Source organism: Flavobacterium psychraerolatum (assembly GCF_025960985.1).
Taxonomy (GTDB): Bacteria; Bacteroidota; Bacteroidia; order Flavobacteriales; family Flavobacteriaceae; genus Flavobacterium.
Genome location: NZ_JAOQMX010000021.1, coordinates 1 through 57,671 on the forward strand (window position 1 = coordinate 1; position 57,671 = coordinate 57,671).

At 32.6% G+C, this 57,671-nt stretch carries 46 protein-coding genes, 1 CRISPR repeat array and 1 riboswitch (1 of these 48 running past the window's edge); of the genes, 31 read left to right on the forward strand and 15 right to left on the reverse strand.

Annotation, left to right across the window (positions count from 1 at the left end):
• Positions 1-218: 218 nt before the first annotated feature.
• On the reverse strand, positions 219-743 hold the full coding sequence (locus M2326_RS09295) for a DUF4252 domain-containing protein (protein ID WP_264619285.1): 525 nt from the start codon (positions 741-743) through the stop codon (positions 219-221).
• A gap of 15 nt (positions 744-758) precedes the next feature.
• A complete protein-coding gene (locus tag M2326_RS09300; protein WP_264619286.1) occupies positions 759-1,013 on the reverse strand; it encodes a hypothetical protein in 255 nt (84 codons plus the stop codon).
• Positions 1,014-1,105: 92 nt separating this feature from the next.
• On the opposite strand from M2326_RS09300, the gene M2326_RS09305 reads away from it, so the two are divergent.
• Entirely contained in the window at positions 1,106-2,497 is a 1,392-nt protein-coding gene (locus M2326_RS09305) for a S41 family peptidase (RefSeq protein WP_264619287.1), read from the forward strand.
• A 63-nt stretch (positions 2,498-2,560) separates the two neighbouring features.
• Here M2326_RS09305 and M2326_RS09310 read toward each other — a convergent pair whose 3' ends face one another.
• The 7 genes from M2326_RS09310 to cobT all read right to left on the reverse strand — a co-directional run bounded on the left by M2326_RS09310 (position 2,561) and on the right by cobT (position 10,204).
• Positions 2,561-3,619: a YncE family protein gene (locus M2326_RS09310; protein ID WP_264619288.1), complete on the reverse strand. Its 1,059-nt coding sequence runs from the start codon at positions 3,617-3,619 to the stop codon at positions 2,561-2,563.
• 3 nt (positions 3,620-3,622) lie between these two features.
• Positions 3,623-5,452, reverse strand: coding sequence for a TonB-dependent receptor (locus M2326_RS09315; RefSeq protein WP_264619289.1), 1,830 nt, complete (start codon positions 5,450-5,452; stop codon positions 3,623-3,625).
• A gap of 273 nt (positions 5,453-5,725) precedes the next feature.
• Positions 5,726-6,007, reverse strand: coding sequence for a hypothetical protein (locus M2326_RS09320; protein WP_264619290.1), 282 nt, complete (start codon positions 6,005-6,007; stop codon positions 5,726-5,728).
• A gap of 95 nt (positions 6,008-6,102) precedes the next feature.
• A riboswitch (cobalamin riboswitch) is annotated at positions 6,103-6,403 on the reverse strand.
• A gap of 360 nt (positions 6,404-6,763) precedes the next feature.
• Positions 6,764-7,285, reverse strand: coding sequence for an alpha-ribazole phosphatase (cobC, locus tag M2326_RS09325; RefSeq protein WP_264619291.1), 522 nt, complete (start codon positions 7,283-7,285; stop codon positions 6,764-6,766).
• Positions 7,270-8,067 carry an adenosylcobinamide-GDP ribazoletransferase gene (locus tag M2326_RS09330; protein ID WP_264619292.1) on the reverse strand — a complete coding sequence of 266 codons (798 nt, stop codon included), beginning with the start codon at positions 8,065-8,067 and terminating at the stop codon, positions 7,270-7,272. The genes cobC and M2326_RS09330 overlap by 16 nt, the downstream gene beginning before the upstream one ends.
• The gene (locus tag M2326_RS09335) at positions 8,064-8,438 is read right to left on the reverse strand and encodes a hypothetical protein (protein WP_264619293.1); all 375 of its coding nucleotides are present in this window, start codon (positions 8,436-8,438) and stop codon (positions 8,064-8,066) included. The genes M2326_RS09330 and M2326_RS09335 overlap by 4 nt, the downstream gene beginning before the upstream one ends.
• A gap of 92 nt (positions 8,439-8,530) precedes the next feature.
• Positions 8,531-10,204 carry a nicotinate-nucleotide--dimethylbenzimidazole phosphoribosyltransferase gene (cobT, locus tag M2326_RS09340; protein WP_264619294.1) on the reverse strand — a complete coding sequence of 558 codons (1,674 nt, stop codon included), beginning with the start codon at positions 10,202-10,204 and terminating at the stop codon, positions 8,531-8,533.
• Positions 10,205-10,548: 344 nt separating this feature from the next.
• Here cobT and M2326_RS09345 point away from each other — a divergent pair, with 344 nt between their 5' ends.
• From M2326_RS09345 to M2326_RS09360, 4 genes are all read left to right on the forward strand, one after another.
• The gene (locus tag M2326_RS09345) at positions 10,549-11,691 is read left to right on the forward strand and encodes an ABC transporter substrate-binding protein (RefSeq protein ID WP_264619295.1); all 1,143 of its coding nucleotides are present in this window, start codon (positions 10,549-10,551) and stop codon (positions 11,689-11,691) included.
• A 1-nt stretch (position 11,692) separates the two neighbouring features.
• Complete coding sequence (locus M2326_RS09350) at positions 11,693-12,724, forward strand: iron ABC transporter permease (protein WP_264619296.1); 1,032 nt, start codon at positions 11,693-11,695, stop codon at positions 12,722-12,724.
• A 39-nt stretch (positions 12,725-12,763) separates the two neighbouring features.
• Positions 12,764-13,549, forward strand: coding sequence for an ABC transporter ATP-binding protein (locus M2326_RS09355; RefSeq protein ID WP_264619297.1), 786 nt, complete (start codon positions 12,764-12,766; stop codon positions 13,547-13,549).
• 136 nt (positions 13,550-13,685) lie between these two features.
• On the forward strand, positions 13,686-14,546 hold the full coding sequence (locus M2326_RS09360) for a DUF5602 domain-containing protein (protein ID WP_264619298.1): 861 nt from the start codon (positions 13,686-13,688) through the stop codon (positions 14,544-14,546).
• Positions 14,547-14,617: 71 nt separating this feature from the next.
• On the opposite strand, the gene M2326_RS09365 is transcribed toward M2326_RS09360, so the two are convergent.
• On the reverse strand, positions 14,618-15,073 hold the full coding sequence (locus tag M2326_RS09365; protein WP_264619299.1) for a tRNA (cytidine(34)-2'-O)-methyltransferase: 456 nt from the start codon (positions 15,071-15,073) through the stop codon (positions 14,618-14,620).
• A gap of 54 nt (positions 15,074-15,127) precedes the next feature.
• Positions 15,128-15,700, reverse strand: a complete 573-nt coding sequence (locus M2326_RS09370) for a pseudouridine synthase (protein WP_264619300.1) — start codon at positions 15,698-15,700, stop codon at positions 15,128-15,130.
• A gap of 217 nt (positions 15,701-15,917) precedes the next feature.
• Here M2326_RS09370 and cas9 point away from each other — a divergent pair, with 217 nt between their 5' ends.
• From cas9 to M2326_RS09400, 6 genes are all read left to right on the forward strand, one after another.
• Positions 15,918-20,570 carry a type II CRISPR RNA-guided endonuclease Cas9 gene (gene cas9 / locus M2326_RS09375; protein ID WP_264619301.1) on the forward strand — a complete coding sequence of 1,551 codons (4,653 nt, stop codon included), beginning with the start codon at positions 15,918-15,920 and terminating at the stop codon, positions 20,568-20,570.
• 595 nt (positions 20,571-21,165) lie between these two features.
• Positions 21,166-21,597: an IS200/IS605 family transposase gene (tnpA, locus tag M2326_RS09380; RefSeq protein WP_264619302.1), complete on the forward strand. Its 432-nt coding sequence runs from the start codon at positions 21,166-21,168 to the stop codon at positions 21,595-21,597.
• 112 nt (positions 21,598-21,709) lie between these two features.
• A complete protein-coding gene (cas1, locus tag M2326_RS09385; RefSeq protein ID WP_264619303.1) occupies positions 21,710-22,603 on the forward strand; it encodes a type II CRISPR-associated endonuclease Cas1 in 894 nt (297 codons plus the stop codon).
• A 30-nt stretch (positions 22,604-22,633) separates the two neighbouring features.
• The gene (cas2, locus tag M2326_RS09390; protein ID WP_264619304.1) at positions 22,634-22,981 is read left to right on the forward strand and encodes a CRISPR-associated endonuclease Cas2; all 348 of its coding nucleotides are present in this window, start codon (positions 22,634-22,636) and stop codon (positions 22,979-22,981) included.
• A gap of 115 nt (positions 22,982-23,096) precedes the next feature.
• A CRISPR array of direct repeats spans positions 23,097-25,647; the repeat unit is 46 nt; unit sequence GTTGGGAATTATAAGCTAAAATACAATTTTGAAAGCAATTCACAAC.
• A 401-nt stretch (positions 25,648-26,048) separates the two neighbouring features.
• Positions 26,049-27,428, forward strand: coding sequence for a DNA recombination protein RmuC (locus M2326_RS09395; protein ID WP_264619305.1), 1,380 nt, complete (start codon positions 26,049-26,051; stop codon positions 27,426-27,428).
• 93 nt (positions 27,429-27,521) lie between these two features.
• Positions 27,522-28,118: a YceI family protein gene (locus tag M2326_RS09400; RefSeq protein WP_264619306.1), complete on the forward strand. Its 597-nt coding sequence runs from the start codon at positions 27,522-27,524 to the stop codon at positions 28,116-28,118.
• A gap of 98 nt (positions 28,119-28,216) precedes the next feature.
• Here the strand turns inward: M2326_RS09400 and M2326_RS09405 are convergent, their stop codons facing one another.
• Complete coding sequence (locus M2326_RS09405; protein ID WP_264619307.1) at positions 28,217-29,080, reverse strand: hypothetical protein; 864 nt, start codon at positions 29,078-29,080, stop codon at positions 28,217-28,219.
• Between the two features lie 319 nt (positions 29,081-29,399).
• Between M2326_RS09405 and M2326_RS09410 the strand changes: the two genes are divergently transcribed.
• The 13 genes from M2326_RS09410 to M2326_RS09470 all read left to right on the forward strand — a co-directional run bounded on the left by M2326_RS09410 (position 29,400) and on the right by M2326_RS09470 (position 40,368).
• Positions 29,400-29,609, forward strand: a complete 210-nt coding sequence (locus M2326_RS09410; protein ID WP_264619308.1) for a hypothetical protein — start codon at positions 29,400-29,402, stop codon at positions 29,607-29,609.
• 106 nt (positions 29,610-29,715) lie between these two features.
• A complete protein-coding gene (locus tag M2326_RS09415; RefSeq protein ID WP_264619309.1) occupies positions 29,716-31,383 on the forward strand; it encodes an ATP-binding protein in 1,668 nt (555 codons plus the stop codon).
• 8 nt (positions 31,384-31,391) lie between these two features.
• On the forward strand, positions 31,392-32,060 hold the full coding sequence (locus tag M2326_RS09420) for a response regulator transcription factor (protein WP_264619310.1): 669 nt from the start codon (positions 31,392-31,394) through the stop codon (positions 32,058-32,060).
• 435 nt (positions 32,061-32,495) lie between these two features.
• Positions 32,496-32,861, forward strand: a complete 366-nt coding sequence (locus M2326_RS09425; RefSeq protein WP_264619311.1) for a DUF6567 family protein — start codon at positions 32,496-32,498, stop codon at positions 32,859-32,861.
• A 245-nt stretch (positions 32,862-33,106) separates the two neighbouring features.
• Positions 33,107-34,162, forward strand: a complete 1,056-nt coding sequence (locus tag M2326_RS09430) for a type I restriction endonuclease (protein WP_264619312.1) — start codon at positions 33,107-33,109, stop codon at positions 34,160-34,162.
• Between the two features lie 246 nt (positions 34,163-34,408).
• Complete coding sequence (locus M2326_RS09435; RefSeq protein ID WP_264619313.1) at positions 34,409-34,819, forward strand: hypothetical protein; 411 nt, start codon at positions 34,409-34,411, stop codon at positions 34,817-34,819.
• Positions 34,820-34,822: 3 nt separating this feature from the next.
• On the forward strand, positions 34,823-36,088 hold the full coding sequence (locus M2326_RS09440; protein WP_264619314.1) for an ABC transporter permease: 1,266 nt from the start codon (positions 34,823-34,825) through the stop codon (positions 36,086-36,088).
• 7 nt (positions 36,089-36,095) lie between these two features.
• Positions 36,096-37,004 (forward strand): hypothetical protein, encoded by a 909-nt coding sequence (locus tag M2326_RS09445; RefSeq protein WP_264619315.1) that lies wholly within the window; start codon positions 36,096-36,098, stop codon positions 37,002-37,004.
• A gap of 1 nt (position 37,005) precedes the next feature.
• Positions 37,006-37,317, forward strand: coding sequence for a DUF6804 family protein (locus M2326_RS09450; RefSeq protein WP_319800835.1), 312 nt, complete (start codon positions 37,006-37,008; stop codon positions 37,315-37,317).
• A 12-nt stretch (positions 37,318-37,329) separates the two neighbouring features.
• A complete protein-coding gene (locus M2326_RS09455) occupies positions 37,330-38,172 on the forward strand; it encodes an endonuclease/exonuclease/phosphatase family protein (protein WP_264619316.1) in 843 nt (280 codons plus the stop codon).
• A gap of 283 nt (positions 38,173-38,455) precedes the next feature.
• Positions 38,456-39,019, forward strand: coding sequence for a TetR/AcrR family transcriptional regulator (locus M2326_RS09460; protein WP_264619317.1), 564 nt, complete (start codon positions 38,456-38,458; stop codon positions 39,017-39,019).
• 71 nt (positions 39,020-39,090) lie between these two features.
• Positions 39,091-39,639, forward strand: coding sequence for a carboxymuconolactone decarboxylase family protein (locus M2326_RS09465; protein ID WP_264619318.1), 549 nt, complete (start codon positions 39,091-39,093; stop codon positions 39,637-39,639).
• 66 nt (positions 39,640-39,705) lie between these two features.
• The gene (locus M2326_RS09470) at positions 39,706-40,368 is read left to right on the forward strand and encodes a haloacid dehalogenase type II (protein ID WP_264619319.1); all 663 of its coding nucleotides are present in this window, start codon (positions 39,706-39,708) and stop codon (positions 40,366-40,368) included.
• Between the two features lie 82 nt (positions 40,369-40,450).
• Here the strand turns inward: M2326_RS09470 and M2326_RS09475 are convergent, their stop codons facing one another.
• The 3 genes from M2326_RS09475 to dnaK all read right to left on the reverse strand — a co-directional run bounded on the left by M2326_RS09475 (position 40,451) and on the right by dnaK (position 49,722).
• Positions 40,451-40,591 (reverse strand): hypothetical protein, encoded by a 141-nt coding sequence (locus M2326_RS09475; RefSeq protein ID WP_264619320.1) that lies wholly within the window; start codon positions 40,589-40,591, stop codon positions 40,451-40,453.
• A gap of 54 nt (positions 40,592-40,645) precedes the next feature.
• Positions 40,646-47,530 (reverse strand): S8 family serine peptidase, encoded by a 6,885-nt coding sequence (locus tag M2326_RS09480; RefSeq protein WP_264619321.1) that lies wholly within the window; start codon positions 47,528-47,530, stop codon positions 40,646-40,648.
• 308 nt (positions 47,531-47,838) lie between these two features.
• Complete coding sequence (gene dnaK, locus M2326_RS09485; protein ID WP_264619322.1) at positions 47,839-49,722, reverse strand: molecular chaperone DnaK; 1,884 nt, start codon at positions 49,720-49,722, stop codon at positions 47,839-47,841.
• Positions 49,723-50,082: 360 nt separating this feature from the next.
• Between dnaK and M2326_RS09490 the strand changes: the two genes are divergently transcribed.
• From M2326_RS09490 to M2326_RS09520, 7 genes are all read left to right on the forward strand, one after another.
• Positions 50,083-50,472, forward strand: coding sequence for a DUF1398 domain-containing protein (locus tag M2326_RS09490; protein WP_264619323.1), 390 nt, complete (start codon positions 50,083-50,085; stop codon positions 50,470-50,472).
• A 308-nt stretch (positions 50,473-50,780) separates the two neighbouring features.
• A complete protein-coding gene (locus M2326_RS09495; RefSeq protein WP_264619324.1) occupies positions 50,781-51,218 on the forward strand; it encodes an acyl-CoA thioesterase in 438 nt (145 codons plus the stop codon).
• A gap of 144 nt (positions 51,219-51,362) precedes the next feature.
• Positions 51,363-51,662 carry an HPF/RaiA family ribosome-associated protein gene (locus tag M2326_RS09500; RefSeq protein ID WP_264619325.1) on the forward strand — a complete coding sequence of 100 codons (300 nt, stop codon included), beginning with the start codon at positions 51,363-51,365 and terminating at the stop codon, positions 51,660-51,662.
• Positions 51,663-51,835: 173 nt separating this feature from the next.
• Positions 51,836-52,654: a 3-methyl-2-oxobutanoate hydroxymethyltransferase gene (gene panB / locus M2326_RS09505; RefSeq protein ID WP_264619326.1), complete on the forward strand. Its 819-nt coding sequence runs from the start codon at positions 51,836-51,838 to the stop codon at positions 52,652-52,654.
• Between the two features lies 1 nt (position 52,655).
• A complete protein-coding gene (locus M2326_RS09510) occupies positions 52,656-53,345 on the forward strand; it encodes an RluA family pseudouridine synthase (RefSeq protein WP_264619327.1) in 690 nt (229 codons plus the stop codon).
• A 153-nt stretch (positions 53,346-53,498) separates the two neighbouring features.
• Positions 53,499-54,254: a PEX28-32 family peroxisomal membrane protein gene (locus tag M2326_RS09515; RefSeq protein WP_264619328.1), complete on the forward strand. Its 756-nt coding sequence runs from the start codon at positions 53,499-53,501 to the stop codon at positions 54,252-54,254.
• A gap of 877 nt (positions 54,255-55,131) precedes the next feature.
• A protein-coding gene (locus M2326_RS09520; RefSeq protein WP_264619329.1) for a PAS domain S-box protein crosses the window boundary here: on the forward strand, positions 55,132-57,671 show its 5' portion. Its footprint extends 724 nt past the window's final position; the window shows 2,540 of its 3,264 coding nt (coding positions 1-2,540); the start codon lies at positions 55,132-55,134; its stop codon lies off the right edge, out of view.

Here is a 57,671-nt window from a genome sequence, read left to right on the forward strand (position 1 = left end):
TTCAGAGAACTCTATGAGATTTTGACCTTTAAAAATTTCCATTATTTCTATGTTTTTCAATACTTTAAAGATATGAATTTAACTGCTTACCTCAATTAAATTATATGAGAACACATAAAAACAAAAAACACTTGCAAAAATATTCTTGCAAGTGTTTAATTAATAATTTTTATTCTGATAAACTATATCGTTTATTTAGTACTAGACAATAAATAGAATTAATTTCTAGTTGCTTTTTTTAATTCATTGCCTCCAGGTATTTTCATTTTATCAGTCAATATTGAAATTTCGTTTAAAGTAAAACTTCCTGTTAATGACATTAATACCGATTCATTATCTTTACCACTACCTTCAATAAACATAAGCAATTCTTTTATTTGAGCATCTGCCGTTCCAGATTTAACGACTATCCTGATATTTTTATTTCCATCATTAACTTTCATTAATTCTTCTAATCCAGCAGTTTTAATATACTTATCAGCAGTTGCTTTCATATCCATGGCGACCTTTGAATTTGTAGTTGTAAAAACTTTCAAATTATCTAATTTTTTGATTAAGCTCATGTACTGTTGCGTTTCTTTATCAGAAGCATCTACTTTTACTTTGCTCATCAAATCAAACATTTTTTTATTGACTACTACGGCTGTTATTTCATCTCTGTCGTTAAATTTGTCAAAGGCAGTTTGAGCAAACAGTGATGTTGTTAAAAATAAAACCATTAATAGAAGTATCTGTTTTTTCATGTTATTCATTTAATTTTATTGTTTTATAAAAATCTGAGTTCGGGCAGATTCACATTTTTGCACATATAACATACTTTTCATGCCAAGATTAAGTGGTGCTGACATCAAAGATAATGCTTTTTGAGTTTCTTGAAAAGCTAGCTCGGGATCATCAAAAGTACCCAAACTACCGTCCGTATTTTCATTATTTAAAAAGTAATATACGCCAATACCCAATACACCTATTATACTCGCTAAAACTAACTCTTTTTTAAAAATAGTAAACCTCATATTAAACTAGATTGTTAATATTGTAAAAAACTTAATATATTAGAACTAAAGATAGTATTTTTACGTTAATTACCTATATCAAATAGCTATTTATGAAACATTACTCCTCAATTATTATTATTCTCGTACTCACCGCATTCTCCTTCCAAAGCTGTACAGATAATGATGATATTGCTACACCCCAGAATTTAGAAATCAACGATTTCATATGGAAAGGACTTAATGTCTATTATTTATGGCAAGACCAAGTTCCAAACCTAGCCGATAATCGCTTTGCAACTCATGATGATTATAATATGTTTTTAGCAAATTATACTCCCGAATCTTTATTTGACGCCTTGCGAGTGGACAAAAGCATTGACCGCTTTAGTTGGATTGTAAGTGATTATACAGTTCTTGAACAAGGATTTCAAGGAACTACAAAAAGTAATGGGATAGAATTTAAACTTGGTTTAGATCCAAATGACAAAACCAAAGTAGTTGGAGTAGTAACTTATATCATTCCAAACTCGGATGCTTCTACAAAAAGTATTGCCAGAGGTGCTATATTTAACGGGATAGACGGAAAAATGCTTAGTATATATAATTACAAAGACTTACTCTTCAGTTCCTCTGAAAATTATAATATTAATTTTGCGAATTTTGATGGTAGTACCATTACTTCAAATGGAAAATCAGTTGCTTTTACCAAAACAGTACTTGACGAAAACCCTATCCTAATTAATAAAGTATTTAATTTAGGTAGTAATAAAATTGGGTATTTGATGTACAATGGATTTTATTCTAGTTATGATTTACAGCTAAACAATGCTTTTGGTTCTTTAAAAGCAAATGGGATCACCGATTTAGTTTTAGATTTACGCTACAATCCAGGTGGATCGGTACTTTCTGCAACTCGATTGGCGAGTATGATCACAGGTCAATTTACGAATCAAGTATTTTCAAAACTTACTTACAATAGTAAAAAAAGTGCGAGTAATTCTACTTATTTATTTCCTGATAAAATAGGGACTACACCTATTAACAGTCTTAATCTATCAAAAATTTATATTTTAACTTCTTCAAGCACTGCCTCCGCAAGCGAACTAATCATTAATGGATTACAACCTTATATTACAGTTATTCAAATTGGAGATACTACTGTCGGTAAAAATCAAGCTTCAAGAACTCTTTATGATTCAGCAGATTTTAGTTCAAATAATAGAAACCCAAACCATAAATATGCCATGCAACCTATCGTTGCATACACAGTCAATAAAAACGATTTTGGTAACTACCAATCTGGAATCGTTCCTAATTTTATTCTAAGAGAAACAGCAAGTACATATGGTGTTTTAGGTGATTCAGCAGAGCCATTGTTAAATACAGCTATTGCAAAAATTACTGGTACGGCTCGAACAGCAAAACCAAGTACACAAAAACCATTTCAAGCACTTAGCGATTCCAAAACGCTCACCAATCGAGGTGGTATGCAAATAGAATAACAAAAAAATCTCGTTCTAAATTATTAGAACGAGATTTTTTTAGTTTTAAAAGGAATTCATACTCTAATTATTAAAGAAGAAACCATTTGGACTGATTCCTACTGTTTTTTCAAAGTTCAAAGTTCCATTTGTACTATAAACAGCAATTTTTCCATTAGAAGCATAATCGCCAGCATCTCCCAAATAAATATTTGTACCGTTTACCGCAAAACCATAAGGACTAAATGTTGAGCTAAAGATTGAAGTACTTGGTAAAACTGTTGCTGTTGTATTCATTACAAAAATATCTTTCCCTTGTGTATAGTAAATTTTATTACTTTCAATATCCATTTTTCCAGGATGAGAAGCCAATTCAAAGTCAAATGTAGAAGTAACTGTATTGGTAACTGGATTGATTTTTTGCAATTTACCAGCCGATTCTTGTTTCGTCCAAGCTAATTTTCCTTGACTCAAAACATAAATAACTCCTTGGTCTTCTTCAATAGCACTAGGACTATCCCCAACTGTTATCGTTGTACTTACTTTGGCTGTAGCCACATCAATCACAGAGACTGTATTGCCAGTACCATACCCTCCTTTGTGTGCTACATATAACTTGTTGTTGTAAGCAATTATGTTTTCTGGCCCTTCTGCAACTGGTATCTTGGCTTCTACAACATTAGTCGTAAGATTTATAACTGCAACATAATCATCTGTAGTTACATACCCATCACCCCAATTGGTAACGTACCCTTTACCGTTGGCAAAAGTAATGTATCTTGGGTTTATTAAATCTGTAGTAATTGTTGTTAAGGTCTTTAATGTATATCTGTTCAATACCTGAATTGTATTGGATCCATTCAAAACCACATAGGCTGTTGATCCGTTTACATTAAAATTTTGGGCTACATCACCAAGCAAATTTCCTCCATTATTGGTCGCAAACAATTGATTGGATACCATATTTGTATCATTGGATAAAAATGATATTTCGGCGTTTCCTTTATTAAAAACTCCCTCATTTACAACAATAACTCCTTTGTTATAAGACCCTAATGATTGTTCTGCTGCATCATCATTCGTACATGAAATCATGGTTAAAGCACTACTAACGCAAGCAATTGTAATTTTTTTAAAGTTCATTTTTTAGTATTTAATTGTTAAGGAAAAATTATAGTTAATTCCAGGCATTGGCCTGATTTCTACGGTTTGATAGTCTTTATTAAAGAGATTCAGAACTTGAAATCCTATTTTATAATGTTCATTTTTGTCCATTTTATAAAAAGTACTGAGATTGGAAACCGAATATTCCTTTAGCTTATTAGAATTATCAGTCGTAATGAAAACAGATCCATTGAAAAGTAATTGATAATTTATAGACCAGTTTGCAAAGGAATAATCGATAGTAGAGGTAAATTTATGATAGGGTACGTAAATCAATTTTTTTTGTTTAATTTGATCTACAGCAGAGGTGTATGCATAAGCCATATCAAAATCAAATAAGTGTTTTTTTATTTTTTTTCTAAAATGCCCTGTAATTTCCAATCCTTTATTTTTGACCACATCCGTATTTATAGGCATCCAAATACCACTCTCATTGGGCACCCATCGAATCATATCTTTGGTGTCGATATAAAATAGTGTCGCTGATAACCGTGCTGCTCCCAGATGCAACTCCTGTCCCAATTCCACTTGTTGAGACGACTCGAGTTTTAAATTCAAATTTCCACTTCCTACCCAAAACAAATCATTAAAGGTTGGTACTCTGAAGTTTTTAGAAGCATTCAATTTTACAGTATAATTGTGCAACGGATTTGCAACTAGTCCAACTGAATATAAAAAAGGCGTTTTATAATTGGTCGTTAGCTCTTGCCTAGCACTTGTCTCCAGTTTTAATTTTTTAGTAAACAAATACTTCAATAATACACCTGCTGTACCCACTTGCCTAGTTACTGGATCTATAGAACTACCAAAGCCATTAATATGAGTATAACTAAAAACGGAGTTAATAGTCAGTTTTATTGATGGAGTATACTCCAAATCATACTTTATAATTTTGGTTGATGCCCCTCCATTAGTGTAATTATTATTAGTTTTATTTTCGAAATACTTGTATGATTCTGTAATATAGGCAAGCTTTAAACGAGAAGTAAATTCATCTTTATTAGCAATCCATTCCAATAAATTTCTCGAATTCAAATCCTTGTACTTACTATTAGAAGTGGTTACAATAGTACCTGAAAACTCTCGGTTTCCATCATACAATTGGCTATAGATATTAATTTCGTGATTTGAATTTATTTTATAACCAAAATTGGTATTCAAACTCGTATTATCATAAGCTCCATTTTGATTGACTTTATTTCGATTCAGATAAGTATAATCGTTTGAAGAACTATTTCTAGAGAAACTAATATCGACAGCCAGCTTATCCGTTCCTCCTTTAAAATCATAAAAATAACCTTGTGTATTAAAACTCCCCAAATTAACACTGAGCCTATTTGTAAATTGTTTATTGAACTTTAGTTCGTTGTTCAAATGTACAGTTCCTCCTATAGCCGAAGATCCATAAATTCCGCTACCACCACCACTTCTTACAGAAACTCTACTATATCCCAATGGTGTAATAGTATTAAAATCGGTTTGTCCAAGCAATTGTGAATTGATGTTGATCCCATTCCAAATCACAGCAGTTTGTGCCGCAGTAGTCCCTCTGAAGGAAACTGATGATACCATACCATTACCATTTTCTTTAAAATAAAGCAAACTATTGTAACGTAATAGGTTGGTGAGGGAATTGTAATTCTTTTCGATTAGCGTATCTGAAATATTTTTGATTTGAAGCGAATTGGAGTATTTATTCAAAACAGCATCTGCCACCACTACTTCATCAAGGGCAATTGGATTATTGTTCTGAGCATTTATCCATAGACTAGTTAGAAATAAAAAATAAAAAAATAATTGTTTTGCTTTCATACTTTTACAACCTCTTGTTCTCGAAAGGTTTCTATTTATTTGACACAAAGACAGGTCGTCTTTCTTATGGATTGTTAGCATACAGTTGCATGTACAGCTTAGGGTTTATGTTTTAGATTTTAAAGTATTCGTTTTGTAACTACCTTGTTTCACTAACCTAATTCTCATTTAATACTTTTTTTTGGAATATAAAAAGTAAAATCAATAGTACAGAAAAATAGATTAGAAATAAAAAAAATAAGTACTTATTATAAAACGTGTTAGGGTAGTTTACTATTCTTTTTTAAAGGTAGATGATTTTTTAGTCCTTGTATGATACTCCCCAGTCAATACGATGCCATTAATCCAATTAAAAATAGTGTCATTTTTTCGTCCTGCTGTTTTGAACACCTCTGCATTGAATCTATTTGTGAGTTCTTTTTCAGTTGAAAGTTTTGAAACCATCAACTCATCTAATTCAACCGGCATAGCGACGATTCCTTTTTTTTGTTGTCCAAAAACAGTAAAAGATTTCAATGTAAAAAATGCAATAGTTGCAATAATTTTAGTATTCATTTTATTAAATATAGTGTCCTGGCATTGCCAAAACATGATAAAAAATGGGAGAAAAGCATAGAATAACCCATACCCAAACCTTTTTTCCCGAAAGTCTGATATTCAATACAATGGCAGGTCTCCTGGCTTGCGTCTTGTTGTTGACCTTCCCATTCTCATTTTAATGTCAAAATCTCTAGTTTTTAGGGTCAAAATCCTAAAATGCATAGATCTTTATTTTTTAGTTTTCAAAAAGTGGTCGTGCAGATAACAACAAGCATAATAGCTTACAGTTGCGGGTACAGCTCAAGATTTTCGGATATGATTTATAAACCATTCTTCATTTCACTTGATTCCCTTTTAATGCTTTTTTTTTAAATAATAAAAAAAATAGCAACCTCAATACAATGGCAAATATAGTAGAATTATAACCAGTACCAAAACAGACTACAATAATATCAATATAAAAGCTAGACAGTTAAGTACTGATTTTTATACTTTTCATACTACTTTTCGCTTTTTTTGTTGCTCTGTTTACAGTTTAATCCTGCAAGACAAACGAAAAACTGCCCTCCTAATTGAGTTAAAAATAATGGAAATATCTCTCCCCATTTGTCTTTCCTTTTTTACCTGATTAAAATTAAAGGTCTTTTAATGTAATTATAGTAACGATTTAATACATTAAAGAAACAAAAAGATAAAATAACACATAAAATCATTCAAAAACATTTGATAGGTTGCCACATATTAGTAGTAAAATCTTGATTATAATGTTACTTACAGTACTATTTTAATTACTGCACCAAAACCCACTTTATTATTAAAAGCATCCTTTAATGGTAATCCTGAAATTTTGCACAAGATGCTTCTAATCACTCCAGCATGAGCAACGATCACTACCGCTTTTGATGTGTTATGTTGAAAATCATTTTCCAAAAAGTCATTTACTCGATTATACAATTCTACAAAAGACTCTCCGTTGGGCACTGATACATTTACAAAATCATTCATCCAAGGCGTAAATTCATCGGGAGAAATGGCATCCCAATTTTTCATTTCCCAATTACCAAAATTCATTTCCATTAATCGGTCATCTTTTATAATTGTATTCGAAAGGTAACTAGCCAATTGGCTACAACGTACTAATGGACTAGAATATACTATTGCATCCTGCGGAAGTTGCTTTTTAATGGATTCGAATATTTCCAAATAAGGTGCTGCAATTGGCACATCAGATTGTCCGTAACAGATTCCTTTTTCACAAACTGTTTCGGTGTGTCGTACTAAATAAACTTCCATAAAACAATAACTGATAGATAAAATAAAATTTCGCATACTTGTTGCGTTGCGCCTAAACAATCGCCTGTATAGCCGTCAATCCATTTCTGGAAATAACGAGCCAAGAAAAACCGACCTATGAAAACAGGCACTAAAACTGAGAATAATTGCCACTGAAAACACATCAAAAACAGGAGTGGCAATAAGCCAAAAAAGAACGCACCAACCACTTCTCGCCACGTATGCTTTTGCGCAATAGGTTTACTTTTACTACTGGCATCTTCGCGAGAATATTGATGGGTAAAAACGATGGAAATTGCTGCCAAACGGCTCAAAGAATGGCCAGAAACAAACAGTAGAAAAATCAAAAATTCATTTTTGGTAGTGAATTCATCAACATTCGAAACCAAAAAAGACAAGGCTTGGTATTTCAACAAAAACAATAAAACTACGCCTATTGCTCCATATGCTCCAATAGCGCTGTCTTTCATAATCAAAAGAATTTTCTCTTTGGTCCATCCTCCACCAAAACCATCACACACATCGGCAAAACCGTCTTCATGAAAAGCACCTGTCACCAATATGGAGGCAATCATAGCGATAAGCACTGCAAGATCCGGCGTCAATAAAAAATGACACAAACTAAAAACACCAAACGCAATCCCTCCTACTATCCAACCAATTAATGGGAAATAACGAGATGATTTGTTTAAATAGTCGGGATTGTGATCACTATTTTTCGGACATGGAATCCGAGTGTAAAACTGTAAAGCAGTAAAAAATATATGGAGTTCTTTTTTCATAAATGGTAACTATTATTTTCTTTATTTAATTTCCATTTTTCTAAAGCAAAAAAGGTTGTAATGAATAAGATACAACTTACTATAATAAAAACAACGTTGGATGCCCCAAAATATGCTACTGCTAAATAAGAAACTACACCTATTACAATTCCTAATACAAAACCAATGAGCGCTTTTATAATTAAATTCCCTTTGTTCATTACAACAAAAAATAAGCTACTCAAGAAACAAACCAACTCAAATTCAGCGATTGCGCCTCCGTCTTTCCCGTGATAAAACCTTAAATCGAAAGCATTTATTCTACTTTCCAAATAAATCGTAGCAGCTACAGCTACTATTATAAAAAGGATGAAAATTATTTTTCTTTGCATATCTACTATTGCTTATAAATTATGAAAGCTCTTTTTTATTATGCTACAATGTTCCCCTTGATTTATTTAATTCGAAAAAAAAAGCAAGAGAATTATGCCTCACTAATCCCTGCACTTTCAAAACTAGCCATTTCGTTCAAAAAACCCACTGCTGATTGGATAATTGGAAAAGCAAGAGCACAACCCGTGCCTTCGCCTAAGCGTAATCCTAGTTGCAAGATAGGTTTCACGTTTAAAAATTCTAATATTTTCACATGAGCTTGCTCCGCTGAGCAATGACAAAATATGGCGTTCTTAATAATTTCAGGATTCATTTGATGCGAAATCAAAAAAGCCACACTACATATGAAACCGTCTACGAGAATCAGCATATTATTTTCATAGGCCGTCAACATACCTGAAGCCATTTGTAGGATTTCGAAACCACCAAAGTAAGCCAGCTTATCTTCAAGTTTTTTGGAACCGGAATAATTATCTAATGCTTTTTGTAGTAGTTTATGTTTCTGGACTAATTTTTCATCGCTTACCCCAGTTCCTAATCCTACACAATTTTCAAGCGGAATTTCGGTAATAATACTCATCAAAACCGAAGCTGTAGACGTGTTCCCAATGCCCATTTCACCAAATCCAATGCAATTACTGCCTGCTTTTGCAATAGTTTCGACCACGGACTTCCCTTTCGAAAAACACAAATTAAATTCGGTTGCACTCATTGCGGGTCCATGCAAAAAGGATTGCGTCCCATTGCCTACTTTTGACAAAATCAAATTGGAATTTGGGGCAAAATCATAATTTACTCCCGCATCTACAATCGATAATTTGATGTTATTTTGTTTGCAAAAAACATTAATCGCCGCACCACCTTCTAAGAAATTGCTCACCATTTGTCGTGTTACATCCTGCGGATACGCACTTACGCCATGATTGGCAATACCATGATCAGCAGCAAAAACAACTAAGTTGGGTTGTAAGATTTCTGGGTCTAATGTTTGAAAGACTTCGCCTATTTGTTGCGCTAATTCCTCCAGCATGCCTAATGATCCTGTTGGTTTGGTTTTGATATCAATTTTAGCTTTTAAGGCATCGGCAATTGAAATTTCTTTTAATCGAGACACTTTCACTTCCGTAATAGTTTCTGACTTATTTTGTGGTTCTGTTATTTCTGTTACAAAAGGCACAGCGGATTTTTGTTTCCAATTCAGTTGCTGCAACATGGGTTGGTTGTCATAATTGGTAGCGGGTTTTCCTACGCAAAAATACCCTAGTGGTTCCATATGTTCGGGCAATCCCAATAATTGCTTGAATTGATGATAGTTTAATATTGATATCCAACCCATTGAAAAACCTTGTTCCGTCAAAGACAGCCATATGTTTTGAGCGGCACAAACGGCACTAAATTTAATTGCCTCATTACTACCCACGGTTCCAATAGTAAAATTATTCAAAACCGACCGATCATAGCAAATCACCAAACCGATTGGCGCTTCTTCGATTGCTTCTAGCTTTAAAGCTTTGTAAACTATTTTTTGCTCCTCGTTGTCCGTTTGATTCGCCGCTTTACTATCGTAATCTACAAACAACGCTTTGACCGCTTTTTTTATTTCATTCGACTTAATTAGGTAATATTTTGTTGCATCGGTCAACCCCACAGATGGTGCCCAATGCCCCGCCTGTAATGCTTTGTTGATTACCTCGTCTGGCACTTCCTCATTTGTAAAATGGCGAGTGTCGCGACGTGATTTTAAAATTTCATCTAAATAAGTCATCTTCATTTATATTTAAAATCTTCATTTGAGTTGATTCTTATCATACTTCTTAAATTCCAAAATCTACTACACATTCGTTTTTATCAAAAATTCTGTAGATCCTACTGGCTTCCAAATAATAATCTTGTACCACTCACCAATACGTTGAAACCTGCTTGGAATCATGAATATATTCACTCTATAAAAAATCTCAAACTTTGAAATAAATAATAAAAGACAAATAGACCATCACTCTCAAACTTTAATCTGGTAAAGATAGCATATGTTGTTTTTCTATAGGTCAAAAAATAAACAAGATTTTTTTGTATTTTCTTATACCTTTGCCCTACTTACAAAAAATCAGCATGAAATTTTCTACCCAACTCTTTCTTTCAGTCATCATTTTTTTTACACTTAATGGCTGTAAAAAAACAGAAAAGCTACAGAATGAATCCTTTTCGAAAGTAAAAAACGAAATAGAATATGCTACAAGTTTGGCTATTCACCCCTACGAAGGCTATTCGGTTGTGACCATAAAGACCCCTTGGCCAAATGCAAAAAAAAATTATACTTATATTTTAAAGCAAAAAAGCGGCATAATTCCAGATAGTTTGCAGAAATACAACATTATTAAAGTCCCATTACAATCGATTGTTGTTACTTCGACCACAATTATCCCCTATTTAGAAATGCTTGACGTTGAAAAAAGATTGGTTGGATTTCCTCATCCCGACTATATTTCTTCTGCAAAAACTAGAGTATTAATCGACAAAGGCGCTATTAAAAACATAGGTCAAAATGAAAAATTAAACCTTGAGATGTTGATCGAAATGAGTCCAGAACTTGTTGTGACTTTTGGAATAGACAATAACAACCCCATGCTTGATAATTTGTCCAAAAGTGGTTTAAATGTTCTCATTCAGGCCGATTGGATGGAGCAATCTCCACTAGGAAAAGCAGAATGGATCAAACTGTACGGAGCGCTGTTTGGGAAAGAAAAAGAAGCCAAACTGCAATTTGATACTATTATAAAAAACTATAAAAATGCTTTAGCTTTGGTGGCTACCAAAAAACCAACTGCAACTGTATTGTGTGGATCGATGTACCAAGACCAATGGTATGTAGCCAAAGCCAACAGTTGGGGAGCTCAATTTTTAAAAGATGCCAAAGCGAACTACTTATGGTCAGATGTACCAGGAACAGGAAGCATTGGATTATCTTTCGAACAAGTATTAGAAAAAGCCAAAGCTGCAAACTATTGGATTGCCACAGGTGCTTATAAAACTGTAGCCGAAATGAATGCTATCAATCCTCATTACAGTCAATTTGATGCTTTTAAAACCAAACAAATCTATACTTTTGATGGAAAAATAGGCCCTACAGGTGGTACTATTTATTATGAATCGGCGCCAAGTCGACCGGATTTAGTGTTAAAAGATTATATCAAAATCTTTCATCCTGAATTACTTCCCAATTATACCTTTACCTTTGCACAAAAACTAAATTAAATTGACCGACAGAAAACATATCTTATTTTTATTTTCCTTACTCGGTTTGGGGCTCATAACTTTGTTTTTTATCAACATCAGCTTGGGTTCGATTACGATTCCGTTCCAAGATGTTTACACGAGCTTAACCGGTGGGCAGGCGAGTAAATCTACCTGGGAATACATCATTATTAATTACCGATTGCCCAAAGCAATTACAGCAGTATTAGTAGGCATGGGACTTTCGATTAGTGGCTTGTTAATGCAAACCTTGTTTCGTAATCCACTTGCGGGACCTTATGTATTAGGACTCAGTTCTGGTGCGAGTTTAGGAGTGGCTTTTGTTATTTTGGGAGCATCGTCCATGCCTGCCTTTATCAGCACTATTTTACTGTCTTCTTACGGAATTGTGCTTGCATCTACCTTAGGAAGCTCTTTTGTTTTATTGGCGGTTTTACTGGTTTCACATCGTTTAAGAGATACTATGGCTATCTTAATTGTAGGTTTAATGTTTGGTAGTTTTACCAGTGCCATTGTGGGAACACTTACCTACTTTAGTACTGCGGAGCAACTGCAAAAATTTACTTTTTGGTCTATGGGAACATTAGGTAATTTATCATGGACCTCTATTTCTATTTTGTCTATGGCTGTATTTATAGGTTTGCTTTTAAGTTTGTTTAGTATCAAACCGCTAAATGCCTTATTGCTTGGTGAAAATTACGCCCGAAGCCTTGGACTTAATTTCAAAAAAACTCGATTAATAATCATCCTTGCTACTAGTATTCTTGCTGGAAGCATTACCGCTTATGCGGGACCCATTGCTTTTATTGGTCTAGCAGTACCTCATATTGCAAAACTAGTATTCCAAACTAGCAACCATTCCGTTTTATATTGGAGTACACTTTTACTAGGTGCGGGAATTATGCTGATCTGTGATATCGTTTCGCAAATGCCTGGATTTGACATTACCTTACCTATTAATGCCATTACCTCATTGCTTGGAGCACCAATTGTGATTTGGTTATTGGTACGAAAACGAAAAATGATGGGTTAATTTTATAAATTATACTGCTGTTTTCAATACAAAAATAAAATGAGTACAACTGAAGATATCCTATTTACGGAAAATTTAAGCATTGGTTACAAAACCAAAAGTGAGGTTACTACTATTGCCAAAAATCTTAATCTGACTTTAAAACAAGGAAAATTGATTGCTTTAATTGGGGCCAATGGAATAGGTAAATCAACTTTATTGCGCACTATTACTGGAATACAGAAACCACTAGAAGGTGCTGTTTTATTGAATAATAAAAAAATTAGTGATTATCAACCTTTGGAACTGGCAAAAAATCTAAGTATTGTTTTGACGGAAAAATTACCACCAAGTAATTTAACGGTTTTTGAATTGGTAGCGTTGGGTCGTCAACCTTACACCAATTGGATTGGTAGTTTATCAAACTTGGACACTGCCAAAATAAATGAAGCACTGGAACTCACTCAAATCAGTCATTTGGCTATAAAAAAACATTATGAAATAAGTGATGGACAATTACAAAAAGTTTTAATCGCAAGAGCATTGGCACAAGATACTTCGCTCATTATTCTTGATGAACCTACTACTCACTTGGATTTATTACACAAAGTTACTTTGTTTAAACTATTGAAAAAGCTTACTATTGAGACCAAAAAATGCATTCTTTTTTCGACTCACGACATCGATATGGCGATTCAATTAAGTGATGAAATGATCATCATGACGCCCGAAGTATTGGTGCAAGATGAACCCTGTAATTTTATATCCAAAGGGACTTTTAATACTATTTTTAAAGACGAACACATTTCATTCGATGCTGAAAAAGGAAAATTTATCATTCGATAAAACTAGTTTCTTTTTTTGTCCTTTGAAGCTAAAAACAGATCCTTAGTAGATGAAATTATATTTCCGTAATTTTACTGGCTTCATAAATCCCAAGTCTAGTAATACAAATTAATAATTCAACCTTCAATATAATACCATGAACCACTTTACTTCTTTATCAAAAAAAATAATACTAATCTGCTCCTTTGTTCTACTGTATTCTTGTAGTCTTGATGAAGATGACAAAACTATTGTGACTTATACACTAATCGGTAAAACTTCGGAAACTAAAATGTTTCTCTATAGCGGACCCAACGTACCTATTGGTAGTGGAACAGGACACACTTGGATCAAGATTGATACCAAAGGATTCCCGCAGGAGATTGGAATTGAAATCACCGAAAATGCAATAACCAATCCTAATATGGAGGACGATGCAATGGTTGGACATACCAGTACCTCTATGGAACATGGTCCGGCTATTATTCTCCCGCTACATGAAAAGGCCAATCAAACTACCCCATTTGATCATATTGGAATCAATTGGAATCCACACGGGCATGAACCAGTGGGAGTATTTGATCTACCACATTTTGACTTTCATTTCTATATTATATCTATTGCAGAACAACTAGCCATCCCGGCATGGTCTGATGCAACTAATGCATTATTCAACAATTATCCTGCAGCAGAATACCTGCCTGCTAATTACATTACACCACCAGGTTCTGGTACTGCCGAAGGTCAAATGGGGAAACATTGGGTTCCAGCAAATTCATCAGACTATCTTCCTTTTACGAAATTAATGGTTTATGGAAGTTATGATGGAAAAGTAAATTTTATAGAACCTATGATGACTCAAGCCTATTTATTAAAAAAAATAGACACTAGCGAAAGTTATTCTCAACCTTTGAGTTTTCAAAAAAAGGGCAATTATCCAACAAAATACAATGTATATCATGATGATGCCAAAGGAATCACTTATATTACTTTGAGCGATTTTATTACTCGAAATTAAGAAAAAAAAACAGGAACTTCGTCTTAGAATAGTTCCTGTTTGTTTTTATAACAACTAGTTTCTAAAAAAAACTATCGTTCCAAGCCAAGTTGCCTTTTTGCTTCTCCAATTACAAAAGCTACCGAATTGGCAATATTGAAACTCCTAATATTTTCTGACATTGGGATTTTTAAATGATTATCAAATTGAGCTAACACTTCCTCACTCAATCCTCTGCTTTCTTTACCAAAAACCAACCAATCCCCATCCTGAAATTCGATATCCAAATATGACTTTTCAGCATGTGAACTCATCAAAAATACTCTCGAAAGATCTGGAATTTGTGCTTTCCAATCCGCTACGGTATCATATTCTGTTACATCAAGGTGTACCCAATAATCCAATCCTGATCGTTTCAAATTTTTATCATTTATTACAAAACCAAAAGGATGTACCAAGTGCAAGCGGCTTTCTGTACCCACGCACAAGCGACCAATATTACCAGTATTGTTAGGAATTTCAGGTTCTACTAAGACTATATTTAACATTTTCAAAAAGTTTTAATATTATATTTTAAAAGTACCTCAAGGAAGCAAATATTGCTATGTATTAAAATCGTTCACTTCTATTACTTCTCCTGCCTTTAGGTTTTGCAAATGTACGTTTCCTATTCGAACCCTAACCAATCGTAAGGTCGGAAAACCAACAGCAGCCGTCATTTTTCGAACCTGTCGAAACTTGCCTTCATTAACCGTAATTGATGCCCAAGTTGTTGGTCCATGACGCTCATCGCGAATTTTTTTCCCCCTAGGACCAAAATCCGGAATATCAGTAATCAAACGTGCCTCGCATTTTTTAGTGGTATACTTCCCGCCATCAAAACCTATTTCGACTCCTTCCTTTAGTAAATCAATGGCTTCTTGAGTAATGATTCCGTCCACTTGTACAAAGTATTCTTTGGTTACTTTTTTTGAGCGTATTTGTTCGCTTACTTTCCCGTTGGTGGTTAGCAACAATAAACCTTCAGAATCTTCATCTAGCCGACCAATGGCCATTGTGCCTTCTGGAAAATCATGAAGTTCGCCTAAGAGCTTTTTCTTTCGTTTCAATTCGTATATAAATTGACTCAAGTAACCGTAGGGTTTATGGATGATGAAATGGTGGTGTTTTGACATGGATATAAAATAAAAAAGCGACACCAATTAAGATGCCGCTTTGAATGTTTTCACAACGGAATAATCCTTATTGTGAATTGCTTCAAAATTGTACTGCAATAATACAACAAAATTTTTAATGTTGGTTTACGGTTTCCCGTAAGAAAAGTAATTTTCTTTTTCTTATTTTTAGAAAATCATAAAAACAGAAAAATCATCACAATTAGAAATATATAGAATGAAAAAAATATTAGGATTGGATTTGGGGACAAATAGTATTGGGTGGGCTTTAATAAACCAAGATTTGAATAAAAAGCAAGGTGCAATAATTGATCTGGGGAGTCGAATTATACCAATGTCACAAGATGTACTTGGGAAATTTGATAGTGGTGTATCAATCTCTCAGACAGCTGAACGAACTGCTAAACGAGGAGCTAGAAGATTAGTTCAAAGATTCTTACTACGCAGAGAACGATTGCATCGGGTTTTAAATATTCTTGATTTTTTACCAAAACATTATTCGGAAACGATCGATTTTGAAAAACGTTTGGGACAATTTAAACCCGAAACAGAGGAAAAGCTACCTTTTTATAAAAATGAAAACGGTAAAAATAAATTTATCTTTATAGAAAGTCATAATGAAATGCTTAAAGAATTTAAAATTAATTTTCCTGAAATAAAAAAGATACCTTACGATTGGACAATATATTACTTGAGAAAAAAAGCACTTTCAAGTAAAATTACGAAAGAAGAATTAGCATGGATACTGCTAAACTTTAATCAAAAAAGAGGCTACTATCAATTACGTGGTGAGGACGAGGAAATAAAACCTCATAAATTAGAAGAGTTCCACTCCTTAACCGTTAATGATGTAACGTTTGGTGATCAAGGTAAGGATGGTATTTGGTATAATGTTATTTTAGAAAATGGTTGGATCTATAGACGTCAAAGTAAAGTTTCTCTCAATGATTGGATTGGAAAAACTAAAGATTTCATTGTAACAACAGATCTAAATGAAGATGGATCCGTTAAAACAGACAAAGATGGTAAGGAAAAAAGAAGTTTCCGAGCACCAAAAGAAGACGATTGGGGATTAGTAAAAAAACGAACGGAACAAAACATAGGTGAAGATCAAACAGTAGGTTGTTATATTTATGATAGCCTCTTAAAGAATCCTTCTCAAAAAATAAGAGGAAGTTTAGTTAGAACCATTGAGAGAAAATATTACAAAAAAGAATTGAAAGAAATTCTTGAAAAACAAATTGAATTAAATCCTGCTTTTTTCAGTAATGCAGCGTATCAAAAATGTATTAAAGAACTTTATGCTAACAATGATGCACATAGAAATACGATTGCAAAAAGAGGTTTTCTATACTTGCTTATGGAGGATATTATACTCTATCAACGTCCTTTAAAGAGCAAAATTTCACAAATTAGTAATTGTCAGTACGAAACACGTAGGTTTTTTAATAAAGAGAAAAATGAACTTGTAATTCAACCATTAAAATGCATATCAAAATCGCACCCTTTATTTCAAGAATTTAGATTATGGCAATTTATTTCAAATTTAAAAATCTATAAAAAAACAACTACCGATAATGTTGATGTAACGAATGAGTTTATTCCGTCCGAAAATGAGACAATAGAATTATTTGACTTCCTAAACGATAAAGAATCTATAGATCAAGATTCATTTTTAAAATATTTCTTAAAAAAGAAGGGTTTCAAAGGAAAAGATTTAACAGTTGAAGTTGATAAATATCGTTGGAATATGGTTGAGGACAAATCCTATCCTTGCAACGAAACTAGAAGTCAATTTTTAACTAAAATATCACAAATAGATGGTGTTGACAATTCTTTCTTTACTTATGAAAACTCATTTGCTTTGTGGCATATCTTATATTCTGTTTCGGATAAAATTGAAATAAATCAAGCAATTAAAAAGTTTGTTTCAAGAAACAATTTACCAGAAGAATGTATTGATGGCTTTGCTAAAATAAAACCATATAAAAGTGATTATGGTTCTTATTCTGAAAAAGCTATAAAAAAACTACTGCCTTTGATGCGTAAAGGTAAATACTGGAATGAAAATTCTATTTCAATAGTCATAAAATCTAGAATAGAACAAATTAAAGAACGTCTACAAATTATTAATTTTGAAGAAAAAAAAATTGCAGACGTTATAGATGATGACATAACACAAGCATTACTTAAAAGCTTTATTAAAACTACAAATTTTGAGTCGGGTTTAAACACATACCAAGCTTGTTATCTAGTATATGGGAGACATTCCGAGTCAATTAATCAAGAGAAATGGAGTTCACCACAAGATATTACTTGGTACCTTGACAACAAAAACCCAAATGGCTTTAAGCAACATTCGTTAAGAAATCCTATTGTTGAGCAAGTAATTACAGAAACATTAAGAACAGTAAAAGACATTTGGCAACAATACGGTAATGGCGAGAAAGACTTTTTTAATGAAATTCATATTGAGTTAGGTAGAGAAATGAAAAATCCTGCTGACAAACGAAAGAGAATGTCAGAGCAGGTTTCTCAAAATGAGAATACAAATATGCGAATCAAAGCAATATTACAAGAACTAAAGGAAGTGGATAGTCATGTTAGGCCTTACTCGCCTAGTCAACAGGAAATTTTAAAAATTTATGAAGAAGGTGTTTTTGGGAATGAAAGTCGAAAAGAAAAACTAGATGAAATTGAAAAAATAAGAAGAAACAATAAACCTTCAAAATCAGATATTCAACGCTATAAACTATGGTTGGAACAAGGATATATTTCCCCATATACAGGACAAACGATTATGCTTTCTGAACTATTTACAACAAAATACGAAATAGAGCATATTTTTCCTCAATCTCGTTTTTTTGATGATTCTCAATCAAATAAAGTCATTTGTGAAAGTGAGGTCAATAAATTGAAAGATAATAAAACTGCTATGGAATTTATTATCCAAAAATCTGGAAGTATCATAACGCTAAGTAATGGCAAAAATGTAACATTATTTACCACTGATAACTACAAAAAACATATTGAAACATATTTCTCAAAAAACCGAACTAAACTAAAAAACTTATTAAGTGAAGAAATTCCAGAATCGTTTATTAATAGACAGTTAAATGATAGTAGATATATAAGTAAAGTAATCAAAATGTATTTGAGTAAAATCGTGCGTGATGATAAAAATGGAGCAATTGAAGATGAAGCAACATCTAAAAATGTTATTCCTGTGACTGGTAGCATAACCTCCAAGATGAAGCAAGACTGGGGACTTAATAATGTTTGGAATGACCTCATTACACCACGATTTGAACGATTGAACCAACTAACAAATAGCCTAGATTTCGGACAGTGGGAAAATAAAGATGGCAAGCGGGTTTTTCAAACAACAGTCCCTGAAGCTATTGCCAAAGGTTTTAGTAAAAAAAGAATTGATCATCGTCACCACGCGTTGGATGCTTTAGTGATCGCTTGTCTTTCTAGAACACATATAAATTATCTAAATAATCTAAATGCAAAAGATGAAAATGATAAAACTACTAAACACGAATTAAGAAATAAAATTTGTTACAAAACTAAACCGGACCAAAACGGAAATTATAAATGGCTTTTTTATAAGCCTTGGGAAACGTTTACTGAAAATACAAAAGAAAAACTAAACACTACAATAATCAGTTTCAAGCAAAACGTTAGGGTTATCAATAAATCTGTCAACAAATACCAATCTTATAAAGATGAAAACGGCGTTTTAAGATTAGACAAGAATGGAAATCCTAAAAAAGAGTTTATAACTCAAACACAAGGTGATAATTGGGCTATAAGAAAACCAATTCATGCCGAAACTGTAAGTGGAAAAGTCTTTTTAAAGCGTATAAAACAAAGCCATATAACCACGTCAAATGCTATTGAACAAGTTGAATTGATTGTAGATAAAGAAGCAAAAAAACAATTAAAAGCAAAAATAAAACTTTATCCCAACAATAGTATTGGTTTAAAAAAGCATCTTAAAGCTTTTCCTATAATGATTGATGGAAAGGCAATAGAAAAAGTTCAAATATATGAAACTGTTGGAGGCGATAATGGAGCAACCGCAACTAGAAAACTTCTTGACACTAGTTTCGATGAGAAAAAGATTCAAAAAATCACTGACACTGGCATTCAAAAAATACTTTTAGAACACTTAAAACAAACTATTTACCAAACTGCCAAAGATGAAAGTGGAAAAGTAATTCCTCCACATGAAGCGGCTTTTTCAGAAGAAGGTTTAGATGCTATGAATGATAATATCCAATTTTTAAATGGTGGAAAAAATCATCAACCAATTAAAAAAGTAAGAATATTTGAGGAAAGTAATAAATTCCAGCTGGGACAGCTAGGGCATAAGAAAGACAAATACGTCGAGACAGCAAAAGGTACTAATTTGTTTTTTGCTGTATATCAAGATGCTGATAAAAATAAAAAATTCATTACAATTCCATTAGAAAATGTAATTGAAAATCAAAAAAAAGGATACAATTCAGTTCCCGATAATTATATAGATGAAAAATCGCAAAACATTTACCACATTAGTCAATATCTATCAATAAATGATTTAGTATATATCCCTACTATTGATGAAATTGAAAATTCCCATTCTGTAGACTTTCAAAATTTATCGAAAGAACAAATTACTAGATTATATAATGTTAATGATTTTTCAGGATATACAATTTATTTTACACCAAACACATTTTCTAAAAATATTGCAACTAAAGAATTAGACACAAGTTTTGATTCCAAAATGTCAAAGACATACGAAGGGGATACTATCAAAGAAAAATTTTGGAAACTAGATATTGACAGGCTAGGGAAAATTAAAAAAATTACCAAGTAAAATATTGTTTAAATTGAATTGGGTTTTAACCCATTCAACACAATACAAACACACAGAACAGGCTTTAGCCAAAACATTTGGCTAAAGCCCTTTCTAAAATCAATTTTAATCCCTCCATTTAAAAATGGAGGCAATTCAAGAAATAGAACATTCAAAAAATAGGATGATTTGACAAATAGGAATCAATATCAACAATCAAATATGTGCATTACAACAGATTGAATAGGATTGGGTTTTAACCCATTCGATACAATACAACATACAGAAAAGGCTTTAGCAGAAACATTTGGCTAAAGCCCTTTCTAAAATCAAATCTTTAATCCATCCATTTAAAAATGGAGGGAATTCAAGAAATAAAGATGATTAAAAAATTGGGAGAATTTGACAAATAGATATCAATATCAATTATCAAATATGCGCATTACAACAAATTGAATAGGATTGGGTTTTAACCCATTCATCACAATTTAAACACAAAGAACAGGCTTTAGCCGAAGTATTTGGCTAAAGCCCTTTATAAAATTAAACCTTTAATCCATCCATTTAAAAATGGAAGCAATTCAGGAAAAATTTAAACCATTTAAAATATGAAATTATGCCTTATATCAAAACCTATATCCATTTTGTTTGGAGTACAAAAAATAGAGTACCCTTTTTGGATACTAAAGAATTAAGACAAAAAGTTTGGCGTCATATCAAAGAAAATGGTGAAAAGAAAGGAATTTACATTGATTTTGTTAATGGATATTCTGATCACTGTCACTGTCTGGTTTCTTTGGGAGCAGATCAAACAATCCAAAAAACCATGCAATTAATAAAGGGAGAATCTTCTTTTTGGATTAATCAAAGTAAACTGTGTTTGAATAAATTTGAATGGCAAGATGAATACTTTGCAGTTTCGGTATCAGAATCGATGCTTGACAAAGTTAGAAACTACATTAAAAATCAAGAAGAACATCATAGCAAACATACTTTTGCAGAGGAATACAATGAATTTATAACCAAATATAAATTTCAAAAGGAATAAATTTTGGCTAAAGCCATTGTTGAACTTTCACATTTCACCTCCAGCTAAAGCTGGAGGCAATTCAAAAGCTGGAGGCAATTCACTTTATCCAAAAAATTTTAAATCTTAAAAAATGATAAAACGCACCCTATTTTTCGGTAATCCAGCTTATTTAAGCACCAAAAATGAGCAATTAGTCATTTCTTATCCTGACAAGAGCCTAGAAACCAAAACAGTAGCTATAGAAGACATTGGTGTAATTGTTCTTGAAAACCAACAAATCACCATTACAAATGGTTTATTAGAAAAACTAACCAATAATAATGTAGCACTGATCAATTGCGATCAATATCATTTACCAATTGGTTTGTTAATGTCTTTGAGTGGTCATACAGAACAAACAGAAAGATTTAAGAACCAAATTAATGCTTCTGTACCGCTAAAAAAGAATTTATGGCAACAAACCATTAGTTCCAAAATTTCCAACCAAGCAGGTTTGCTTAGAGAAAAAGGTATTCCTTGTCGCAAAATGGAAATTTGGGCCAAAGAAGTAAGTTCTGGAGATGCTCTCAATCACGAATCTAGAGCAGCTGTTTTCTACTGGGCTAATCTGTTTACAATCGAAAATTTCACCAGAGGTCAAAAAGAAATGGCACCCAACAATTTGCTTAACTATGGATATGCCATACTAAGAGGAATTACAGCTCGGGCGTTGGTGAGCTCAGGAATGTTGCCTACACTAGGCATCTTTCACCGCAACAAATACAATGCTTATTGCTTAGCCGATGACATCATGGAGCCCTACCGCCCGTATGTAGATTTAATTGTGAGTCATATTATCGAAAATGAAGATACTATAGAAGAACTTACTATAGATATGAAAAAACAATTATTGAGTATTGCTTCTATAGACGTTTGCATTGATGGTAAAAACAGTCCATTGATGGTTGCAATGAGTCGAACAACAAATTCTTTAAATGAATGTTTTGAAGGCTCCTCTCGAAAACTTTTATACCCTGTTTTTTAATTTAATATAAGGAATGTTAAATAACGTATTATGTATGATGAACATTACACACGTTTAAATCAATATAGAAGTTTGTGGATATTAGTATTTTTTGACCTGCCAACAGAAACCCGAAAGGAACGTAAAATAGCTTCTGGATTTAGAAAGAAATTATTAGACGATGGATTCTCTATGTTCCAATTTTCCATATATATGCGTTTTTGCGCCAGTAGAGAAAATGCCGAAGTTCATACAAAACGTATAAAAACCAATCTTCCAGAACACGGCAAAATAGGAGTCATGCAAATTACCGATAAACAGTTTGGAATGATGGAACTATTTTACGGCAAAAAACCGATTGATCCAGAAAAACCATCTCAACAATTAGAATTATTTTAAAGGTAGGAATTAAAAAACAGTAAATCCCTGATACCTAACACTATAATCATCATTTTTTTTTAAATTCAAAATAAAGCCATAACTCACAACATATCAAACGATTAAACCGCGGTATGTTGGGAATTATAAGCTAAAATACAATTTTGAAAGCAATTCACAACTAGTGGTTCTTCAACGATACTCATAGGTTGTTGGGAATTATAAGCTAAAATACAATTTTGAAAGCAATTCACAACCTGTAATGCTTAGAATGTACTTAATAGTATGTTGGGAATTATAAGCTAAAATACAATTTTGAAAGCAATTCACAACCCCATCTTACATTAATAAAATACTCCCTATGTTGGGAATTATAAGCTAAAATACAATTTTGAAAGCAATTCACAACCATCTGCTTCATTTGCATTAGGCACATATGTTGGGAATTATAAGCTAAAATACAATTTTGAAAGCAATTCACAACATATTAGCAGTTAAACCTATTTGAACTTTTGTTGGGAATTATAAGCTAAAATACAATTTTGAAAGCAATTCACAACATTATTAACTTTATTACTAATATCTACAGAGTTGGGAATTATAAGCTAAAATACAATTTTGAAAGCAATTCACAACTAGATGTCCCAGTATCCTAACATTGGTATTGTTGGGAATTATAAGCTAAAATACAATTTTGAAAGCAATTCACAACGTTCAGATAGTGGAAAAGACGCCAGTACAAGTTGGGAATTATAAGCTAAAATACAATTTTGAAAGCAATTCACAACTTCACCGCCTTTGTCGTCTTTATCAAAAACGTTGGGAATTATAAGCTAAAATACAATTTTGAAAGCAATTCACAACAATATCCAAACACCACCTTCTAGCATATCGGTTGGGAATTATAAGCTAAAATACAATTTTGAAAGCAATTCACAACCAACAGCAATGAATCAATATCAAGTCTCTAGTTGGGAATTATAAGCTAAAATACAATTTTGAAAGCAATTCACAACAATTAGCTCCCGTGGCAGGATTCGAACCTAGTTGGGAATTATAAGCTAAAATACAATTTTGAAAGCAATTCACAACTGTCGTATGCTCTAGAAATCATAAAAATCTGTTGGGAATTATAAGCTAAAATACAATTTTGAAAGCAATTCACAACCTGCACTCTGTTGTATATCTAATTTCTCCAGTTGGGAATTATAAGCTAAAATACAATTTTGAAAGCAATTCACAACAGATTAAACCTCTTAGAAACGAAACAAAGAGTTGGGAATTATAAGCTAAAATACAATTTTGAAAGCAATTCACAACACAGAAGGGGACTGGATGGAATCGTCAGATGTTGGGAATTATAAGCTAAAATACAATTTTGAAAGCAATTCACAACTAAAGACGATAACGAAACAATAATGGATTGGTTGGGAATTATAAGCTAAAATACAATTTTGAAAGCAATTCACAACGGATCGTAAGTATAGTTTTCATTAGATAATGTTGGGAATTATAAGCTAAAATACAATTTTGAAAGCAATTCACAACCAAGGCTATAATAATGGTGTTGCGATGAAAGTTGGGAATTATAAGCTAAAATACAATTTTGAAAGCAATTCACAACCTAGTAGAGATACTGCGCCTGAGAACTTAGTTGGGAATTATAAGCTAAAATACAATTTTGAAAGCAATTCACAACTGTTCTTGTGTTTTGTAAAGTTTTCATAATGTTGGGAATTATAAGCTAAAATACAATTTTGAAAGCAATTCACAACTTAGTTGGTAAATTATCGTTATCGTTATTAGTTGGGAATTATAAGCTAAAATACAATTTTGAAAGCAATTCACAACTCCTCCCGCTGCGATTGGTATATTTTGCGGGTTGGGAATTATAAGCTAAAATACAATTTTGAAAGCAATTCACAACCTGATTTCAATTAAATCTTTCAAATAAGCTGTTGGGAATTATAAGCTAAAATACAATTTTGAAAGCAATTCACAACGCACCCTACGGGGACGTATAACGTCCTTTTGTTGGGAATTATAAGCTAAAATACAATTTTGAAAGCAATTCACAACCTGTATCTAGGTCTATATATTGGTTTACTGGTTGGGAATTATAAGCTAAAATACAATTTTGAAAGCAATTCACAACAAAAATTGGTTTAATGAATGAACGGGGATTGTTGGGAATTATAAGCTAAAATACAATTTTGAAAGCAATTCACAACTTATGGCATATCGTGTATTGAAATTGCTAAGTTGGGAATTATAAGCTAAAATACAATTTTGAAAGCAATTCACAACGAAAGCATAATTAATAAGAGTTGCAAATTAGTTGGGAATTATAAGCTAAAATACAATTTTGAAAGCAATTCACAACCACATTGCTACTGATGAAGATGATATTGACGTTGGGAATTATAAGCTAAAATACAATTTTGAAAGCAATTCACAACTATAAGCGGGACCATTTTTAATCAACGCTTGTTGGGAATTATAAGCTAAAATACAATTTTGAAAGCAATTCACAACGGTACGTGAGCGCTGTTTTTTTGAGAAATAGTTGGGAATTATAAGCTAAAATACAATTTTGAAAGCAATTCACAACCTTATTTCGCTTCTTATACGTGAACAGATAGTTGGGAATTATAAGCTAAAATACAATTTTGAAAGCAATTCACAACGAAAAAGTACGTCGCCTTTAATCAGCTTCAATACTTTTCCGTTGTGAATTGGATGTTTAAGATTCATAGCATCTTTACTCCTGCTTCGGTGGGATTTTTTTATTTTATACCATTATCTTTTTTTAACCGCTGTATCCCCTAGCCCAGATTGCAACGGAATTCCTTATGCAATAGACTTGTGTTTTTTCTTGGCGATAAAGAGCGACTGAAAGAAGCTCCTTTATGGTCGTAGAAAAAAACAAGGCTATAAATAAGAATGAAGTGTAAAGCGGGAAATAGCTCCTACTAGCTAAAAATACTCTTGAACATAACTTTAATATCGACTTTTGATTTTTGAAATTGATTTTTGATTCTTGCCTTTCGATTCCTTACTTTTACTTTCTATAAAACACCGTCCTCACATGCCTACAACTTTTTCATTATTATTGACTTTTGTTATTGCTCTTGCACTTGGTTTTATCATTGGTAAACTTCTTTCTGGGTCTAGTACTAATGCCGAAAAAAGCAGTTTTAACCAGCAACTTATTGGTTTACAATCGCAACTTGAGCTCGTAAAAGAGCAACGTATGAGTGACCAGGCTAACTTTGAACAACAACGCAAAGACAATCAAAATGAAAAAGAACAATTGCGCAACGACAAGGAAACTCTTGTGATTCAGTTATCAAAAAAGGAAGCTGATTTTGATAATCTATGGGAACGCAACAAGGAACAAAAACAGGAAGTAGAACAATTACAGGAGAAGTTTACCAAGGAATTTGAAAATCTAGCCAACAAAATCCTAGAAGAGAAATCAACAAAATTCACGGAACAAAATAACGAAAACATGAAAAACATCTTGTCTCCATTGCAAGATAAGATTCAGCTATTTGAAAAGAAAGTAGAAGATACTCATAAAGAAAGTATAGATTACCATGCTGCTTTGCGCCAACAAATTTTGGGATTGCGTGAAATGAATCTACAAATGAGTAAGGAAACTTTGAATTTGACCAAGGCATTGAAAGGAGACAGTAAAATACAAGGTAACTGGGGCGAATTGGTACTGGAACGTGTTTTGGAAAAATCAGGTTTGGAGAAAGGGCGTGAATATGAAGTTCAACAAAGTTTTACTGCTGAGGGAGGTAACCGTGTATTCCCTGATGTGGTTATTAATCTTCCTGATGGTAAGAAAATGATTGTAGATTCTAAAGTTTCTTTAACCAGTTACGAAAGGTACATCAATGAGGAAGATGACGAACTAAAAGTTAGTTATTTAAAAGAACATGTTAACTCCATCAATCGTCATGTAGCACAATTGGGGAACAAAAACTATCAGGATTTGTACCAAATAGAAAGTCCAGATTTTGTGCTTCTTTTCATCCCGATCGAGCCTGCATTTGCAATGGCTTTGAATGAGGATACAACACTTTATAACAAAGCCTTTGAGAAAAACATCGTGATTGTAACACCTGCTACCTTGCTGGCTACCTTACGTACAATTGACAGTATGTGGACGAACCAAAAACAACAAGAAAATGCTTTTGAGATTGCGCGCCAAGCTGGTGCACTCTACGATAAATTTGAAGGATTCGTCACTGACTTAATCCGTATTGGTAAAAAGCTAGAAGAAACAAAAACCGAATACAATGGTGCTATGAATAAACTTGTTGAAGGAAAAGGAAACTTAATCACCAGTGTTGAAAAACTCAAAAAAATGGGTGCCAAGGCTAAGAAATCATTACCCGATAGTGTACTGGCTAGAGCAGATCAAAATAACAATATCCTCATTGATAAACAAAACTAAGAAAAGCCCTCACTTATAGATATTAAGGTAGTTTCTTCTTTTAATTTGTTAAAAAAAAATGTAACTTTAAGGGAGCCCCTTAATACTTACACGATGAAAACAACAATACTCCTAATCATCTTATTTTATACCACTACTCTTTTTTCTCAAAAAATACTTACGGTCAAAGATGCCGAGGTTCAATTTGAAGCTTCGGTTCCTGTTTTTGAACCTGTAGCGGCAAAAAACACAGCTGTTCAAGTGGCATTAAATACCAAAAGAGGCTACATTAGTTTTGTAATTCCTATGAACCAATTTATATTTGAAAGAAGTTTGATGCAAGAACATTTCAACGCTTATTACCTAGAAACCGACCGCTATCCACGTGCTACCTTTAAAGGGATAATAGAAAAATTTAACCTTGAGGATATCAATAATACACCAAAAAAATTGTTGATTAAAGGAAAAATAAAAATTCATGGTGAATCCAAAGCAATTACAACTATTGTGAGATTACAAACCACTAATGAAGGCTTTATGATGTCATCTGATTTTGTACTGAACACTGATGACTTTAACATCGAAATTCCATTTCTTATTCGTAATAAAATATCAAAAACAGTAATCGTTAAAGTTTATTCTGTTTTCCCTACAGAAGCCATCAATATTGGCAGTATAACTATTAATACAAAATCTAAAATTCGAGATTAGAAATTGACAAAAATTACGCTCTTCGTTTTCTAGAAATATGCAAATGAGTATACCTCACAATTATAAGGTATAGGTTCATACTACTACACACAAAAAAATTATTTATTTACTACATACTTATCAATCATATATTGCGTAATGGCTTTCAATGGTCTATCATTATCTGGATTAAATCCTGGATTATTAAAAAACTCCACTTTTTTTCCGTTTTTGCAATACCATACAATAGCTTTATGATCCTTAAAAAAGGTTGTAGTATCACAAACCGTTATTTTTCTAAATTTAAGCATATTTTTATTCAAGGGAACTTTTGTTTCTATAGTAACGATTCCAAAACTTGCATCCTCTTTACATTCTACTATTTCATAATGATCCCCTTTCCACTGCATGCACTGCTCTTGCGATAAAAAAAAGAAAACTACTCCACAGATTAGACTGCTAAGAAGCACAGTACTCCCTATTAATTTATAGAAAGTACTTGTACCTCTATTCTCAATACTTTTAATCTCATTTAAGGTAGTGCTAACTTTATTATCCAAAACTTCCTTTTTATCCTTCAAAAAAACCATATCTTCTTCACTATGGTCTTCCTTCAATTCCTTTTCTTTTTTCATGAATCTCAAAAAAGGCCTTGCTTGATAATCAACCAAAATTGCAGCTATATTCAATGCTTCAATGTCTGTTAATTCCGTTTCTCCCTTAAAGAATGTTTCAATAGGTCTAAATTTATCTGTTAAGTCCTTTAACTTATTAAAAGCTGTTGGATTAAATTCAAAACCACAGAAAGAAGCAAAACTCATCAAGTCATCTTTATTTGAAACATCCTTAAAAATTTCAAAACACAAATTTCTGAGTTTAGCTCTAGAAGGATTTAATAACAAACTAGAGTTTTCCTCTTGTATTGCTAGTTTATATTGAGCTTTAATTGCTTTTTTATAATCGTCTAAAGTATTTTTTTTCATAAGCTATTCGGACTTTCTGGGAATCCCATGGAATTATAGGAATCTTAGGAATTCCCTACTATTATCGCTTCACAACTTATCTTTCTTTGCCCTAGAATTTGTTACTGTTCTATTTCGCGATAGGAACAAATGTACAAAACAACTTCCAAAAAAGTGTTGCTATACAGAGTGGAATTTTATTCCGGGAAGTATACAAAACTATTCTGCAACAGCACACTTTACTTCCCAAAACCTAATAACACAAAACGTCAGGCCTCTTTAATTATTCGATTTAATACATCGAACAGGCTAACCTATGTCCAATTTAAAAACAAAAAAAATGAAACAATTTCTTTTAATCTCGATACTAACTGTATCAGCATTTGCTACTGCATCAAATTTTGCAGCACATTCAACAATAGTACAAAAATCAATCTCAATCCCAAACTACATCACAAGCAATGTCAGTAAAGAAAGTAGTACAAACATTATTTCAATATCTAATGAAGGCCCTGGAGATGATTGCATTACTATTTACCCTCCAAAATAATGTAACCCATAGAGTAATAATCTAAAATTATTGTTATTTTCGGGGAAAGTTATAGCAAATGTCTCGTTCCCCGATTATTTTCATTTACCTTATATTATGTTTCTGTTTGGGTTGCCAAAAAGAGCCTCAAAAAAGTACCTCGATTGATCCTACTTCAGAAAAACACCAATTTGCAAAAAGATTATCAATTTCTGCAGACCGGTCTAACTCCTTATCAAAATATAATAGTGCTTTTTTAAAGTACAACCAAGCATCTCGTTTATTTAAAGAAGAAAAAGATAGCACATATACAAGCTACACTTTAATCCAAATAGCAAAAATCCAACAAATTTTTGGTGACTATAGCAGTTCTGAGGAAACCCTTACCGAAGCACTAGACTATACAAAAAATAAGCCCGAGTATCTTTTGGCAATTCATAACTTACTAGGTATTACATCCAAGCACCTAAAAAACTATGGAGATGCAATCATATTTTACAACAAAATTCTAACAACTGTTCAGGATCCTTTATTACAAGTTACACCAATCAATAATATCGCCTCTGTTTACATTGAACAAAAAAAATATCCCGAAGCCATAGCATTACTAGAACCTATCTTGAAAACCAATGTGCTAGACAGTATCCCCAAAAGAAAAGCTATATTGATGGATAATCTAGGATTTGCGTACGTCAAAAATGGATCTACACAAAAAGGGTTAGATCTTATGGAAAACGCATTAAGCATTCGTATTAAAGCTGATGATTCCTATGGTAGTATCGCAAGTTATTTGCATTTGGCAGAATATTATCAATATATAAACGTACAAACATCAATTGTAAATGCTCAACTGGCTTATCAAAAAGCAACTGAAACTAATAGTATTGATGAGCAGTTAGAAGCACTTTCCTTTTTAATGACTCAAAATTCAAAAATGGGGTTCAATGAATATGCTCAAACGTTCATCAAAAAGAATGATAGCATAAAAAAAGTGCGAAACAATGCCAAAAATCAATTTGCCAAAATCAAATACGATGCCTCCAAATCCATATTAGAGAATATTAAATACAAAGAAGAAAGAAGCGAAATTGCATTACAACTTCAAACTAAAAAAAACCAATCTTATTTATTTGGATTTGGTTTTATATTATTACTCATTGCTATAGCTTTCTTGATACATTACTTCAAAAACAAAAACAAACAAGAGCGATTACAAGCTAGTTATTCTACCGAAACTAGAATTTCCAAAAAGCTTCATGATGAACTTGCGAACGATGTTTTCTACGCCATGACTTTTGCAGATTCTCAGGATTTACAAAACCCAATCAAGAAAGAAGTCTTAATGGAGAATTTGGACCAAATTTACAAACGGACTCGTAACATCTCTAGAGAAAATAGTCCAATAGATACTGGTGAAAAATTTGCCTTTAATCTAAAACAAATGCTTAATAGTTACAAAACTAATTTGATCGAAGTCATTATAAAAACTCAAAATCCCATTAACTGGTCTGCCATAGACCCCTATAAGAAAATTGCAATTCAAAGAGTTTTACAAGAATTGATGATAAATATGAAAAAATATAGCCAAGCTACTTTTGTTGTTATTGGCTTCGATTCTCAAGAAAATAGGCTGCTCATCGAGTATTCGGACAACGGAATTGGCTTCACTGAAAAATTAATTTTAAAAAATGGTCTCCAAAATGCGGAAAACCGTATTCATGCTATTAATGGACTTCTTACTTTTGACACTCAAACCCAAAAAGGATTTAAAGCAACAATTAACGTTCCTAAATAATACCCTATATGTTTACAAAAGTTTTAATTGCAGATGATATTGATTTCAATGATGTAGGTGCAGCCCAAATTCTAAAAGAATTGGACGTCCCAGAGGTGCAATATGCAAAATATTGTGATGAAGCCTTACTAAAAATTAAAAAAGCACACCAGGATAATAACCCATATGAATTACTTATCTCCGATTTGTCCTTCAAAGCAGATCATCAAACCAACAAACTCAACTCTGGAGAAGAATTAATACAAGCTGTAAAAGAGCTTTTTCCAGAGATTAAAATCATAGCCTTTTCAATCGAAGATCGACCTCACAAAATAAGAGCCCTCTTTGAAGATCTCCAAATTGATGGTTTTGTACTCAAAGGGCGAAATACTATATATGATTTAAAAATAGCGATTCAAAAAGCGTATAGCTGCCAACCTGGGAATATTTCTCCTGAATTACTCTATATCATGCAAGATAAAGCAACAAGCGAAATCAATCAATATGATATTATTTTACTCAAAAAACTCTCTATAGGCATTAGTCAAGAAGGTATGGAAGCAGTATTGAAACAAGAAGGTATTACTCCCAACAGCAAGAGTTCGATCGAAAAACACATCAATAAACTAAAAATATACTTTAAAGCCAACAATGCAACACATCTTGTTGCAATTGCCAAAGATCTCGGAGTCATCTAGATTTTAAATTATAATTGCCATACAAAAGCTTCCTTCGGGGAGCTTTTTTCGTTTTATACTATTTTGTTTTTGTAATTATCATTATAACATAAGGAAACGTTTTTAACCGTCCTAAGTTTGTCCTTCAACGAATAGAATCCTTAAAAAAAACATTTTATAATAAAAACGTAAAACTCCACCTAGCAGTTTTTACTTTGATTTTATGTTCTTTTTCTAGTATTGATAAGGCTCGAAAGGGGAAAATTAATGTCGAAATTTCTGCTACCTCGGTTAAATATTCTGCTGATTTATAAAATAAATTGTCCGATTACGGTTTCCCGTAAGGGAATGAATATTTATGGGGGTAGGTTTGGAGAATAATTGAACCATAACAAAAAAATTGGGGAGGTATCCGAAAATCCAAAAGAGTAGGAAAAAAAATAATATATATTTCGCATGAAGAAAATTTTATGTTTACTGTCAATGAGTTTAGTTTTAACAATTACAAGTTGTGGAGGAAGTGCATCAGTAATGAGTAATTCAAATAGTAATCAAACTAATGTAGAACTATCTAAGAAAAACTTCAATGTTATTGGAACGGCTTCTGGTGTATCTACTAATACTTACATCTTTGGAATTGGAGGTTCATCAAACAGAGCATTATTGGAGAAAGCTAAAAGTGAAATGATAAAAAATGCAAATTTAACTGGACCAAAAGCAATTGTAAATGTTACTTATGATAAACACTTCAATGGATTTTTTCCTTTTTATTCTCAAGTTACTGTAACTGCATCAGCAAATATTGTTGAGTTTACAGAATAATTTTAAAATTCTGTGTAGACGTCAAAATCTACACAGATTTTTTTTTATAAAATTGAAAAGTTAAATATTATTTTCTGTTTTAATTACATAGAATTAGTTTAAATCAATCTAACTTATTTCAAAAAAAGCTTCCGAAAGGAGGCTTTTTTTCTTTTTATAAAATTTATTTTGCCCGATTGTGGTTTCCCGTAAAGTAATGAAGTTTTATGGGTGTAGGTTTGGAGAAACTTTTAAATCAAGTAATTATGGAACTCAATACACAGCTTAAAGCATTGGCAGATAAGATTATCTTATTAAAAGATAAGATCCAAACAGAAGAGTCGACTAAACACGCTTTTGTTCTACCGTTTATTAATTTGTTAGGTTATGATACGTTCAACCCAACTGAAGTAGTCCCTGAATTTACTGCCGATTTAGGTTTAAAAAAAGGTGAAAAAGTAGATTATGCCATTATCCAAGATGATGAACCAATTTTAATCATTGAATGCAAAAATTGGAAAGAAAGTCTAACAATTCATGGATCTCAACTTTTTCGCTATTTCCATGTTTCCAAAACAAGATTCGCGTTATTGACAAATGGTATAACCTACCAATTCTTTACTGATTTAGACGAAAAAAATAAAATGGATCAAAAACCATTTCTTGAATTTGATATTACAAATCTTAAAGACAACGTCATCAACGAAATTGCTAAGTTCCACAAATCTAATTTCGATGTAAACAATATAGTTACAAATGCTAGTTCATTGAAATACGTGAAAGAAATCAGAAAGCAAATTAATGATGAGTTGACAAATCCATCTAATGAATTTGTAAAGTTGTTTGCTAATAAAGTATATGGAGGACGATTGACTGAAAAAGTCATGGAAGAGTTCAAAGATTTAGTTCAAAAAGGCTTTAACCAATTTATAAACGAAAAAATTAATGACAGACTTAATGCTGCGTTAACTAAAGAAGCGAAACAGCAGCAAGAAGAAGTAGTAGAAACCATTGAGGAAAGCCTTGTCCAAACTACAGAAGAGGAACTTGAAGGCTACAGAATTGTAATCGCAATTCTCCGTAGAAAAATTGCTGTTGATCGTATTGTACACCGTGATACTCAGTCCTACTTTGGGATTTTATTGGATGATAATAATAGAAAACCGTTGTGCAGATTACACCTTAATTCTGGGAAAAAATATATCGGTTTATTTAACGAAAATAAGGTGGAAAAAAAGATGCAAATTGAATCGTTGGATGAGATTTACTCTTTTGAAAAAGAGTTGTTAGATACTGTAGGGAATTACGAAAACGAGAAATAAAAATAAAGATTAGATGACAAAAACAATATTTGCATTCATTATAATATTTACAATGAACTATTCAAGTTCAAAATCAAAAATCGCTATTACTGACATAATATTTGGTAGAGGATGCTCAGGCAGTAAATATTGCTCTGCATGCAAAAATTGTAGTTCTTGTAAACACTGTTCACAAAGAAATGGCAATTGTGGTGTTTGCAAAAATCTAGGCAAGAAGTAATAAATAATAATAAATAAAGAGGATTTATGGACTTAACAACAAAAATGACAATTGAGCTAAAAAGCCATTTTCTAAGACTATATCAAATGGCACTTTCAGATGATAACTTTGATATACTAGAATTACAAATGTTATATTATCTAGCTGAACAACGCGGGATACCAAAAGAAGAACTTGATAAACTATTTATTAATCCTATTAATACACAAACAAGCTTACCAGAGGATTTAAATACTAGGATAGAATATTTATATGACTTAACATGCGTAATGTGGGCAGATGGAATTATAACAGAAGATGAATTAAGTACTTTGAAAAAATATTGCAGGAAATTTGAATTTCTTGACGAAAATATTGATGAATTAGCCAACTACTTAATTGAATGTGTCCAAAAAGGAATGGAAAAAAAAGATATTATTAATCAACTTAATTCTTAACAGATGAAACCTTTACAGCAATTATTTAGTTTAAAGAAAAGTGATCAAACCGAAATCGCTAAGGCACCGGAAACCGAAATTGATAGGGAACAGATTCGAATAACTTATTATCAAAGTGGCTTTGCTGCTTCCGTTAAAGCAACTGGAAAGCCAATTGTTCTCAGAGCTTGCCTTCAAAATTTATTTAGCAGTTTTGAAGACCAGTGCAGAAAACAAGTATTAGAGCAAGAAAGGTTAAAGCAACCATACAAAGAAGAACAAGAAAAATGTAGAACAGAGCTCAAAAAGTGCGAAACCGCCGCAAGTATTTACGTCCAAAAAGAAGTTGAAATTGTTCATAAAATCGAAAAAGCATCCGCAGAAATTGTTGATGTGAGAGTAAATCCTCAAAAGTACATAGATGAAGGTAAAGGTGGAACAGCACAATTTTACATTGGATTAATTCTTCTTTTGCCAATAACACTATATTTATTAGTCTTTTACGTTTCTGCATCTTATTCTGCCTTTTTCAAAGAATTTACAGATGATAGTCTTACTGCTGCGATATTTGATGCAGATGCTCTAACTAATGCATTTAAAGCGAGCTGGTTAGAAGGTGTTTTAGTTATAACAATTCCATTCGTTTTTATGGGTTTAGGATATGTAATTCATATGATGCAAAAAGGCACTGGTATAAAAAAGACTTTACGAATAATTGCACTTTTTACCACAACTTTTCTTTTTGATTCGTTATTAGCTTACGTAATCGAAAAGAAAATTTATGATTTCAACAAAACGCCAGATTCACCCCATTATGATTTAGAAATTGCATTAGGACAAGCTGAATTTTGGATGATTATTTTTGCTGGATTTGTTGTTTATGTTATTTGGGGCTTAGTCTTTGATTTTGTCATGAAAGAATATGAAAATAAAGATAGAATAAGAGTTTTTATAAGGGGTAAAAGAGAAGAAATTGTGAATTTTGAAAAAAGCAAGGCAGAAAACGCTCTTAAAATTCATGAATTTACAAATAAAGGGGATCAGCAAAAAGGAGATATAAAAGTACTTCAATCTAAAATTGATGGATTCGTTTTTCCTGTAAAAGAATATTTAAATTACCATAATCAATATAAAGAAGGCTGGTTTCAAGCCATTGGAACTGAAATAGCTTTAGCAAAAGATCAAAAAGATATATTATTGTTGGAATGTGATGATGTTGCAACTGAACATTTAAAATCTGTAGATCTTAATAATTCAGACCATCAAAATTTAGTTTACTCACAAAATTAATTCTATTATGAAATTATTAATAAAAAACACTTTTACTTTTTTCGTTTTCTCTATTTTATTATTGTCATGTAAAAATGATTCTAAAGAAGAAAGTTCAAAGCAAAAAACTACTAATTTAACCTCCAGCAAAATTGATAACAATTATAATATTAGTATCTTATTAGACCTATCTGATAGAATTAGCCCAGTTTTGAATCCTAATAAAGCAATGGAGTTTTACCAAAGAGATTTAAGCTATATAAACTCGATTTCAAATGCATTCACTGCACATATAAAAGGTAAAAAGATCATGCAAATGAATGATAAAATTGAAGTGTATTTTAATCCTGAACCACAAAATGAGGAAATAAATACTATTTCTAAAAAATTAAAATTTGAATTTAATAAATCAAATGCTTCGATTTCAAACATTCAACAGGTTAATGAAGCATACAATGTTGAAACAGCAAAAATTTACCAATTAGCTATTAAGGATAACAATTATATTGGATCAGATATATGGAGGTTTTTCGCCAATAATGTAAATGATTATAGCATCCAAAAAAATCATCGCAATATCCTAATAATTTTAACGGATGGTTATATGTATCACGAAAACACGAAAATGACTGAAGGAAATCTAACAACGCAATTGCTACCTGGAATAATAAAATCAAAAGGATTAAACACATCAAATTGGGAAAAAATATTTAATGATAACAAATTAGGCTTTATTCCCGCTAATGAAGATTTATCCGATCTGGAAATTTTAGTATTAGGACTTAATCCTAGTTCGCAGAATCCTTACGAAGGAAAGGTTATTAAAAAATATTGGAGTAATTGGTTCACTAAAATGAAAGTGAAAAGATTTGAAATCAAAGAAACAGGTTTACCAAGTAACATAGATAAAGTTATAAACGATTTTATAACCAACTAATTTGAGAAATAAACTTTTGAATAAACCCACTCTAAAACTCACCCTCGCCATCCTCCTACTAGCCTGCCTCCTACCCTTGCCTTACGGTTATTTTCAACTTGTTCGGTTTTTGGGTATGGCAGGATTTGGGTATTTAGCAGTGTTGCCATCGGGTGAAGAAAAGAAGAATGAAGTAATTATTTATATTGCTTTGGCATTGCTTTTTCAACCGTTTTTTAAAATTGCATTGGGGAGAACGATTTGGAATATAGTCGATGTTATCATTGCACTTGGTTTATTAGGATCTATTGCCTTACCTTCGAAAAAACAATAAGCAGCCCTACAAATGTCTATTACTAAAAATCGGTTTTCCTCTTTTAAACTACATTTTCTATTCCTCTTTATTTTTGTGTGGGTACAGTTTGGTGCGGTTTGCGCCCAAACCAAAATTGTGTCTTGGAACATCGAAAATTTAGGCAAGTCCAAGTCGGATAGCGAAATCGAATTTATAGCCAATACCCTCAGAAATTTTGATGTGGTGGCACTACAGGAAGTCGTAGCGGGCTATGGCGGGTCACAGGCAGTTGCAAGGCTTGCAGATGTACTCAACCGTAAGGGCAGCCGCTGGGATTATATTGTGAGCGAGCCTACAACGAGTAGCGCCTACAAAACGGAACGCTATGCTTTTTTGTGGAAAACGGCCAAAATTAGAAAAATTGGTACTGCTTGGCTCGAGAAAAAATACAATTTGGAGATTGATCGTGAGCCGTTTTATTGCACTTTTGAAGCGGATCATAAAAGCTTTACTTTGGTTAATTTTCACGCAATTACAAAAAGCAAACAACCGGAGACGGAAATCAAATATTTCAAATTTTTACCTGCTCAATATCCAACACTTAATTTAATATTTACGGGAGATTGGAATTGTCCACAATCGCATACCGTTTTTAATCCATTACGAAAAATGGGGTATTTGCCTATTTTAACCAATCAAAAAACATCATTGAAAAGAGATTGTGTTTTCGAAGAATGTTTGTCGTCTGAATTTGACAACCTCTTTTATAATTCAACCAAAGTAGTCATTAAGAGTACAGGAGTACTACTTTTTTACAAAAAATTTAATACTTTAAAAGAAGCACATTCTATTTCCGATCATATACCTATTTGGGCTGAAATTCAAATAAACTAATTCCGTATTTAGTATACTTTTCAGAATTATCTCATAAGACTACATACAACATTAATCATATGAGTATAAACTTATCCGAAATTACCTTTTACTTAAATTTTAATAAGGATTCACTACTTCCATTTATACTACTAAAAAATCATTTCTACTATAAAATTCAATATTGGGAAAGCTCTAAATTTCCTCCTTAACCATTGAAAACTTAAGTTTAAATGTTAATCTTATCCAAAACTTTTTTTTATATCAAAGCAGATGCTTAGTTTTGTAATGTATTAAAAGTTAAATGGCTAGAAAAAAACAATATATCGAAGAACAAGTAATCGAAAAAGCTATGGCTTTGTTCTGGCGAAATGGTTATGAAAATACTTCAGTACGTATGTTGGAACAAGAAATGGGAATTAATCAATTTTCAATTTATGCTAGCTTTGGTAATAAACAAGGTGTTTTTATCGAAAGTTTGAAAGCGTATAAAAAGCGCATCCGTAGTATTACAGATGTTTTGGAAAACTCAAATAATGGTATCAAAGGTATTAAGGACTATTTTTATTCATTTTTAGAATTTTCGAAAGAGGGTCTATTAAAAAAAGGGTGTTTGGTTACCAATACCATTAATGAAATAGGTGATAATGACGAAGATGAAATTCGAATAGAGTTAATGAATTTCTTCGGTAACATTATAAAACTATTCCATAAGAATCTTGCGCAAGACCATAGCAAAAATGAAAGTACTATTGAGACACAAGCAAATTACCTCGGTGGAAGTATGTTGGGACTATCAATGGCGTCTAAAATGATGAATGAAAAACAATTGAAAGACTATATCGAAACAATCTTTATAAAGCTTTAAACCTTTTTTTAAAACAAATCTAAGCGATTGCTTAGTAATTAAATCAATAAATTAAAATTAAAACAAAAATTATGAGTACATTAAAAATTCACACAATCGAGTCTGCACCAGAACAAAGTAAACCATTATTGGAAAAATCATTGAAGGCCTACGGAATCGTTCCCAATTTACATGGTGTATTGGCTGAAGCTCCTGGTATACTGCAAGGTTACCAAGATTTACATGATTTATTCGTTAACTCTTCATTCAATAATGATGAATTGACAGTTGTTTGGCAAACCATCAACGTAGAACACGATTGTCACTATTGTGTACCAGCACATACAGGAATCGCTCACTCAATGAAAGTAGATCCTGCTATCACTGAGGCTTTGAGAAATAGAACATCAATGCCAAACGCAAAACTTCAAGCACTACATGTATTTACTTTGGCAATGGTAAGAGACCGTGGGTATGTATCGGATGCTGATTTAGATGATTTTTATGCTGCAGGATATGAGCAAAGACAAGTACTTGAAGTAATTTTGGGACTATCTCAAAAAGTAATTAGTAACTATGTTAATCATGTTGCAGCTACCCCTATAGATGCTCCTTTTGAACAATTTTCTTGGAAAAAATAAATCACTAATTTTGTATAGGCATTATTAATAAGGATAATGCCTATTTAAATTTAAAACAGAGATAACATGCAAAAAACAATCGCCTTTGATATATACGGAACATTAATTAACACAGAAAGTATTCTCCAATCATTAAAAATTATTGATGCTCAAAATGCAACCGATATAATGGAAACTTGGAGAAATAAACAATTGGAGTACTCTTTTAGAAGAGGGTTAATGAATTCTTATGTTGATTTTTCAGTTTGTACTGCAAATGCATTGGATTATGCATGCCTAAAACATGGGTCAGTAATTGATAAAGCACAAAAGGAATCGCTACTACAAGAATATAAAAAGCTACCAGTTTTTCCCGACGTAGTATCAACTTTAGAGAAACTGCATAAAGAAAATATCAAACTAGTTGCTTTTTCAAACGGTTCACGAAATGCTATTATCGAACTACTAACAAATGCTCAAATACTACATATTTTTGACAAAATAGTAAGCGTTGAAGATGTTCAATCTTTCAAACCAAGCCCTATTGTTTATGCTCATTTATTGAAAGAAACCGATTCTGAAAAATCAAATACTTGGCTGGTCTCAAGTAATCCATTTGATATTACAGGTGCTGGATCATTTGGACTACAAACCATTTGGGTACAACGGTCTGACAAATCTCTTTTTGACCCTTGGGAAATTCAACCATCACGAATTATAAGTAAACTTGACGACATTAGTATAAAATAAAATACCACAAAAAAATCCTAAGCCTTACGACTTAGGATTTTTTGATTATAGTAGAGACGGATAGTATCCATCTCTACTATAATTATTTTACTTCTTCAAATTCAACGTCTTCAACGTTGTCTCCTTGAGTTTCAGCTTGTGGTTCTGTACCACCTTGAGCTTGTTCTCTTTCAGCATACATTGCTTCTGTTGCTTTTTTCCAAGCAGCGTTGATGCAATCCACTAAAATTTGAATTACTGGAATAGATTAAGATTATTAATCGATTATTACTAAGGATTATTTTACTATCAATTTTTCGATAGCAGTTTTACCATTCTCTTCTACCTTAACAACGTACATTCCTCTAACTAGTTTAGAAATATTAATTTCTTTACTGTCTGTAGTAACCGTTAACATTTCTTTTCCAGAAACGTCAAAGAAGCTAATTTTTTTCGTTCCATTTGTAGCAGATACGATATACACCTTACCGTCTACCGTTGGATTTGGAAAAATTGCAAATCCATCAATTGCAGATGTGTTAACACCTAGGGAACAATCAGCGTCCATCACAGTTATTGAGCGCAAGGTTGAAGTCTCGTTCCCTAAAGCATCTGTAACACTGTAATGAACTGTGTATTGTCCAGAAACATCTACGTTTACAGATCCTGTTACAACAACAGCCGATGTCAAAGTGGTACTTAGATTATCCATAGCAGCATAACCAGGTTCTACAAATCCACAACTTTTTCCTATTGTGATGTATTCATCTCCTAGTAAAGTTAAGGTTGGTTTTGCTCTTTCGATAGTAACTGTCCAGTTTGCAATAGCTCCGCTTTGCGAAAGAATATTGTATCCTACTGGTATCGAATAATTTAATGGTGTAACACCACTACTTTGAAGATATGTTCCAATACGCGCTGTTGCAAATTGAGAAACTTCAAAACTTGGATTCAAAGCAGAAAGAATAGCATTGTTATTAACCAAGACTTTTACTGTTTTAAATCCTTCTTCAATTACAGACGATCCAATTTGATTTGCTACCGTGTAAGAAATAAATTTAGCTTCAGTATTTTTAGCATCAACTGTAATCATATAATTTGTTTTCGAAAGTTTATTTTCTGAAACTACGGTTACTAAAATGCTATTCGAATAATCCAATTCAGATGTTACTGTTCCTGTTTGTTTTACATCATCAATGTAAAGTTCTGCACCTGAAGAAACGGTAAATGCCGCTTTTAAATTTGAAGTAGCTACTCCAAAGGGAACCGTAGCAGTTACATTATCTCCAAAAATAGTAGTTGTAATACCTTGTGTCAAACTAGGATTTGCGCTGGTAGTGAAATTATAGCTTGTTAATTTACTTTCACTATTTAACCCAACAAGGACATTAATATTGTATTGTTCTACAATTCCTGTATTGAATCCAACTCCTTGAACCTCTAGGATAACAGGCAGTGCTAAGTTTACCAATGTTTGACCACTTATTACTGGAAGACCTCCAATCGTTACGGTAGAATTCATCCCTGCACTATAATCTATTGTAGCAGCAGTAATATCTGCTCCATCTTTTAATACAACGTTGTATGTTTTAGTAGCTGCATCATAAGAAGATGATAATTGTTCTGTCAACTTCAAGCTTTCTAATAATACTGGTGTATTCCAGAATTTACCAGAACCCATACCATTTGTGTCTGCATTTTTGACAATAGCCGTATTATCACTTGCGCTTGTGTCGTATACAAATTGTCCATCACCTGAAGAAAATGAATAGTACGCTAATAAGCCAGCTTCATTCCCTGTAAATTTAGTTGTTGAGTTGGCGATCAATGTAGCTTGATCACGAACACCCGACCAGATACGAACTTCATCAATTTTACCATCAACACCACGTGTTAGTGAAGCATTGTTACCAATGAATGCTTGTGAAGTTGCATTAGTAGAAGCTGCCGCAGCGACACCTGTCGTTGTGTAAGGGGCAACAACACCATCCACATAAATTGTGTAAACATTACTTGAACTTACAGAGAAAGCGATATGTTGCCATTTGTTCAACGACACAGAATTTAATCCTGTGTTCAATACGTAAGAACCAGTAGCAGTAGTAATTGATAATACTAAACTATTCTCCTGATATGTAGGATTGTTATTAGTATGAACAAACAAAAGCACTTTTGACTTATCCAAAATTCTACCAAATGTCGTTGGATTATTTCTGTTTACCCAAGCTTCAAAAGTATAATTATTTGTTAAGTCTAGAGCTGGACTTGCATCCGTAACTATATAATCATTAACACCGTCAAATGTACCTACGACGTTGGTAGCTGTATTTGCTGCATGGTTAAACGAGATTGATTTTAAATCATTTGTAGCATCTGTATCTCCAACCAATTTAGTATATACTTCTATTGTATAATTACCAACAGCTGCTAAATCTGCCTTTGTTGTAAAAGTGAAGGTTCCTGTTGAACCAGCTGCAATTGAAGCTGTACTTGTTTGCACTACTTCTGCACCAGCATTAATCTTATAAGCAATCGGAAAATTTGAAATCGCAGTTGTTGAATAGTTGCGAATAAGAGCAGTAATTGTAACTGGTTTCATTCCTAATTTTACTGGTGCCGTGATTGATTCTACGCTTGCATCAGCTGCAGTAAAAGGTAAAACATTAATTGTGTACTCTTCTATTTCGAAATCATCTCTTGAAGTTGTTAAGCCATCGAAAGTCGGTCCAAGATTCACGTTGAAATATTCACCTGGAGATCGGAACATGTGAATAACGCGCATTAACTTTTCACCAGAAGTGGTATTCGCTGGAATTGTTAATCCTCCTACTAACGTGAAATTATTTCTAAAATTATGCACACTGGTTGTTGAAGCAATAGCTGGAGACGTAGCAGTGGTTACCGTATTTACCCAAAAGTTTCCTGCGTAAAATTCATCTGTTAGATTTCCATCACCATTTAGATCGATTACAATCATTGTAAAAACACCTGGTGTTGTATTGGATAAATCTCTAGAAATTGGTCTTTCTGGTTTTGAAATAGTAATTTCAGGTTGATAAGTAAATCCAGCATATACCGGAATTTTGATATCCTTAAAGTTTGAATAACTAGTCGTTCCTGATGTATTTACGATATCATTCCATTTCATTTTTGTAATAGCAAAACCATTTGTATTTGTATGAACAGGTAACTCATTGCTATTATAAACTACTTTTTCGATAACATTATTAGTTAGATTGTCATCTACTTCGTCAATACCTGCCTTAATAGTATAAGTAGCACCAACTACAGATAAATCTGCCGTAGCTGTAAAAGTATAACTAACTGTTACCAATGTCGATATTGAAGGAACAACACCTACTACTTTGGTACCACCATTTACTTGAAAAAATACAGGTACATTAGTTCGGGTCGCAGGACCCAAGTTAGTTACACGAACAGTAACTGCATTTGTTGCCGTTTTCAATCCAAGAATTTCCGGTGTAGTGATTGATGCCATTTGTGTATCATTAACCGTAGGTTTAGAAACACATGATATGTTTGCTACCCATCCTTTGTCTACTACTTCAGTATCTGATGTAAATTTGAATGTAAGTTCTCCACCTGTTGCAGTTGATGTCAAAGAAGGAGGAAGCGCAGTTCCATCATATACACCTAACAAAGTAGCACTAGTTGAAGATCCATTATAAATATAAAGAAAATCATATCCTGATTCAAGGCTGAACTCTGTAAAATCAACCTTAATACTGTTTCCAGTAACAGATGGTTTAAAAGTGATTGTTTGAGAAAGATTATTAGTATAATCACCATATCTACTTCCACTATCAACAAACACATCAGCGCAAGTAGTTACTGTTGCAGTACTTCCCATAACAGTATCTGTTCCATTATTAATAACCGTTTTGGTTATTGAATTATTTGTAACGTCCGAATCACTTACAGGCGTTATTTTACCAACGATGGTGTACACTCCACCAACAGATAAATCTGCCTTTTGTATAAAAATATAGGTAAGTTCACTCAAAGGTGCAATTGGTCCCGGAATTATTTCTACTACCTTGGTTCCATTATTCAATTGATATGAAATCGGAATATTACTTATAGCTGTAGGAGAGAAATTATAAACTTTAGCAGAAACCGTTTCTGCTGCTGTAAATGCAGTGTTAGTTGTTAGTGCAGTAAGTGCAAGATCACTAGTCGTTTGCTCATACATTTCAACATTATCTACATAAATAATATTGTAGGTTGGTGTTGTAGTAGCATCATTATCCATAACACCTTCAAAGGTTACATTAAATTTACTTCCAGCATAAGCCGCTAAGTTAAATGTTAATGCTCTTGTTGTTGAAGTTGTTGTTCCAGTATAAACTGAAGTACCATCAGCACTTGTTAAAGCAACACCATTTACCAAAACTCTAAAAAAGTTTTTATTCGTAGTTACACTATTTTGCAAAATCAAATCAAACTTCAAACGTAAAGCTTTACCAGAAAGACTAGTGGCATCAATTTCGCAAAAAGATAATCTCTTTATAAAGTTAGGGTTATTTGTAAATGCAGTTGTAGCTGTACTAGTAGTCCAAAGCGGTGATCCCGCAACAGCAGATCCTGACATCTTTACAGCATCTAATGTGATAAGGCTTACAGACTCGTATCCAATAGAACCAGCTGTACTTGCTTTTGACAAGGTATAATTAGTTGGTTTTCTATCATTAAAGTTTTCTTTGAATGGTAAACTTAAGGCCGTTAAAACAGGTGCACTTATTGGTTCTACATTTACAGCCTTTACTCTTTCTGAAACAATACCAGTTGCGATATCAATAGCACGAACTGTAAACCAGTTATTTTCGCTAATAGTTAAATTTGTAAAAGTGTAAGTTGGGTCTGTTACAATAGCAACCGAATCAAATTGGTAGCCATTAAGTCTTAATACCTCATACTTTGCGCCAGGAATAGCATCCCAGTCCATTTTATAAGATGAGCTTCCGCAGGTTGCAGGTGCAATTACCAAATTTTTTGGCTCAGGCATAACGATAAAAGTTTCATTTGAAACCTGTACTTTAGAACCAGCTATAATTCTGATCTTTGCATTGGCAACTACTCCAGCAGGAACCTTCCACGCAAAATTTCTTGCTGTTGCAGGTAAATCAGTTGCAATACTTGTGTACGTACTACCACCATCTTTAGAATATTCAATAGTAAAGGTTTTATCCTCTCCTTCATAATCCCAACGAATGTACTCCGTATTATCTGGATTAAATTTCTCTCCTCCGATTGGGTAAGTCAAAACTAATTCTGGAGCAACATAATCGTAAACCACTGCAAATTCCTGAGCATCCAATGGAACATTTGTCCCAGTCACAATGATTTTGTAAGTTCCAGCTGCTGGATTATCTAAAGTGATTTGCTCAATATTATTCAAATAATCTACGCCTCTTTTTGCATTTGAATTGGGTAATGTTGGATCTAAAATCCAAGGTAGTGTAACCACACCATCTTTTACAATTTTAATATCCAAATCGTTAACTAAAATAGCCGTTGCACCAGGAGTCGCACCCGGATCTGTGTAGTTTAACATTACTTTCAAAGAAACCAATCCTGCAGGTACTATAATTTGTTTTTCATAAGACGCTCCATTTACTACCGAAGCAGTATAAAACATTTTCTTGTCTAATACTTTTACAGCACGCAATGCATTTAGATTTCCAAAACCATATTTATAATCTGGACCCGGATTACCAACGTCTTTTGCAGTATTACATACAAGAGCTTTCATTAATGATGCTAATGGTTTTTCAGTATAAATATTTTTATACCTTTCATAAAGCAGTACTAATGTTCCAGAAGTTCCAGGTGTAGCCATAGAAGTTCCACTCATAATTTGATATCCATTTGAATAGTCTAACGAATATACATTAGAACCAACAGCAGAAATTTGCGGTACCAATCGACCGTCAAGTGTTGGACCAAAACTACTATAGTTACTTATCACATCAGTAGGTTCGTTGGCTGCTACATGCAAGGCATTTTTTGATGCTTTAGTTGAAGTATTAAATCCACCAGCATAGGCTGACTGTGCATTTCCGTTTGAATATACGTTTAATAAATATGGATATTTCACAGTCACATCATCATCACCTCTATCACTTACATTATAGCGGGTAGTGTTATACCCAGAAGTAAGATTTACACCATAGGAATTTGAAGTAAGCTCTACTCCATCATTTGCTGCAGCAAGATCTCTTTCAGCATAAACTGGTAGCCCATTAGATTGGGTGTTGAAATTCCAACCGTACATTTGTACTTCTGGCGCCATACCTTTCGCTTTAGGATCAAGTATACCTGCACCTCCAATTGTTCCAGATACGTGTTCACCATGTGAAGAAGCCGATTCATATTCTCTATTCGTCACCCTTCCGGTATGATCAATATGTTTTTCAAGATTTCCGTCCCAAATACCAATTTTAACTCCTCTACCGGTTAAATCATAACCAAGACCAGGAATTTTTGAACTTAGTACATTTACCTTGTGAGAAGTAACACCAGGAAGGTTATCACTTTCAACTGGAGCAGCAATCAACTCAATATTTTGTACCCAGTTTAATTTTGCAATTTCATTCAATTTAGCAGCTGGTACTTGCAAATAAACTTGATCAAAATCTTTTATTACTTTAAATCCTTTTACAGACAAAACCTGTAAATCTGAAGCAATTACTGCTTGATCTGCTTCTTTAAAATAGCTCACTACTACTTTAACTTCATTTTCTTCCATCGCATAGTCTGGAACCTCTCCGCTTGCAATGATAGGATCAATTTTATACCCTGGTTCCACTTGTAGCACTGTTCTAATATTTTTAGAAAAAGTGCTTTGATTATAGTACTTTGAATCAATAGCTACGTAGTAACTATTATTTGACAAATAATCAATAATTGTAATTCCTTGATTTTTCAATTCGCTCTGTTCCTTAGCTGTTGGAGTAGTTTGAAATTGGACTAAAGAATATTCCGTTTTTGGAATTTTATGTCTGGCATTTTTTTTGCGAGCAGTCATTTGCTGCTTAAAATTTGCCGAAGTGGTAATTTTCCTTCCATTGATTAGAATAGAATAATCATCCGGATTGCTGTGTTGCGACCACCCCATGATCGCAAAGAGTAGCAAAATAACTGAGAGTAATTTTTTCTTCATGTTTTTAATAAATTTGTTATATAAATGTAAAAGATCAAATATATATCAAGAAGAAAGAAATTCAATCTCTAGGAATTGAATAATTCGAACATAAAAATGCATATAAAACAAAATTTTTGACTTATTTTATCAAAAATGTTAAAAACACAAAAAGTAAGAAAAAGCTACATATTAAGTTGGTAGCTTTTTTTATAAATACATAACACCCACATAATATTTATTTATAAAACAAAAAAAAATCCTAAGCCTTACGACTTAGGATTTTTTGATTATAGTAGAGACGGATAGTATCCATCTCTATAATATAATTATTTTACTTCTTCAAATTCAACATCTTCAACGTTGTCTCCTTGAGTTTCAGCTTGTGGTTCTGCACCACCTTGAGCTTGTTCTCCTTCAGCATACATTGCTTCTGTTGCTTTTTTCCAAGCAGCGTTGATGTTATCAAGTGCAGTTTGAATAGCTGGAACGTCTTGAGATTGGTGAGCCATTCTCAATTCAGTCAATGCGTACTCAACAGCCACTTTATTATCATCTGTTAATTTAGATCCAAGGTCTTTCAACTGAGTTTCTGTTTGGAAGATCATAGAATCAGCTTCGTTTAATTTCTCAGCTCTAGATCTAGCGATTTTGTCAGACTCAGCGTTAGCTTCAGCATCTTGTTTCATTCTTTCGATTTCTTCAGAAGTTAATCCAGAAGAAGCTTCGATACGGATGTCATGAGATTTACCTGTTCCTTTGTCAGTAGCAGATACTTTGATGATACCATTTGCATCAATATCAAATGAAACCTCGATTTGAGGAACTCCTCTTGGTGCTGGTGGAATACCGTCTAAGTTAAAACGTCCGATAGTTTTGTTATCAGCAGCCATTGCTCTAGCTCCTTGAAGAACGTGTAGTTCAACAGTTGGTTGAGAATCTGCAGCTGTAGAGAAAACTTGAGATTTTTTAGTTGGGATAGTAGTATTAGCTTCAATTAAGATAGTCATAATTCCACCCATAGTTTCGATACCTAAAGATAAAGGTGTAACGTCTAATAACAATACATCTTTTACATCTCCAGAAAGAACTCCACCTTGAATAGCTGCTCCAATTGCAACAACCTCATCAGGGTTAACTCCTTTAGACGCTTTTTTACCGAAGAATTTTTCAACTTCTTCAACAATTCTTGGGATACGTGTAGATCCACCTACCAAGATAACTTCGTCAATATCAGATGTAGATAAACCTGCATCTTTCAACGCTCTTGCTACTGGAGCCATAGAACGTTTTACTAATGAATCAGCTAATTGCTCAAATTTAGCACGAGATAATTTTTTTACTAAGTGTTTTGGTCCTGAAGCAGTAGCCGTAACATATGGTAAGTTGATTTCTGTTTCAGCAGAAGCAGACAATTCAATCTTAGCTTTTTCAGCAGCTTCTTTGATACGTTGTAATGACATTGGGTCAAGACGTAAATCAATACCTTCTTCAGCATTAAATTCGTCAGCTAACCAGTCAATAATAACTTGGTCAAAATCATCTCCACCTAAGTGAGTATCTCCATTTGTAGACAATACTTCAAAAACTCCGTCTCCTAATTCAAGAACAGAGATATCAAATGTACCTCCACCTAAATCGTAAACTGCGATTTTTTGATCTACTCCTTTTTTATCCAATCCGTAAGCAAGTGCCGCAGCAGTTGGCTCATTGATGATACGCATAACTTTAAGACCTGCAATTTCACCAGCTTCTTTTGTAGCTTGACGTTGTGCATCATTAAAGTAAGCAGGAACAGTAATAACCGCTTCAGTAACTGTTTGACCTAAATAGTCTTCAGCAGTTTTTTTCATTTTTTGCAATGTCATTGCTGACAATTCTTGCGCAGAGTACAAACGACCATCAATATCCACACGTGGAGTATTGTTGTCTCCTTTTACTACTGAATAAGGAACTCTTTTTGCTTCTTCTGTAGTTTCAGCAAAAGATTGTCCCATAAAACGTTTGATAGAAGCAATAGTCTTAGTTGGATTAGTTACCGCTTGTCTTTTTGCAGGATCCCCTACTTTAATTTCTCCACCTTCAACAAAAGCGATGATAGATGGTGTTGTTCTTTTTCCTTCTGCATTAGGAATTACAACAGCTTCATTACCTTCCATTACAGAAACACAAGAGTTTGTAGTACCTAAATCAATTCCGATTATTTTACCCATTTTTACTATATTTAATTTTATTATATACTCATTTTAATAACTTGATGACTGTAAAGCAATCATTATGCCAACAGAAAACCACTTAATAAATTGTCAGTTTTTGTTAGAATGGCGGAAATATAGCTGACAACTTGACATTTCAAAAGGACTGACAAACTAAAAATCAGAATCCATAGATGTCACCTACCTTCATCACCCTCTTGAATCGTGAACATAGGCAACAGAATACTCCACAAACAAAAAAATGATCTCTTTTTCTTTTTTTGTCTTAAAACTTGATTTCTGTCTTTGGAATCTTGATACTAATTTTATGATCTTGATTTTTGATTTTACAGTATATTTGTTTAAAAAAATCAAATTATGTTTACTTTATTACAAATTCAAACTGCGCACGACAAAGTACAATCTGGTGCCGACTTTTCCATCTATATTCAAGATTTAATTCAGATGGGCGTCAAAGGTTATGACACTATTGTTGCTGATGGCCGTGTTGTTTATTACGGTGACAATGATTATACCACAAGTACCGGGACTAAATACGAAACACTGCCGACCGCTACCCTACCCAACAAAGAACGTTTTATTGAGTTTTTGGTGATGCATCAAGACGGCCAAACCAACTACTATACTTTTTGCCAACATGCCGCTCAATGCGGGATTGCAAAATGGCGTATAGATATTGTTGAGATGACTTGTACTTACTTGGATGCAGCTAGCAATCCCATTGTAATCGAAAAAATTCCCGTTTAAGAATCCTTTATTATAACTAATTTTGAGTATGTTAATTTTCAAAAATGATATTGCTGTCCGTTATTACTTTGAAATTGATAAATATAAAATTTTAACACTTATAAGACTCCACACGGCTCACAGCATGACAGCTTACTAACAACTAGTAGTTTAGAGAAAAAAAACAAATATATTATATAGAACTATTTTAAGAGAAGAACCATTTACTTTTAGTTTTTTCCGCACAGATATATCAAAACTATATTTCAATTTGTTATTTTTACTAAGCAAGCTAAATCTATTACACTAACATAATACTATCAAAAAATATGACCTCTTTTAGCAAACAAATCTCTTTTCGCTGGGCAGATATCGACCCTAATTTGCACGTTAGACACAGTGTCTATTATGATTTTGGAGCACAACATCGTATAGAAATTCTTGAAGGTCTAGGTTTGACCATGAAAATGATGTTTTTACAGCATTTTGGACCTGTAATTTTCAGAGAAGAGTGTGTTTTTCGAAAAGAAATCAAACTTTCAGACACCATATTCATCCATACCAAAGTAGCCAAAATGAATGCAGATGCTTCACGATGGACTATTGTTCATGAATTGCGTAATGAAAAAGATGAATTGGCTGCTACTATCTCTGTCGACGGCGCGTGGATGGATACCAAACTGAGGAAACTTGTGAATCCTGTCCCCGATTCTATCATGGAAGCATTATCTGTATTTCCAAAAAGCGATGATTTTATTGAACTTTAAATTTCCAATACCATAGTGATTGGAATTAAATATGTAAATTTGAGGATAACCATCTCAAATTAGTCAAAACCTTTATATAAAATATCGGTAACAGACATACACAATAAAAGTATAACCTAACAATTAAACTTAAAATAAAGATATATGGAATCAATTATTCAATTTGTACATGCTGAAGCGAACAAAACTGCCGAACATATTATAGTAAAAAAATTAGATTCTTTGACGAATCATTTTGATTGGGTCATACGTGCCAACGTAATTTTCAAGGAAGAAAAAGACTCTCATGGCAAAGGTAAAATTTGCGAAATCACTTTGAGTTGCCCTGGACCACGTATATTTGCTGTTTCGAATGAAACCTCCTTTGAGATAGCAGCTGCAGAAACTATAAAAGATATCGAATCACAATTGAATAAACGTAAAAGTGAAATGAAAGCGCATTAAATCACTCGTTATGTAATTATAATTTTAAAACAAATGAACTTTGTTAAACTTTAGGGTTTAATAAAGTTCATTTGTTTTTTGAGCCTCACTATAAAATATTTGCTTAATTTTACACGCTTTAAACTTCAAACTGGCCTTATTTCAGTAAGATTTCAATTAAAAAATAAAACAGAATGTCTGTAGCTAAAAAAGATTATAAAAGAATTACAACGAAGTCATTGATCGAAATGAAAGCAAATGGAGAAAAAATCTCTATGCTTACGGCTTATGATTTTACGATGGCAAAAATTGTGGATACCGCAGGTGTAGATGTAATCCTAGTGGGTGACTCTGCGTCAAATGTTATGGCTGGTCATGAAACAACCTTACCTATTACACTAGATCAAATGATCTACCATGCCTCCTCTGTCGTAAGAGCTATTGAAAGAGCACTAGTGGTAGTTGATTTACCTTTTGGTAGTTACCAATCGGATCCAAAAGAAGCCTTACGTTCCGCCATTAGAATCATGAAAGAAAGCGGAGGTCATGCTGTAAAATTAGAAGGTGGTAAAGAAATTAAAGACTCTATAAAAAAAATCCTAAATGCTGGAATTCCAGTGATGGGACATTTGGGGTTGACACCACAATCTATCTACAAATTTGGAACCTACACTGTACGTGCCAAAGAGGAACAAGAAGCAGACAAATTAATCGAAGATGCTTTGTTGCTTGAAAAATTAGGCTGTTTTGCAATTGTAGTCGAAAAAATACCTGCACACTTGGCGGAGAAAGTAGCTCAAAGCATCTCTATTCCTGTAATCGGAATTGGAGCTGGTGGTAAAGTCGATGGTCAAGTATTAGTAATTCATGACATGCTTGGAATGAATAATGAATTTAGCCCACGCTTTTTACGTCGTTACATGAACTTATACGAAGGCATGACAACTGCCATTGGACAATATGTAACTGATGTGAAATCAATGGATTTCCCTAACGAAAAAGAACAATATTAAGTTGAAAGTAGTATCAACCAAAGATAATTTACAAGTTATACACGAGGACAATCACCTAATTGTGATTAATAAACGTGTTGGTGATCTGGTGCAAGGTGACAAAACAGGAGACAAACCATTGTCTGATATTGTAAAAGAATATATTAAAGATAAGTACAATAAACCCGGAGAAGTTTTTTTGGGTGTAGTACATCGTTTGGATAGACCCACTACAGGTATCGTGGTTTTTGCGCGTACAAGCAAAGCCTTAACACGATTGAACGAACTCTTTAAAAACAGAGAAACACAAAAAACCTATTGGGCTGTAGTCAAGAACAAACCGCCAAAACAACAGGACAAATTAGTTCATTATTTAAAAAGAACGGAGAAAAACAATTCTTCAAAAGCACACTTAAAAGAAGTTCCTGACAGTAAAATTGCAAGTTTAGACTATACCATTATCAAAGAACTGAACAATTACTTTGCGCTGGAAATCAATTTACACACAGGTAGACACCACCAAATTAGAGCACAATTGTCTGCAATAGGTTGTCCGATTAAGGGAGATTTGAAATATGGCTTTGATCGAAGTAATCCAGATGGAGGTATTCATTTACATGCCCGAAAGCTTCATTTTATTCATCCTGTTAGCAAAGAAAGCATTACATTAACTGCCCCCACACCAAATGACACCATTTGGTCAGCTGTTTAAATAACAAGTTATAAATTCTCAAAATACTTTTAATAAGACATTACATTAAAAGCATTTTGAGAATTTTATAATTATAATATACCTGTTGTAACGCCCTTATTCGGCCAAAACTAAAGCTTGATTTTAATAAAAACAATTATACCTACATAAAAAATGGACCTGCAAAAAAATAAAATTGAAAAATTAAAATCCGAAGGATATACCTTAAAGTTTGAAAATTTATTTAATCAAATATTTGAAAATTATAAAAAAATAGCACTCTATGCAGGATTAATACTTTTTGTATTCGGTATCTTACTAATTACAGCAATATACGGTGGTTTATTGTCTTATTTTGGAATAGAAACCATAACTGAAATGACAAAACCAGAAAACTTAAATCCGGCAAATTTCTCCAAAGAGTTTTTAATGATTTATACTGCCTTTGCAATTCTTTTTACTTGCCTTATAAGCCCATTTTCTGCGGGATTTATCAAAATGGCTTACTGTGCAGATCATGATGAGGAGTTTCGTCTCTCTACTATTTTTTCCTATTACCATTCCACTAAATTTTTTACACTATTTATTACAACACTTATTATTGCATTGGTGAACAATGGTATTTCGACAAGTGCAGAATACTTTGGTTTCCCTGTAGTAGGTACCGTACTTACGATGCTAATTTCATTCTATGCTTTATTAACTGTTCCATTAATTATTTTTAGCAACTTAGGTATATTTGAATCCATCCAAACAAGTATGATTTTGGTATCCAAACAGCCTACAATTATTATTGGTCTGTGTACCGTTTCTATCATAGCTACCTTAGTCGGAATGTTACTTTTTATTATTGGAATCATTTTTACGCTTCCATTTATATATTCCTTTTACTATATTTTATATAAAGAAGTTGTAGGATTTGAAAATTAGCTCATAAATTACGAAAAAAGGTTATATAATAGTGCTTTTTTAACTATTTTTACTAATTACCGTAACTAGTTTATTTTAAACGAAAATACCACCTATGTTTATCAATCCTCTGTTTGTTAAATTAATTCTTTTTTTTGGAAACAATATTCCATTAAGAATCGATTATTTTTCTCCTTTTGATACTATAACATTGGACAAAAGTTTCATACGAACTATTTCTGTTTTTTTTATTATTCTAATTTTAGTTTTAATCTATTTTTATTTAAGTCCAAAGGCAATTCTCAGACCTCAATTTTCTAATAATTTCCTTTCTAAGAAATCTCAAAATGAAGAATATCAAACAATTTTTTTGTTTGTCGGTTTATTTTTTATTTTCCTCGAAACAGCATTAGAATTTTTTAAAATACGTCCAAAAAGTTTATTAATCCATAATTTAATAATTGGTTTTCTCTTTATTTCCATCTATTTAATTAGCAAAAGAACCCCCACTCTTTTTAATAATCTACACAAGTTATTCAAAATAATTTTTTGTCTCTTCTTTTTAAATGTTACTCGAAATCTAACTCTTTCTCCAACAGATAGCATCCCTTTTGCTGGATTCACCATTTTATATCTATGTTCTTATAATATTTTTAAACCCGTAAAACTATATTGGATATTTTCTATCTGGGTATTCACTACTTTATATGTTCTGTTTACCTTCGAATTAATTCCAGTACGATCTTGGATTTCATTATTAAATTACTCTCTAATCATATTCTGCATTAATTTCATCAGACACATTTCCTTTTTAAAAATTAGAGATGAATTTCGGTTTTCAAATGATATTTTAAATAATGGAAATTCTTTAACTATAGCTATTAATACTAAAAAAGAAGTGGTTTTTTGCAGTCAAAGTATAACTCCAATTTTAGGGTATTCTAGTGCTGAAGTTCTTGGTTTACATTTTTTAAAGCTTTCAAATAGTAATGAATTAATTAATGAAATATTTGACGTAAGTTTTGTTGAGAATAAATTATATGTAAAAAAAATAAAATGTAAAGAGGGAAATTACAAAGATATTCAATGGAGTTGTCAAAAACACACTAAAGACATATACATTGTTGTTGGACAGGATATTACAGAGCAAATAAACATTCAAAAATCATATGAGAATTTAGTTGAGTCGGCTAATGATATCATTTATGAATTAGATCAATGTGGTAACTATTTATTCATCAATAAGAATTCAGAAATCTTCACAGGATATACAATCGAAGAATTATTTAATTCCCATTTTAGAGATTTAATTAGTCCTGATTATAAAGAAAAAGTCATAGAATTTTATACTAATTCAAACGACGTAATGACTAATTTTCCAATATTAGAATTTCCAATAATAAACAAAGAAGGAATGGAGATTTGGTTGTCACAAAAAGTAGCTATAAATAGAAATAACTTTGGGCAGATTATAGGATACTACTCCATCGCTAGAGACATTACTTACTTAAAGTTAAATGAAAGAGAGAAATACGAAAGACAATTAAAAAACCAGAAATACAGTTCGGTATTAAAGAATTTTACCGAAACTAGTTATTCAAATAAAATTACACTAAATGATAAATTAAAAAAAATACTTCAAACAATTGCCAAAACAATAGAGATTGACCGTGTCAGCTTTTGGGATTATACCTCCGAAGAGATTAATTGTTCCAATCTGTACCTTAAAAATGGAGATTGTTTTATCAATGATTTACAAATAAACAAAAGAAATTCACCTAAATATTTTTCCCTAATCGACCAAAAAATGCAAGTGGTAGTCTCTGATGTATATCATAATGAGTATGACCTTGAATTTTGTAATGATTATTTCCCTTCCAATCAGATTGTTTCAATTTTGGATACTCCCGTAATTATTAATGGAGAACTTCGCGGAATAATATGTTTTGAAGCAACTGGTAAAATACGAAATTGGGATAGTGAAGACATTAATTTTGCCAGATCTATTTCTGATATTTTATGTATTATTTTCGAATCAAAAATGCGACAAGATATTGAGGAAAAACTTAGGTACAAAAGTGATTTATTAGCGTCAATGACACATTGTACGGAGAAATTCTTAAAGAGTAAAGATATAAACGAAATTTTTGAAGATGCATTGATTATAATGGGAAAATCAACCCAATCTGATCGTGCTTATTATTATCAAAAAACATCCAATGAAGATGTATTAAGTCAAAAATACAGGTGGATCATAAACAATACCTCTTTGACTCAACCAAACCAACAGCTCCAAAATTTACCCTATGACTATTTTGAAGAGTTATTACTTCCTTTATTAAATAATAAAACTTACAAGACCACTGTTTCTAAAATTGAAAATGTTTCACTTAGAAAAAAATTTCAAAACTTAGAAGTTGTATCTTTAATATTATTCCCCGTATTTGTTCGAAATGATTTTTATGGCTTCTTAGGTTTTGATGATACAAAAGAAGAAAGACCATGGTCTGATGACGAAATACTTATTCTACAAACGTTAGCTAGAAATATAGGATCCTCTATTGAAAGAATTGATGCCGAAATTACTATATACGAAAGTGAAGAGAGGTTTAGACTCCTTGCAAATAACATTCCCGGAACCGTCTACCTTTCGGAAAATGATGCATATTTCACCAAAATTTACCTCAATGATGAGATCGAAAAATTAACAGGTTATAACAAAGATGAGTTTTTGGAAAAAAGAATGAATTTTATTGATTTGGTGCACCCTGATGATCTAGAAAAAATTCTAAAAATATCTTGTGAGAAGCTAAATAATCATGAACCTTTTCATTTGACATACCGAATATTTAAAAAAAACAAACAAATCGCCTGGGTAGAAGAGTTTGGTGATGCCGTTATTAAAAATGAAAAAATTAGCTATATCGAGGGGATCATGCTAGATATCACCAAAAGAATAGAGGCTGAAGCTGTTATAGAACGTCAAAAATATGCCGAGGCAGCAAATATTGCAAAGTCTCAGTTCCTCGCAAATATGAGTCACGAAATTCGAACTCCTTTAAACGGAATTATAGGTTTTACTAACTTGTTGATGAATACATCATTAAATAAAAATCAACAAAGAGATATGAATACGGTTAATTTATCTGCTCATACTTTATTGGATATTGTAAATGATATTCTTGATTTTTCTAAAATAGAAGCCGGTAAACTAGAACTTTATATCGAAAAAACAGAAGTGTATGACCTTTTCAGGCAAATTGTAGAATTGATATCCTATGAGGCAAATGTAAAAAACCTCGATTTACAGTTTGTTATTGCTAAAGATGTTCCCAAATATTTTTGGATTGATGTCATTCGAGTGAAACAAATTCTAATCAACTTATTATCCAACGCAGTCAAGTTCACAGATCATGGATTTGTCAAACTGGAAATTTC

Excerpts from the sequence above, each read along its gene's own strand:
- M2326_RS09425 (WP_264619311.1), top strand. The coding sequence starts at position 32,496 with ATGAAGAAAATTTTATGTTTACTGTCAATGAGTTTAGTTTTAACAATT.
- M2326_RS09495 (WP_264619324.1), top strand. The coding sequence starts at position 50,781 with ATGACCTCTTTTAGCAAACAAATCTCTTTTCGCTGGGCAGATATCGAC.
- M2326_RS09395 (WP_264619305.1), top strand. The coding sequence starts at position 26,049 with ATGCCTACAACTTTTTCATTATTATTGACTTTTGTTATTGCTCTTGCA.
- M2326_RS09445 (WP_264619315.1), top strand. The coding sequence starts at position 36,096 with ATGAAATTATTAATAAAAAACACTTTTACTTTTTTCGTTTTCTCTATT.
- M2326_RS09335 (WP_264619293.1), bottom strand. The coding sequence starts at position 8,438 with ATGCAAAGAAAAATAATTTTCATCCTTTTTATAATAGTAGCTGTAGCT.
- M2326_RS09320 (WP_264619290.1), bottom strand. The coding sequence starts at position 6,007 with ATGAATACTAAAATTATTGCAACTATTGCATTTTTTACATTGAAATCT.
- M2326_RS09460 (WP_264619317.1), top strand. The coding sequence starts at position 38,456 with ATGGCTAGAAAAAAACAATATATCGAAGAACAAGTAATCGAAAAAGCT.
- cas2 (WP_264619304.1), top strand. The coding sequence starts at position 22,634 with ATGTATGATGAACATTACACACGTTTAAATCAATATAGAAGTTTGTGG.
- M2326_RS09490 (WP_264619323.1), top strand. The coding sequence starts at position 50,083 with ATGTTTACTTTATTACAAATTCAAACTGCGCACGACAAAGTACAATCT.
- M2326_RS09435 (WP_264619313.1), top strand. The coding sequence starts at position 34,409 with ATGGACTTAACAACAAAAATGACAATTGAGCTAAAAAGCCATTTTCTA.
- M2326_RS09410 (WP_264619308.1), top strand. The coding sequence starts at position 29,400 with ATGAAACAATTTCTTTTAATCTCGATACTAACTGTATCAGCATTTGCT.
- cobT (WP_264619294.1), bottom strand. The coding sequence starts at position 10,204 with ATGACTTATTTAGATGAAATTTTAAAATCACGTCGCGACACTCGCCAT.
- M2326_RS09400 (WP_264619306.1), top strand. The coding sequence starts at position 27,522 with ATGAAAACAACAATACTCCTAATCATCTTATTTTATACCACTACTCTT.
- M2326_RS09420 (WP_264619310.1), top strand. The coding sequence starts at position 31,392 with ATGTTTACAAAAGTTTTAATTGCAGATGATATTGATTTCAATGATGTA.
- M2326_RS09480 (WP_264619321.1), bottom strand. The coding sequence starts at position 47,530 with ATGAAGAAAAAATTACTCTCAGTTATTTTGCTACTCTTTGCGATCATG.
- M2326_RS09300 (WP_264619286.1), bottom strand. The coding sequence starts at position 1,013 with ATGAGGTTTACTATTTTTAAAAAAGAGTTAGTTTTAGCGAGTATAATA.
- M2326_RS09370 (WP_264619300.1), bottom strand. The coding sequence starts at position 15,700 with ATGTCAAAACACCACCATTTCATCATCCATAAACCCTACGGTTACTTG.
- dnaK (WP_264619322.1), bottom strand. The coding sequence starts at position 49,722 with ATGGGTAAAATAATCGGAATTGATTTAGGTACTACAAACTCTTGTGTT.
- M2326_RS09315 (WP_264619289.1), bottom strand. The coding sequence starts at position 5,452 with ATGAAAGCAAAACAATTATTTTTTTATTTTTTATTTCTAACTAGTCTA.
- M2326_RS09305 (WP_264619287.1), top strand. The coding sequence starts at position 1,106 with ATGAAACATTACTCCTCAATTATTATTATTCTCGTACTCACCGCATTC.
- M2326_RS09310 (WP_264619288.1), bottom strand. The coding sequence starts at position 3,619 with ATGAACTTTAAAAAAATTACAATTGCTTGCGTTAGTAGTGCTTTAACC.
- cas9 (WP_264619301.1), top strand. The coding sequence starts at position 15,918 with ATGAAAAAAATATTAGGATTGGATTTGGGGACAAATAGTATTGGGTGG.
- M2326_RS09405 (WP_264619307.1), bottom strand. The coding sequence starts at position 29,080 with ATGAAAAAAAATACTTTAGACGATTATAAAAAAGCAATTAAAGCTCAA.
- M2326_RS09470 (WP_264619319.1), top strand. The coding sequence starts at position 39,706 with ATGCAAAAAACAATCGCCTTTGATATATACGGAACATTAATTAACACA.
- M2326_RS09515 (WP_264619328.1), top strand. The coding sequence starts at position 53,499 with ATGGACCTGCAAAAAAATAAAATTGAAAAATTAAAATCCGAAGGATAT.
- M2326_RS09345 (WP_264619295.1), top strand. The coding sequence starts at position 10,549 with ATGAAATTTTCTACCCAACTCTTTCTTTCAGTCATCATTTTTTTTACA.
- M2326_RS09330 (WP_264619292.1), bottom strand. The coding sequence starts at position 8,067 with ATGAAAAAAGAACTCCATATATTTTTTACTGCTTTACAGTTTTACACT.
- M2326_RS09465 (WP_264619318.1), top strand. The coding sequence starts at position 39,091 with ATGAGTACATTAAAAATTCACACAATCGAGTCTGCACCAGAACAAAGT.
- panB (WP_264619326.1), top strand. The coding sequence starts at position 51,836 with ATGTCTGTAGCTAAAAAAGATTATAAAAGAATTACAACGAAGTCATTG.
- M2326_RS09355 (WP_264619297.1), top strand. The coding sequence starts at position 12,764 with ATGAGTACAACTGAAGATATCCTATTTACGGAAAATTTAAGCATTGGT.
- tnpA (WP_264619302.1), top strand. The coding sequence starts at position 21,166 with ATGCCTTATATCAAAACCTATATCCATTTTGTTTGGAGTACAAAAAAT.
- M2326_RS09295 (WP_264619285.1), bottom strand. The coding sequence starts at position 743 with ATGAAAAAACAGATACTTCTATTAATGGTTTTATTTTTAACAACATCA.
- M2326_RS09500 (WP_264619325.1), top strand. The coding sequence starts at position 51,363 with ATGGAATCAATTATTCAATTTGTACATGCTGAAGCGAACAAAACTGCC.
- M2326_RS09440 (WP_264619314.1), top strand. The coding sequence starts at position 34,823 with ATGAAACCTTTACAGCAATTATTTAGTTTAAAGAAAAGTGATCAAACC.
- M2326_RS09360 (WP_264619298.1), top strand. The coding sequence starts at position 13,686 with ATGAACCACTTTACTTCTTTATCAAAAAAAATAATACTAATCTGCTCC.
- M2326_RS09365 (WP_264619299.1), bottom strand. The coding sequence starts at position 15,073 with ATGTTAAATATAGTCTTAGTAGAACCTGAAATTCCTAACAATACTGGT.
- M2326_RS09455 (WP_264619316.1), top strand. The coding sequence starts at position 37,330 with ATGTCTATTACTAAAAATCGGTTTTCCTCTTTTAAACTACATTTTCTA.
- cobC (WP_264619291.1), bottom strand. The coding sequence starts at position 7,285 with ATGGAAGTTTATTTAGTACGACACACCGAAACAGTTTGTGAAAAAGGA.
- M2326_RS09430 (WP_264619312.1), top strand. The coding sequence starts at position 33,107 with ATGGAACTCAATACACAGCTTAAAGCATTGGCAGATAAGATTATCTTA.
- cas1 (WP_264619303.1), top strand. The coding sequence starts at position 21,710 with ATGATAAAACGCACCCTATTTTTCGGTAATCCAGCTTATTTAAGCACC.